Source organism: Mesorhizobium sp. BHbdii, assembly GCF_053848045.1.
In genome coordinates, this window is sequence record NZ_JBSPKX010000001.1 from 1,123,271 (window position 1) to 1,179,271 (window position 56,001).

55 protein-coding genes, 1 other RNA gene and 1 pseudogene (1 of these 57 running past the window's edge) are annotated in these 56,001 nt (G+C 62.5%); 38 read left to right on the forward strand and 19 right to left on the reverse strand.

From position 1 onward, the window contains the following. Positions 1–2,418: the 5' portion of an ATP-dependent helicase gene (locus ACWTU8_RS05470; RefSeq protein ID WP_455847327.1), read on the reverse strand. Its footprint begins 249 nt before the window's first position; only the first 2,418 of its 2,667 coding nucleotides appear in the window; it begins with the start codon at positions 2,416–2,418; its stop codon lies beyond the left edge, outside the window. 14 nt (positions 2,419–2,432) lie between these two features. Between ACWTU8_RS05470 and ACWTU8_RS05475 the strand changes: the two genes are divergently transcribed. Further along, positions 2,433–3,005 (forward strand): hypothetical protein, encoded by a 573-nt coding sequence (locus tag ACWTU8_RS05475; RefSeq protein ID WP_455848392.1) that lies wholly within the window; start codon positions 2,433–2,435, stop codon positions 3,003–3,005. A 154-nt stretch (positions 3,006–3,159) separates the two neighbouring features. After that, positions 3,160–4,065 (forward strand): dienelactone hydrolase family protein, encoded by a 906-nt coding sequence (locus ACWTU8_RS05480; protein ID WP_455847328.1) that lies wholly within the window; start codon positions 3,160–3,162, stop codon positions 4,063–4,065. Here ACWTU8_RS05480 and ACWTU8_RS05485 read toward each other — a convergent pair whose 3' ends face one another. Beyond that, positions 4,066–4,971: an EamA family transporter gene (locus tag ACWTU8_RS05485; protein ID WP_455847329.1), complete on the reverse strand. Its 906-nt coding sequence runs from the start codon at positions 4,969–4,971 to the stop codon at positions 4,066–4,068. 89 nt (positions 4,972–5,060) lie between these two features. Here ACWTU8_RS05485 and ACWTU8_RS05490 point away from each other — a divergent pair, with 89 nt between their 5' ends. After that, positions 5,061–5,540, forward strand: a complete 480-nt coding sequence (locus ACWTU8_RS05490; protein WP_455848393.1) for an Lrp/AsnC family transcriptional regulator — start codon at positions 5,061–5,063, stop codon at positions 5,538–5,540. Between the two features lie 25 nt (positions 5,541–5,565). Here ACWTU8_RS05490 and ACWTU8_RS05495 read toward each other — a convergent pair whose 3' ends face one another. Beyond that, complete coding sequence (locus ACWTU8_RS05495; protein ID WP_065010285.1) at positions 5,566–5,763, reverse strand: hypothetical protein; 198 nt, start codon at positions 5,761–5,763, stop codon at positions 5,566–5,568. Between the two features lie 121 nt (positions 5,764–5,884). After that, positions 5,885–6,391: a thioesterase family protein gene (locus ACWTU8_RS05500; RefSeq protein WP_455847330.1), complete on the reverse strand. Its 507-nt coding sequence runs from the start codon at positions 6,389–6,391 to the stop codon at positions 5,885–5,887. 202 nt (positions 6,392–6,593) lie between these two features. Between ACWTU8_RS05500 and ACWTU8_RS05505 the strand changes: the two genes are divergently transcribed. Together ACWTU8_RS05505 and ACWTU8_RS05510 are read left to right on the forward strand one after the other, a co-directional pair. After that, a complete protein-coding gene (locus ACWTU8_RS05505) occupies positions 6,594–8,006 on the forward strand; it encodes an FAD-binding oxidoreductase (protein WP_455847331.1) in 1,413 nt (470 codons plus the stop codon). Positions 8,007–8,099: 93 nt separating this feature from the next. Then, the gene (locus tag ACWTU8_RS05510) at positions 8,100–12,158 is read left to right on the forward strand and encodes an AsmA family protein (RefSeq protein ID WP_455847332.1); all 4,059 of its coding nucleotides are present in this window, start codon (positions 8,100–8,102) and stop codon (positions 12,156–12,158) included. Between the two features lie 6 nt (positions 12,159–12,164). Here the strand turns inward: ACWTU8_RS05510 and ACWTU8_RS05515 are convergent, their stop codons facing one another. The 4 genes from ACWTU8_RS05515 to ACWTU8_RS05530 form a co-directional block, all read right to left on the reverse strand. Next, a complete protein-coding gene (locus ACWTU8_RS05515) occupies positions 12,165–12,392 on the reverse strand; it encodes a ribbon-helix-helix domain-containing protein (RefSeq protein ID WP_029351392.1) in 228 nt (75 codons plus the stop codon). A 20-nt stretch (positions 12,393–12,412) separates the two neighbouring features. Beyond that, positions 12,413–12,658 carry a DUF4169 family protein gene (locus ACWTU8_RS05520; protein WP_455847333.1) on the reverse strand — a complete coding sequence of 82 codons (246 nt, stop codon included), beginning with the start codon at positions 12,656–12,658 and terminating at the stop codon, positions 12,413–12,415. 18 nt (positions 12,659–12,676) lie between these two features. Further along, complete coding sequence (locus ACWTU8_RS05525; protein WP_029351388.1) at positions 12,677–13,207, reverse strand: SspB family protein; 531 nt, start codon at positions 13,205–13,207, stop codon at positions 12,677–12,679. A gap of 118 nt (positions 13,208–13,325) precedes the next feature. Next, positions 13,326–14,015: a TetR/AcrR family transcriptional regulator gene (locus ACWTU8_RS05530; RefSeq protein ID WP_455847334.1), complete on the reverse strand. Its 690-nt coding sequence runs from the start codon at positions 14,013–14,015 to the stop codon at positions 13,326–13,328. A gap of 170 nt (positions 14,016–14,185) precedes the next feature. Between ACWTU8_RS05530 and ACWTU8_RS05535 the strand changes: the two genes are divergently transcribed. Further along, entirely contained in the window at positions 14,186–15,391 is a 1,206-nt protein-coding gene (locus tag ACWTU8_RS05535) for a multidrug effflux MFS transporter (protein ID WP_455847335.1), read from the forward strand. 248 nt (positions 15,392–15,639) lie between these two features. Here ACWTU8_RS05535 and ACWTU8_RS05540 read toward each other — a convergent pair whose 3' ends face one another. Beyond that, positions 15,640–15,810 (reverse strand): AAA family ATPase, encoded by a 171-nt coding sequence (locus ACWTU8_RS05540; RefSeq protein ID WP_455847336.1) that lies wholly within the window; start codon positions 15,808–15,810, stop codon positions 15,640–15,642. A gap of 89 nt (positions 15,811–15,899) precedes the next feature. Beyond that, positions 15,900–16,258: a transfer-messenger RNA gene (ssrA, locus tag ACWTU8_RS05545) on the reverse strand. A gap of 170 nt (positions 16,259–16,428) precedes the next feature. Between ssrA and ACWTU8_RS05550 the strand changes: the two genes are divergently transcribed. The 6 genes from ACWTU8_RS05550 (at position 16,429) to ACWTU8_RS05575 (ending at position 21,050) form a co-directional block, all read left to right on the forward strand. Further along, positions 16,429–16,740 (forward strand): DUF2853 family protein, encoded by a 312-nt coding sequence (locus tag ACWTU8_RS05550; RefSeq protein ID WP_455847337.1) that lies wholly within the window; start codon positions 16,429–16,431, stop codon positions 16,738–16,740. A gap of 165 nt (positions 16,741–16,905) precedes the next feature. Beyond that, complete coding sequence (locus tag ACWTU8_RS05555) at positions 16,906–17,700, forward strand: thymidylate synthase (RefSeq protein WP_029351381.1); 795 nt, start codon at positions 16,906–16,908, stop codon at positions 17,698–17,700. Positions 17,701–17,994: 294 nt separating this feature from the next. Next, the gene (gene modA, locus ACWTU8_RS05560) at positions 17,995–18,792 is read left to right on the forward strand and encodes a molybdate ABC transporter substrate-binding protein (RefSeq protein WP_455847338.1); all 798 of its coding nucleotides are present in this window, start codon (positions 17,995–17,997) and stop codon (positions 18,790–18,792) included. Between the two features lie 14 nt (positions 18,793–18,806). Beyond that, positions 18,807–19,511: a molybdate ABC transporter permease subunit gene (gene modB, locus ACWTU8_RS05565; protein ID WP_455840344.1), complete on the forward strand. Its 705-nt coding sequence runs from the start codon at positions 18,807–18,809 to the stop codon at positions 19,509–19,511. Continuing rightward, positions 19,508–20,620, forward strand: a complete 1,113-nt coding sequence (gene modC, locus ACWTU8_RS05570; RefSeq protein ID WP_455847339.1) for a molybdenum ABC transporter ATP-binding protein — start codon at positions 19,508–19,510, stop codon at positions 20,618–20,620. Before modB ends, modC begins: the two co-directional genes overlap by 4 nt. Positions 20,621–20,708: 88 nt before the next feature. Then, a complete protein-coding gene (locus ACWTU8_RS05575; RefSeq protein WP_127211717.1) occupies positions 20,709–21,050 on the forward strand; it encodes a winged helix-turn-helix domain-containing protein in 342 nt (113 codons plus the stop codon). 30 nt (positions 21,051–21,080) lie between these two features. Here ACWTU8_RS05575 and cobF read toward each other — a convergent pair whose 3' ends face one another. After that, positions 21,081–21,854: a precorrin-6A synthase (deacetylating) gene (gene cobF, locus ACWTU8_RS05580; protein ID WP_455847340.1), complete on the reverse strand. Its 774-nt coding sequence runs from the start codon at positions 21,852–21,854 to the stop codon at positions 21,081–21,083. Between the two features lie 129 nt (positions 21,855–21,983). On the opposite strand from cobF, the gene ACWTU8_RS05585 reads away from it, so the two are divergent. The 8 genes from ACWTU8_RS05585 to ACWTU8_RS05620 all read left to right on the forward strand — a co-directional run bounded on the left by ACWTU8_RS05585 (position 21,984) and on the right by ACWTU8_RS05620 (position 28,090). Further along, on the forward strand, positions 21,984–23,000 hold the full coding sequence (locus ACWTU8_RS05585) for a DUF4424 domain-containing protein (RefSeq protein ID WP_455847341.1): 1,017 nt from the start codon (positions 21,984–21,986) through the stop codon (positions 22,998–23,000). Next, entirely contained in the window at positions 23,000–23,518 is a 519-nt protein-coding gene (locus ACWTU8_RS05590) for a dihydrofolate reductase (protein ID WP_455847342.1), read from the forward strand. The genes ACWTU8_RS05585 and ACWTU8_RS05590 overlap by 1 nt, the downstream gene beginning before the upstream one ends. 143 nt (positions 23,519–23,661) lie before the next feature. Continuing rightward, positions 23,662–24,765, forward strand: a complete 1,104-nt coding sequence (hflK, locus tag ACWTU8_RS05595; protein ID WP_095494705.1) for an FtsH protease activity modulator HflK — start codon at positions 23,662–23,664, stop codon at positions 24,763–24,765. Further along, positions 24,765–25,763 carry a protease modulator HflC gene (hflC, locus tag ACWTU8_RS05600; RefSeq protein WP_455840348.1) on the forward strand — a complete coding sequence of 333 codons (999 nt, stop codon included), beginning with the start codon at positions 24,765–24,767 and terminating at the stop codon, positions 25,761–25,763. The genes hflK and hflC overlap by 1 nt, the downstream gene beginning before the upstream one ends. A gap of 6 nt (positions 25,764–25,769) precedes the next feature. Beyond that, positions 25,770–25,958: a DUF2065 domain-containing protein gene (locus ACWTU8_RS05605; protein WP_135935716.1), complete on the forward strand. Its 189-nt coding sequence runs from the start codon at positions 25,770–25,772 to the stop codon at positions 25,956–25,958. Between the two features lie 142 nt (positions 25,959–26,100). Next, positions 26,101–27,615: a DegQ family serine endoprotease gene (locus ACWTU8_RS05610; protein WP_455847343.1), complete on the forward strand. Its 1,515-nt coding sequence runs from the start codon at positions 26,101–26,103 to the stop codon at positions 27,613–27,615. Between the two features lie 20 nt (positions 27,616–27,635). Then, the gene (locus ACWTU8_RS05615) at positions 27,636–27,833 is read left to right on the forward strand and encodes a PIN domain-containing protein (RefSeq protein WP_455847344.1); all 198 of its coding nucleotides are present in this window, start codon (positions 27,636–27,638) and stop codon (positions 27,831–27,833) included. After that, entirely contained in the window at positions 27,830–28,090 is a 261-nt protein-coding gene (locus ACWTU8_RS05620; RefSeq protein ID WP_455847345.1) for a pilus assembly protein HicB, read from the forward strand. The genes ACWTU8_RS05615 and ACWTU8_RS05620 overlap by 4 nt, the downstream gene beginning before the upstream one ends. Here ACWTU8_RS05620 and ACWTU8_RS05625 read toward each other — a convergent pair whose 3' ends face one another. Next, on the reverse strand, positions 28,091–28,654 hold the full coding sequence (locus tag ACWTU8_RS05625) for a GNAT family N-acetyltransferase (RefSeq protein WP_455847346.1): 564 nt from the start codon (positions 28,652–28,654) through the stop codon (positions 28,091–28,093). It abuts the gene before it with no gap. Then, the gene (gene serB, locus ACWTU8_RS05630) at positions 28,651–29,553 is read right to left on the reverse strand and encodes a phosphoserine phosphatase SerB (RefSeq protein WP_455847347.1); all 903 of its coding nucleotides are present in this window, start codon (positions 29,551–29,553) and stop codon (positions 28,651–28,653) included. The genes ACWTU8_RS05625 and serB overlap by 4 nt, the downstream gene beginning before the upstream one ends. Between serB and miaA the strand changes: the two genes are divergently transcribed. Continuing rightward, positions 29,522–30,535, forward strand: coding sequence for a tRNA (adenosine(37)-N6)-dimethylallyltransferase MiaA (gene miaA, locus ACWTU8_RS05635; protein ID WP_455847348.1), 1,014 nt, complete (start codon positions 29,522–29,524; stop codon positions 30,533–30,535). The genes serB and miaA overlap by 32 nt on opposite strands. A 104-nt stretch (positions 30,536–30,639) precedes the next feature. Then, positions 30,640–31,431, forward strand: a complete 792-nt coding sequence (locus tag ACWTU8_RS05640) for a GGDEF domain-containing protein (RefSeq protein WP_455847349.1) — start codon at positions 30,640–30,642, stop codon at positions 31,429–31,431. A 318-nt stretch (positions 31,432–31,749) separates the two neighbouring features. Here the strand turns inward: ACWTU8_RS05640 and ACWTU8_RS05645 are convergent, their stop codons facing one another. Further along, entirely contained in the window at positions 31,750–33,579 is a 1,830-nt protein-coding gene (locus ACWTU8_RS05645) for an ATP-binding protein (protein ID WP_455847350.1), read from the reverse strand. Between the two features lie 155 nt (positions 33,580–33,734). Between ACWTU8_RS05645 and ACWTU8_RS05650 the strand changes: the two genes are divergently transcribed. Together ACWTU8_RS05650 and ACWTU8_RS05655 are read left to right on the forward strand one after the other, a co-directional pair. After that, positions 33,735–34,301 carry a helix-turn-helix domain-containing protein gene (locus ACWTU8_RS05650; RefSeq protein ID WP_455847351.1) on the forward strand — a complete coding sequence of 189 codons (567 nt, stop codon included), beginning with the start codon at positions 33,735–33,737 and terminating at the stop codon, positions 34,299–34,301. Between the two features lie 82 nt (positions 34,302–34,383). Then, positions 34,384–34,911, forward strand: a complete 528-nt coding sequence (locus ACWTU8_RS05655) for a GNAT family N-acetyltransferase (RefSeq protein ID WP_455847352.1) — start codon at positions 34,384–34,386, stop codon at positions 34,909–34,911. 14 nt (positions 34,912–34,925) lie between these two features. On the opposite strand, the gene ACWTU8_RS05660 is transcribed toward ACWTU8_RS05655, so the two are convergent. Next, positions 34,926–36,728 carry an NAD(P)-binding domain-containing protein gene (locus ACWTU8_RS05660; protein ID WP_455847353.1) on the reverse strand — a complete coding sequence of 601 codons (1,803 nt, stop codon included), beginning with the start codon at positions 36,726–36,728 and terminating at the stop codon, positions 34,926–34,928. A gap of 495 nt (positions 36,729–37,223) precedes the next feature. On the opposite strand from ACWTU8_RS05660, the gene ACWTU8_RS05665 reads away from it, so the two are divergent. From ACWTU8_RS05665 to ACWTU8_RS05705, 9 genes are all read left to right on the forward strand, one after another. Beyond that, positions 37,224–39,005: an acetolactate synthase 3 large subunit gene (locus ACWTU8_RS05665; RefSeq protein WP_455847354.1), complete on the forward strand. Its 1,782-nt coding sequence runs from the start codon at positions 37,224–37,226 to the stop codon at positions 39,003–39,005. A gap of 82 nt (positions 39,006–39,087) precedes the next feature. Beyond that, entirely contained in the window at positions 39,088–39,660 is a 573-nt protein-coding gene (gene ilvN / locus ACWTU8_RS05670; RefSeq protein ID WP_029351349.1) for an acetolactate synthase small subunit, read from the forward strand. Between the two features lie 151 nt (positions 39,661–39,811). Then, entirely contained in the window at positions 39,812–40,408 is a 597-nt protein-coding gene (locus ACWTU8_RS05675; RefSeq protein ID WP_455847355.1) for a LysE family translocator, read from the forward strand. A 167-nt stretch (positions 40,409–40,575) separates the two neighbouring features. Continuing rightward, entirely contained in the window at positions 40,576–41,814 is a 1,239-nt protein-coding gene (locus ACWTU8_RS05680) for an efflux RND transporter periplasmic adaptor subunit (RefSeq protein ID WP_455847356.1), read from the forward strand. Next, a complete protein-coding gene (locus ACWTU8_RS05685; protein WP_455847357.1) occupies positions 41,811–44,975 on the forward strand; it encodes an efflux RND transporter permease subunit in 3,165 nt (1,054 codons plus the stop codon). Before ACWTU8_RS05680 ends, ACWTU8_RS05685 begins: the two co-directional genes overlap by 4 nt. 70 nt (positions 44,976–45,045) lie before the next feature. Beyond that, a complete protein-coding gene (gene nthA, locus ACWTU8_RS05690; protein WP_455847358.1) occupies positions 45,046–45,651 on the forward strand; it encodes a nitrile hydratase subunit alpha in 606 nt (201 codons plus the stop codon). Next, positions 45,648–46,307 carry a nitrile hydratase subunit beta gene (gene nthB, locus ACWTU8_RS05695; RefSeq protein ID WP_455847359.1) on the forward strand — a complete coding sequence of 220 codons (660 nt, stop codon included), beginning with the start codon at positions 45,648–45,650 and terminating at the stop codon, positions 46,305–46,307. Before nthA ends, nthB begins: the two co-directional genes overlap by 4 nt. Continuing rightward, a complete protein-coding gene (locus ACWTU8_RS05700) occupies positions 46,294–46,677 on the forward strand; it encodes a nitrile hydratase accessory protein (protein ID WP_164891962.1) in 384 nt (127 codons plus the stop codon). The genes nthB and ACWTU8_RS05700 overlap by 14 nt, the downstream gene beginning before the upstream one ends. Before the next feature lie 147 nt (positions 46,678–46,824). Continuing rightward, on the forward strand, positions 46,825–47,952 hold the full coding sequence (locus ACWTU8_RS05705) for an ATP-dependent DNA helicase (RefSeq protein WP_455848394.1): 1,128 nt from the start codon (positions 46,825–46,827) through the stop codon (positions 47,950–47,952). Positions 47,953–47,971: 19 nt separating this feature from the next. Here the strand turns inward: ACWTU8_RS05705 and ACWTU8_RS05710 are convergent, their stop codons facing one another. Then, positions 47,972–48,394 (reverse strand): STAS/SEC14 domain-containing protein, encoded by a 423-nt coding sequence (locus tag ACWTU8_RS05710; protein ID WP_455847360.1) that lies wholly within the window; start codon positions 48,392–48,394, stop codon positions 47,972–47,974. Positions 48,395–48,506: 112 nt separating this feature from the next. On the opposite strand from ACWTU8_RS05710, the gene ACWTU8_RS05715 reads away from it, so the two are divergent. Next, the gene (locus tag ACWTU8_RS05715; protein ID WP_455847361.1) at positions 48,507–49,247 is read left to right on the forward strand and encodes a pyridoxine 5'-phosphate synthase; all 741 of its coding nucleotides are present in this window, start codon (positions 48,507–48,509) and stop codon (positions 49,245–49,247) included. 103 nt (positions 49,248–49,350) lie between these two features. Next, a complete protein-coding gene (locus ACWTU8_RS05720; RefSeq protein ID WP_455847362.1) occupies positions 49,351–51,264 on the forward strand; it encodes a potassium transporter Kup in 1,914 nt (637 codons plus the stop codon). 157 nt (positions 51,265–51,421) lie between these two features. On the opposite strand, the gene ACWTU8_RS05725 is transcribed toward ACWTU8_RS05720, so the two are convergent. Beyond that, positions 51,422–52,312, reverse strand: a complete 891-nt coding sequence (locus tag ACWTU8_RS05725) for an SDR family oxidoreductase (protein WP_455847363.1) — start codon at positions 52,310–52,312, stop codon at positions 51,422–51,424. Between the two features lie 136 nt (positions 52,313–52,448). On the opposite strand from ACWTU8_RS05725, the gene ACWTU8_RS05730 reads away from it, so the two are divergent. Together ACWTU8_RS05730 and ACWTU8_RS05735 are read left to right on the forward strand one after the other, a co-directional pair. Then, on the forward strand, positions 52,449–52,859 hold the full coding sequence (locus ACWTU8_RS05730) for a winged helix-turn-helix transcriptional regulator (protein ID WP_029352119.1): 411 nt from the start codon (positions 52,449–52,451) through the stop codon (positions 52,857–52,859). A gap of 94 nt (positions 52,860–52,953) precedes the next feature. Beyond that, positions 52,954–54,187, forward strand: a pseudogene (locus tag ACWTU8_RS05735) (FAD-dependent oxidoreductase). Here the strand turns inward: ACWTU8_RS05735 and ACWTU8_RS05740 are convergent. Next, positions 54,150–54,911 carry a glutathione S-transferase family protein gene (locus tag ACWTU8_RS05740; RefSeq protein WP_455847364.1) on the reverse strand — a complete coding sequence of 254 codons (762 nt, stop codon included), beginning with the start codon at positions 54,909–54,911 and terminating at the stop codon, positions 54,150–54,152. The pseudogene ACWTU8_RS05735 and the gene ACWTU8_RS05740 overlap by 38 nt on opposite strands. Positions 54,912–55,011: 100 nt before the next feature. Here ACWTU8_RS05740 and ACWTU8_RS05745 point away from each other — a divergent pair, with 100 nt between their 5' ends. Continuing rightward, the gene (locus tag ACWTU8_RS05745) at positions 55,012–55,470 is read left to right on the forward strand and encodes a MarR family winged helix-turn-helix transcriptional regulator (protein ID WP_455840373.1); all 459 of its coding nucleotides are present in this window, start codon (positions 55,012–55,014) and stop codon (positions 55,468–55,470) included. Between the two features lie 37 nt (positions 55,471–55,507). Here ACWTU8_RS05745 and ACWTU8_RS05750 read toward each other — a convergent pair whose 3' ends face one another. Beyond that, the gene (locus tag ACWTU8_RS05750) at positions 55,508–55,936 is read right to left on the reverse strand and encodes a DUF1772 domain-containing protein (RefSeq protein ID WP_455847365.1); all 429 of its coding nucleotides are present in this window, start codon (positions 55,934–55,936) and stop codon (positions 55,508–55,510) included. Between the last annotated feature and the right edge of the window lie 65 nt (positions 55,937–56,001).

Sequence of the window (56,001 nt, forward strand, 5' to 3'; positions counted from 1 at the left end):
GCGCTCGACCTGGTGGCCGGAACGCGAGCCCCAGTTGCGGTTGGTCGCCTCGGTGCGGTTCTGTTGTGCGCGCTGCCAGCCCGGCGTCGCATAGGTGCTGGAGAAGGCGCCGGATTTCTCAGTGCCGCCTGTATTGCCGCCCACATTGTCGAAGCGCGACGCGCCATAGGGGTTCTGCCGGCCACCACGTCCCGGGGCAAAAGAACCGCCGCCGTAGGAATTGCCGTAACCACCGTAGCTGTTGCCGCTCTCTGCGACTTCGACATGGGCTTCCGGCAATTCCTCGAGGAAGCGCGACGGGATGGTCGATTGCCACAGGCCGTGGATACGGCGGTTGGAGACGAACCACAAATGCAGGTTCTTCTTGGCGCGGGTCAGCCCGACATAGGCCAGCCGCCGTTCTTCCTCGAGCCCGGAGCGGCCGCCCTCGTCGAGCGCGCGCTGGTGTGGAAAAAGACCTTCCTCCCAACCAGGCAGGAACACCGTCTCGAATTCGAGGCCCTTGGCCGAATGCAGCGTCATGATGTTGACGGCGTCGAGCTCGGCGTTCTGCTCGGCGTCCATCACGAGTGCGACATGTTCGAGGAAGGAGCGCAGCGATTCGTACTCCTCCATGGAGCGGATCAATTCTTTCAAGTTTTCCAGCCGGCCGGGCGCTTCCACCGAGCGGTCGTTCTTCCACATGTCGGTGTAGCCGCTCTCCTCCAGGATGGTCTCGGCGAGCTCGGTGTGCGGCGTGGTCTCCAGCGCCTTCTGCCAGCGCTCGAAATTGGCGGCGACTTCGCGCAATGCTGCGCGCGGCTTCGGCTTCAGTTCGTCGCTCTCGGCGAGTTTTTCCGCAGCCTCCAGCATCGGGATGCGCAGCGCCCTGGCGGTGTCGTGGATCTGGCGGATGGTGGCTTCGCCCAACCCGCGCTTCGGCACGTTGACGATGCGCTCGAAGGCGAGGTCGTCGGCGCCTTGGGCGACGACGCGGAAGAAGGCTAGCGCATCGCGGATTTCGAGACGCTCGTAAAAGCGCGGGCCGCCGATGACGCGATAGTTGAGACCGAGCGTGACGAAGCGGTCCTCGAACTCGCGCATCTGGAAGGAGGCGCGGACAAGAATGGCCATATCGTTGAGATTGTGCTTCTGCCGCTGGTAGGCTTCGATGGTTTCGCCGACGGCGCGGGCCTCTTCCTCGGAATCCCAGGCGGCGTGGACATGCACTTTCTCGTCGTCCTCAGCGACCTTTTCGGTGAACAGCGTCTTGCCGAAGCGGCCCTCATTGTGGGCGATGAGGTGGGAGGCGGTGCCGAGGATGTGCGCGGTGGAGCGGTAGTTGCGCTCTAGCCGGATGATCTTGGCGCCGGGGAAATCCTTGTCGAAGCGCAGGATGTTGTCGACCTCGGCCCCACGCCAGCCATAGATCGACTGGTCGTCGTCGCCGACGCAGCAAATATTTACTTTGTTTTCGCTCACGGGCTGTTCCGCGCCTGCCGGCGCGGGCCCTCCGCGCGGGCCTCGCAACGGCTCGGGCGCCCGGTCGGGCTTGCGGCCTTCGGCCGATCGCAGATCTGTCGACGTTGAAGCACGTCCGGCATCCGGCCTTTGCGCCAGCAGGCGCAGCCACATGTATTGCGCGGTGTTGGTGTCCTGATACTCGTCGACGAGGATGTATTTGAAGCGCCTGTGGTATTCCTTCAGCACGTCTGGATAGGCGCGGAAGATGCGGATCGGGTGGCACAGGAGATCGCCGAAGTCGCAGGCGTTCAGCGTCTTCAGCCGCTCCTGGTAGGCTTTGTAGAGCTCGCGGCCCTTGCCGTTGGCGAAGGCGCGGGCGTCGCCCTCCGGAATGTCGGCGGGGCCAAGCCCCTTGTTCTTCCAGCCGTCGATCATCTGGGCGAACTGCTTGGCCGGCCAGCGTTTGTCGTCCAGCCCTTCGGCCTGGATCAGCTGCTTGATCAGGCGCACGACATCGTCCGTGTCGAGAATGGTGAAGTCGGATTTCAGCCCGGCAAGCTCGGCGTGCCTGCGCAGCAGCTTCACACCAATTGAATGAAAGGTGCCGAGCCACGGCATGCCCTCTATCTGATGGCCGACCAGCAGGCCAATTCGCTGTTTCATTTCTCGCGCGGCCTTGTTGGTAAAGGTGACGGCGAGGATCTGCCAAGGCTCGGCCCTCTTGGTCTCAAGGATATGAGCGATGCGGGTGGTCAAGACGCGCGTCTTGCCGGTGCCGGCGCCGGCCAGCACAAGAACCGGGCCTTCGGTGGTTTCCACCGCCAGCCGCTGCTCGGGGTTGAGCCCGTTCAGATAGTCGGGCGCCTTGGTGTGGCCGCTGCGGGCAGCCATGGCGCGCGCGGCGATGCCGGACGGGGCCATGGGCCGCGCGTTCGGTTCGTCAAAAAAAGGCATATCTTCCGAAAACCCGGACATTGTCCCCGAATGTAGTGATTCGGCAGCGAAAGGCCAGAAGTGTCTCCGTTTTGTTCTCGATCCAGGCCGGACTTACAAATCCGGTAGAACACATCTCCAAGCTGGTCCCGCGCGCGGACGTGCCGCCGCCGGGCGACACCAAGGGCAGCGAACAGGACCGCAATGACGGTGCGCCTTACGCAGTGATACTGAAGCCGTTTCTGTCGCCGCTCGGCATTCCCTGCCAGGCGCCGCCCTGGGGCTATGTCGCGGGCGTCGATCTCAGGACCGGCAAGATCGTCTACAAACACCGCAACGGCACCGTCTACGACATGACTCAAGGTCGGCGTGCCAGGTTCGGCGGGCCGACGACCACCGCTGGCGGCGTTGCCTTCCTCGGTGCTGCGGTCGACGACTTTTTTCGCGTCTATGATCTGACGACCGGCAGGCAGCTCTGGCAGACCCGGCTGCCGGCCGGCGGGCAGTCGACCCCGATGACCTATACGGTCGCTGACGGACGTCAGTTCGTAGTCATCGTCGCCGGCGGCCATGGCTCGGTCGGTACTAAGCCGGGGGATTACGTGATGGCCTATACGCTGCCGAAGTAAGACATCCTTAGACTGAAAAAATCGCTCCGGCGGTCCATAGCCAATGCAGGCCGACCCGACGTTGTGGAGGGCGTCACTCATCCGTGACTGGACCATGAGGGCTTCTATCCTATGTTGCGCGGCCGAAGTACTTACCGAAGCCGAGGAGAGCGCCATGACAAAACCGAGCCCTGCCAGCCCAGCCGTCACGAGACCCGCCATTACCCAGGCGATGATAGACGCCTATGACGAATACACGCATCTGACGCTCGACCGGCGGCGCTTCATGGAACAGTTGACCAGGCTTGCCGGATCAGGTGCGGCGGCGGCCGCAATTGCGCCGCTGCTGGCGGCGAATTCGGCCCAGGCGGCAATCGTCGCGGACGACGATCCTCGCGTAAAAGGCGAGGACATCAGCTATCCCGGCAGCGGTGGCGAGATGAAGGGCTATCTGGTCAAGCCAGCGGATCAGACCGGCAAGCTCGGCACGGTCATTGTCGTGCATGAGAACAGAGGACTCAACCCGCATATACGCGACGTGGCGCGACGCGTTACGCTGGAAGGGTTCGTGGCGCTTGCGCCGGACTTCATGACGCCGCTCGGCGGCACGCCGGCCGATGAAAACAGGACGCGTGACCTGTTTTCCAAGCTCGATCCGGCACAGGTCGGCGCCAATGCGGTCGCAACAGTCGCTTTCCTCAAAGAACACGCGGATGGCAACGGCAAGGTCGGCGCGGTCGGCTTCTGCTGGGGCGGTGGCACGGTGAACATGCTGGCCGTGAACGCGCCGGACCTTGCCGCTGCCGTCGCCTATTACGGTATGCAGCCGAAGGGCGAAGACGTGCCGAAGATCAAGGCGGCGCTTATGCTGCATTATGCCGGGCTCGACACACGCATCAATGCCGGCATCGACGCCTTCAAGAAGGAACTCGATGCCGCCAAGGTCGAGTACACGGTCTATGTCTATGAAGGCGCCAATCATGCCTTCAACAATGACACGTCCGCGGCCCGCTACGACAAGAACGCGGCGGACCTCGCCTGGGGCCGGACGATCGCCTTTCTCAAGGAGAAGCTTGCCTGATCAGGCATTTGCCGGTTTGTGAAAAGCGACCCCGGCCATCACCAGCGCAATGCCGATGCAATCGATAGGGCCGGGTATCTGGCGGAGCACAATGACGCCGATCAGGGTGGCGGTGACCGGCAGCAACGACAGCATCAGCGCGAAGCTCGAGCGCGGCAGCCGCGACATGGCAAGCTGGTCGCAGATGTAGGGGATGACCGACGAGCAGATGCCGACGCCGATGGCGGCGATGAGCAGTGGCGGCGCCGAGAAAGCCGGCAGCGCATCGGTGAAGCCGACCGGCAGCACGATGAGGAAGGCGACCGCCATGGCGGCACCCAGGCCGGCGATGCCGTCGCCAGCGCCGGCGCGGGCGACGCGATGGCCAAGCACGATGTAGCCAACGAACAGCGCGCCATTGAGGAAGGCCCAGAGCAGTCCGATCGGGTCGCTTGACCATCTGACGTCGATCAGCAGCAAGGTGCCGATGACGGCGATGACAAGAGCTGCGAGATTGCGCGGGCTTCTGACGCCGACCAGCGCGACGCCGATGGTGCCGATGAATTCGATCGCCGCGACCAACGAGATCGGCAATCGGTCGAGTGCCAGGTAGAAGGAGCAATTCATCACGCCGAGACAGGCGCCAAAGGCGAGAAGCAGCAGTCGTGTCGGCCGGTCGGCGCCGGCGAAGACCGTCCAGGGCCGGGTCAGTGGCGCGAAGACGAGGGCGGCCGTGACGATGCGCAGCCAGGCCATGCCGAGCACGCCGACATGCGGGAAAAGCAGCACGGCGAAAGCCGGCCCGAGATAGTGGAACACGGCGCTGACGCCGAACCAGACATGCGGCGGCAGGGAGGTCGCCAGCTTGCCAAAGACAGGCCCGGCGAGGGCAGGGATTGCAGCCGGAGCTTGCGCTGGATCATCCATGAGATCATTATCGCAGGCAGTTTTTTGGATTTATATGGCTAATAGTCGGCCGAAGAGAATAATCTCTTTTCCAAACCAAGGAGTTTTATCTGAAACGCCTTCGAAACCAAAATACCGATCTGGATGCGGCTGACCTGAAGATCCTGCGCCTGCTGGAAAAGGATGCGCGCACCAGCACCGCCGAACTGGCGCGTTCCGTCGGCCTATCGGCGCCGAGCGTAGCCGAACGCATCAAGCGGCTGCAGGAGAGCGGCGTGATCGAGGCCTATACGGTGCGGATCAACCCGGCCGCGCTCGGCATGAAACTGTCGGCATGGCTGCGGATCAGGCCGGTGCCCGGGCAACTGGCTGTGGTGGCCGAGATCATCCGCGATTTGCCGGAAATCGCGCAATGCGATCGGGTGACCGGCGAGGACTGTTTCGTCGCGCTGGCGCATGTCGGCTCCGTGGCCGAGCTCGAACGGGTGATCGACCGCATCATTCCGTTTGCGATGACCAACACCGCGATCATCCAGTCGTCACCGGTGGTGGCGCGCTCGCCGCTGGCGGCAGTGAAGCACCAGCCCTGATGTTGAAGGAATTAAGCGCTGCCCGTCAGGCATGCCCGCGCTTCATCCGCGCCTGCTTCAGGATGGCGCGCCAGCGGACCATGGCGAAAGGGATCGGCTCGTTGTTGTTGGCGATGTGAAAGATCTCGTTGTTGAGGTTCTTCAGTGAGCGCCAGAAATCATAGTCGCTGATGCGTGGATCGGCTGCCAGCCTGTCCGCCTCGACCTTGATGTCGGTTTTCATGCACGTTCCCCGAACCGCTTCAGCTCCGCCCCGTATCAACCCGATGCGGAGGGTTTTCCAACGCCGCGCTGAGTCGTTCAACGCCTCAATTCGACTTGTTCACGTTAAAACCTTGGTAAGGTTAACGGCGGTGGGACTGCGGTTCAAGCGTCTTGCGACGAATACCGATTGAACGGCCGGCGCGCTCAGGCATCGGCAGCGCCGCATGGGCGGCGCGCATGGTTTCCACCTTGGCCAGAACATCGGCAGGGAAGGGCGCCACCTTCGGACCGGACATGTCGACATGCAGCGACAGTGATTCGGAAGTGGCAGCGAGCCAACCGTCGACATGACGAATTTCCTGGTAGGCTCTGAGCCGCTTGTCGTCATGGTCGAGCAGTTGGAAGGAGACATTGACCTTGTGGTCGAGATGCAGCTCCCTGATATAGCAGACATGGACTTCCGCCGTGTAGATGGTCAGCCGCCGCTGCTTCACATAATCCAGCCCCATCCCCATCATCTCGAACGCTTCGTCGGAACAGCGGTCGAACAGCACGTTGTAATAGGCCATATTGAGATGGCCGTTGTAGTCGATCCAGTCCTTCTCGATGGCCATGGGAGGAGAGACGAACGGGGCGGGGGTGGACATCGAAAACTTCCTTCTGGCTGGACAGAGCGTGGTCGGTGAGACTAGAGCGACGTGCGTCCAATTGGACGCACAAAGTACGCGTCTCAAGACTTTGAATCTTCTCATCGTGCTTTCCGAAAATCGATTCCGATTTTCGGGCCGATGCGATAAGCCTCCATAGATCCATAACAGGGTGGGCACTGGTCCATTCGCGGAGGAAAACATGGCTCTGAGCGACCTCAATCCGGTCGAGCGCAACGAAGAAGGGATCGCCGCTGTGCTCGGCATCCTCAAGCAGCGGCTCGGCGAGAGATTCCAGACCGGCGAGGCGATCCGCGCCCAGCACGCGCATACCACCACCTCCATTCCGACCCAGGCGCCGGATGGCGTGGCGTTTCCGGAGACGACGGTGGAGGTGCAGGAGATCGTGTCGGCCTGCGCCGCGCACCGCGTGCCGGTGATCGCCTTTGGCGTCGGCTCATCGCTGGAAGGCCACACCAACGCGCCGGGTGGCGGCATCTCTGTCGATACGTCGCGGATGAATCGCATCCTCGCGGTCAACCCGCAGGATCTCGACTGCACGGTCGAGCCCGGCGTGACGCGCGAGGATCTCAACCGGCACTTGCGCGACACCGGCCTGTTCTTTCCGATCGATCCGGGCGCCAATGCATCGCTCGGCGGCATGGCGGCGACGCGGGCGTCGGGCACCAATGCCGTGCGCTACGGCACGATGCGCGAGAATGTGTTGTCGCTGACGGCGGTGATGGCCGACGGCGAGACGGTGACGACCGGCAAGCGTGCAAAAAAGAGCTCGGCCGGCTATGATCTGACGCGGCTCCTGATCGGCTCCGAAGGCACGCTCGGCATCATCACCCAACTGACCCTGAAGCTGCAGGGCATTCCGCAGGCGATTTCGGGCGGCGTCTGCCCGTTTCCCAGCGTCGAGGCGGCCTGCAATGCGGTGATTGCGACAATCCAGATGGGCATTCCGGTGGCGCGCATCGAACTGGTCAATGCGCTGCAGATGCGGGCGATGAAGAGCTATTCGAAACTCGACTACCCGGAAAGCCCATGCCTGTTCGTCGAATTCCACGGCAGTGATGCCGGCGTTGCCGAGCAGGCCGAGACTTTCGGCATGATCGCCGAAGAATATGGCGGCGGACCATTCCTGTGGACCAGCGTCGCCGAGGAACGGACGAAGCTGTGGAAGGCCAGGCACGACGCCTATTGGTCGTCGCTGACGCTGCGGCCCGGCGCCAAGGGGCTGTCGACCGACGTCTGCGTGCCGATCTCGCGCTTTGCCGAATGCGTCACGCAAACCGAGGCCGATATCGCCGAGATGGGGTTGATCGCGCCGATCGTCGGCCATGCCGGCGACGGCAATTTCCATGTGCTGGTGCTGATGGACGTGGACGATCCGAAGGAAATCGCCGCAACGGAAGAGTTCGTCGCGCGGCTGAATATGCGGGCGATCAGCATGGACGGAACCTGCACCGGCGAGCACGGCATCGGACAAGGCAAGGTCGGCTTCCTGCGCCATGAACTCGGCCACAGCGTCGACATCATGCGCACGATCAAGCAGGCGCTCGATCCGCTAAATATTATGAACCCTGGGAAGATACTGCCGGCCGACTAGAGCTTTTTGCTCTTGGGGCGATCGATTTGCCTCTTTATCGACACGCCGATGCGGATAGAGTGCGGCTGATTTTTCATCAACTGCTCGGAGCTCATGCTCGCACGCCTGTTCGTGATCTTCGGTGGCCTTTTCGTGCTGGTGCTGTGTGCGGCGCTGGTGGTGCCGTATTTTATCGACTGGACGGGCTACCGTGCCGATTTCGAGCGCGAGGCAAGCGCCATTCTGGGCCGTAAGGTAACCGTTCAGGGCGATGCGACGGCGAAATTGCTGCCGTTTCCGTCGGTGACCTTCTCGAACGTCACTGTTGCCGGCGGCCCCGGCGGCCAGCCGGCAATGACCGTCGAGACCTTTTCGATGGATGCGGAACTGGCGCCCTTCCTGAGCGGGGAAGTGCTGATCTTCGACATGCGGCTGGTGCGGCCGAAGGCTACGATCGACATTGCCGCCGACGGCACGGTCGACTGGGCGATACGCCCGTCGTCGCCCTTCGATCCCAGCCAGATCTCGATCGAGAAGCTGACGGTGACGGACGGAGAGATCGCACTGCGCCATGCCGCCGGCGGGCGCAGCCATCTCCTTTCCGAGATCAATTCGACGATCTCTGCCAAATCGCTGGCCGGACCTTGGCGGATGGATGGTTCGCTGCGGCTCGACGGTCTGCGCAGCATGGTCGTCGCCTCCACCGGCAAGGCCGGTAGCGACGGGCAGATGCGGCTCAGGCTCAAGGCCGATCCGGACGCCTATCCGCTGGTCATCGAAGCCGACGGCAATGCCGGCATCGTCAACGGCGCGGCCATCTATTCGGGCCAGTTCAAGGTCGCAAGGTCCGACAAGAATGGTGCCGACAAGAGTTCGGCGCAGCTTCAAGGCACCGACGGTGAGTTGATGAAGGCCAGCGCAGGCAAGCCGGAGCCGGGATTCAGGCTGAACGGCAAGTTTTCGCTCGACCACCAGAAACTTGGGATCGACGAATTCCGCTTCGAGACCGGGTCGCTCGACAACCCATACACCGCCGACGGCAAGGCTGCCGTCGAGCTTGGGCCGAACCCAAGCTTTTCGATCGAAGCCGATGGCGCTCAGGTACAGTTTGATGAAGCCGTCGGCGCCGCGGCCGGCGCCGGGCTGACGCTGTCGGCGCGTGTCGCGGCGCTGGAGCAGGCTCTGCTCGAGCTGCCCAGGCCGACCATACCGGGCACCGTCGAGGTGAAGCTGCCGGCGGTGGTGGCCGGCGACACGACGGTTCGCGACGTACGCCTTTCCGCTGAGCCGGCCGATGCTGGCTGGTCAGTGAAGTCGCTGGCCGCGACACTGCCCGGCCGTGCCAGGCTGGAAGCAGATGGCATGCTCAGCGTCGAGGATCACTTCGGCTTCACCGGTTCGCTGCTTCTGGCGGTGGCGCAGCCTTCCGGCTTTGCCGCCTGGCTGTCGAGGGATGTCGACGAAGCGATCCGCCGGCTGCCGGCCGCCGGCTTCAAGGCCAAGGTCGACCTGACCGGAAAGCGCCAAGCCTTCAGCGACCTCGAACTCGTTCTCGGCAAGGCGAAATTTTCCGGTCGCATCGATTCCAGCCAGCCCGACGAGGCCAGGCCGTCGGTGCTGATGCGGCTCGAAGGTGGCGAACTCGATGTCGACGGCCTCGCCGCCTTCGCCTCGATCTTCATCAGCGACAAGGGGGCCAACCGTTTTTCCGACCGCGACCTCGATTTCCAGATCAAGGCCGGACCGGTCAGTGCCGGCGGGCTGACCGCCGATACGGTCGATACGGCGCTCAGGCTGCGCGAGGGTCTGCTCGAAATCGACCGGCTCTCGGTTGGCGGGCTCGCCGGCGCCTCGATCAGCGCCACCGGCCGGATCAAGGATTTCCCGGTGAGCCCGACCGGCAAGCTCGATGCCTCCGTAGTCGCCGTCGACCTCAAGCCGTTGGTCGATGTCGCGGCGCAGCACTATCCTAATAATGCGATGCTGAAGGGGTTGGCGGGGCGTGCGGCGGCCTATCCCGAGCTGTTCCAGGATGCGCGCGTCGATCTGGTGACGAGTGCCGCCGCCAATGGCGATGGCACGACAGGCCTGGCAGTCAGCGCGCAAGGCAAGGCCGGCGGTTCGGCGTTTTCGGCGTCGCTGTCCGGCAAAGGGGTGGCCGACCGGCTTCTCGAGGCGCCGGTGTCGCTAACCTTCAACGCCAGGAATACCGACGCCACCGCACTTCTGGCGCTTTACGGCCTGCCGGCGTTGCCACTCGGCATGCTTGGCGAGGCGACCACCGATGTCTCGGCAAAAGGCACGCTTGGCGGCGGCATGGCGACGAGCTTCAACCTCATCGGCAACGACTTCAAGGCCGGTTTCGACGGGACGATCGCGGGCACGCCAGAAGGCCCCACCGCAAAAGGCAAGGTCAGTCTGGAAGCCGCCGACATCGAGCCGTGGCTGATGACGACAGGCGTTGGCTTGCCGGGGATGGGGACAGGCATGTCGACGTGGCTTGCGGCCGACGCCGATTTCGGCAACGGCCTTCTGGTGCTGTCCAGGCTCAGCGGCGCTATCAACGAGGCGGCGGTTTCCGGCGACGTCAATGTCGACGTCAAGGACGGGCTGCCGCATCTTGCCGGCGCGCTGGCACTCGATGAACTGGATCTCGATCCGATGGCGGTGGCACTGTTTGGCGACCAGGCCTTCCTGGGCGCCGGCCGGGCTTGGCCGACCGCCCCATTCAGCCAGAAGTCCAGCCTGCCATTCACCGCCGAACTCGACCTGACCACGGTATCGCTGGCCGCCGGCCCGCTGGCCACGGCCTATGACGCAGCGCTTTCGCTGAGGCTCGATCAGGAAGGCATCCGCGTGTCGGACCTCAAGGCAAAGTTCGCCGGCGGTGCGCTTTCCGGGCTGTTCGAGCTGAAGAACAATGACGGCACCGGGCTTTTCTCCGGCCAGATGAAACTTGCCGGCGCCGATCTGGCCACCGTGCTGCCACAGGCCGGCATCAGCGGAAGCGGCGATTTCTCGGCGGCGCTCTCGACCAGCGGCAAATCGGTCGATGCGATGGTTGCGGCGCTGTCCGGTTCCGGCACGGCGGCGCTGAAGGGCTTGACCATTGCCGGTGTCAATCCCGAGGCCTTTGGCGCCTTCATCGCCAAGGCCGACGCGATCGGGCGCGATATCGATGCGGCAAAGACTGCCCGCTTCGCGCCGCAGATCGCCGCGGACGGCAGTTTTCCGGCCGGGGATATCGACATCGCCTTCACAATCGCCGGTGGCACGCTGAGGGCACCGCCGGTCAATCTTGAAAATCCGGCGGCGAAGCTGTCCGCCGACATCACGGCGGACCTGAACGCCAGCACGGTCGCCGCCAGCGGTTCGATCACTTATCGGCCCGGCGACGAGGCGCTGGTCGGCTCCGATCCGACTGTGAATTTCAGCGTCGACGGACCGTTCGGCGCCGCGAAGCGGCAATTCGACAGTGAGCCGCTGGCGCAGTTCCTGACCCAGCGCGCGCTGGAAAAGGAACAGCAGCGGGTCGAGGCCATGCAGGCGGCACTGCTTGAAAAACAGCGGCTGCGGCGCGAGGTGCGTTACTACGCGGCCCTGCAAGCCGAGCGTGAGAGGGCAGCCGAAGAATTGCGCAAACAGCAGGAGGCGGCGCGGCTGCAAGCCGAGGCAGATGCCAGGGCAAAGGCTGAAGCCGAGGCAAAGGCTCAAGCCGAAGCGGAGGCGAAGGCCAAAGCGGATGCGCAGGCGCGGGCTGAAGCCGAGGCTAAAGCCAAGGCCGAGGCGCAGGCCAGGGCTGAAGCGGAGGCCAGAGCCAAGGCGGATGCACAGGCGAAGGCTGAAGCGGAGGTCAAAGCCAAGGCGGATGCTGAGGCCAAGGCTAAGGCGGATGCCGAAACGAGAGCCAGGGCGGCGCAAAAAGCGGCGGACGAGGCGGCGGGGGCCGAAGAACAGCAACGCGGGAAGATGGAAGAGGCGATGCGGATCGCTGCGGAAGAAAAGGCAAAGCTCGACGCCGAACGCAGGGCCGCCGCTGAGCAGGCGCAGAAAATCGAGCGCGCGCCTCAGCCGCCGGCCAATGACAACCCGCCGCCAGTAGAATCCGCGCCAAAACCCACGCTTGAACCTTCGTCGATCGACAATCTGCTGAAGTCGCTGGGCGGCGGATAGCTCCACCTAGACTGGTTTCATCTTTCGCTTCGCCCAATCCAAGACGTAGAGCCTGAGCGCCGAGGACAGGTTGGCATCGCGCGGCCGGGCCTCGTCGATTTCGGCGACGAGGGCGGCGAGCGTCAGTTTGCGCGCGACCGCGATGGCGACGAGGTCGTCGAAAAACGGCTTTTCGAGCGAATAGCTGGTGCGATGGCCGCGAATGGTCACCGAGCGTTTCTCGACCGGGCTCACCGGACGTGACTCATTTCACTTCAAGCATCGGATTTATCCGAAAACCGCGGCGCACTTTTCGGTCCGATATCCGGGGAATCCGGATCGCCCGAGGCTTCGCGGCGATGGCCGGCGACAAACTTTTCTGCCTTGTCGGCGATCAGACGGTCACGCTCCCGGTCGGCCTTGGAACGGCCGTGCAGCGTCCGGTTCTGTTCGGCCAGGCGCCCCTTCTCGGCTCGTGCCTTCTGCTTGCGGGCCTGGCGGAGATTGACGATGTCGGCCATGTCGTGCGGCCCGTCGGATCACTTCTTGCGGAAGGCGTCGAGCGACACCACTTCGGCGCCTTTTGCGGCGTCGGCCGCGGCAGGCTTCTTTTCAGCCTCTGCGGCCTTCTTCTTCTCAGGCTTTTTCTCGGCGACGACGGCCAGCGGTTCGGAAGCGGGCTGGCCGCCCAGTTCCTCTTCTGCCGAGGTCTCCGTCCTCACGTCGAATTCGAGCTCGAAATTGACGGACGGGTCGTAAAAGCCGCGCACGGCCGAGAACGGGATTTCCAGCTTTTCCGGCACGTCGGAGAAAGACAGCCCGACTTCGAAGCCGGTGTCGGTCACCTTGAGGTCCCAATACTGGAACTGGATGACGATGGTCATCTGTTCGGGATAGCGCTCGCGCAAGCGGGAAGATACGCGCACGCCCGGGGCGCCGGTCAGGAAAGTGATGAAGAAATGATGGTTGCCGGGAAGGCCGGTGCGCGCGACCTCGGCCAGGACCTTGCGCATGACGCCGCGCAATGCCTCCTGGGCCAGAATGTCGTAGCGGATGTGGTCGTCGGCCATGTGGCTGTCGGGTTCCGTTGAATCGTCCGCATAGCTGTAATCAAGCTTGAGCGCGGCGTAAACCGGATATAGACGTCGGCAGCGCAGATGCGAGAGGGCATGCCTCAGATTTGATCGCTCAGGCGCCAGCGAGCGCGCTGTGCTTTTGCGCGTCGGCCGCCGGCTGCCGCTTGCCGAAGGCGCGCAGGAAGGTGCGCACGCCATGTGTCGCCGATTGCAGCACCTCGTCATCGGTCGGCGTGCCGCCAAGCATGAAGGTGGTCTGCAATTCGGCATTGGCAAGGGCGAGGAACTGGCGCGCCGCGACGTCGGGGTCCTCGATGTCGAGGAAACCGGCATGGGCGAGGCGGGCGAAACGGGCGGCGATCGCCGGCCATGTCCTGCCCGGTCCCTGTTCGCGCCATTCGGCAAAGAGCTCGGGATAGCGCTCGCCCTCGGTCTGGATCAGCTTGCGCAGGAATTTTCCGTCGCGGTTGCAGATACAGTTGCGGTTCATGCGCACAGCAAAAGCGATCAGATCGGCCTCGAGGTCCTTCGGCTGGTCCGGAAAGGTGGAAATGGTGGCGAAGATGCCGGCATTGCAGCGCTCGGTGAGGTCGCGGACGATGGCGACGAAGAGTTTCTCCTTGTCGCCATGGTGATTGTAGATCGTCTGGCGCGAAACGCCGGCCTCGGCGGCAATCATGTCGATATTGGCGCCGGCGAAGCTTTCGCGGCAGAACACCTCCCCGGCTGCGTCCATGATGGAGACGCGCTTGGCCTCGTGGCCCCGTGGCGTGATGGTGTCAGGAGAAACGCTGGCCTTCATGAAAACTATATAGAGGTGATTGACGAATTAGACAAGAGTGTCTAAATTTCTGGACTTTCCCTGAAAGAGATTTCGCTCCGCATAAGAAGTCGGAATTTCATGGGATGGAGCGTCCTTTGCATTACACGCCGGCCCGCGGCGGCAACCAGATTTGAAAGAAGCCTGCTATCATGAGTCCCCAATTCCTCCGCATCGCGATCGTGCTCGGCCTGTTGACCGCCATCGGTCCGTTTGCCATCGACATGTATCTTCCGGCGCTGCCTTCGATCGGCGCGGATCTGCAGGCCAGCACCGCTGCCGTGCAGATGAGTTTGCTGATCTTCTTCCTGTCCATGGGGTTTGGCCAGATCGTCGTCGGACCGATCTCCGACATGGTCGGGCGCAAGCTGCCGCTCTATGGCGGCCTCGCACTGTTCATGGTCGGCGGCATCGGCTCGGCGCTCGCTCCCTCGATCGAATGGCTGATCGCCTTCCGTTTCCTGCAAGGGCTCGGCGCCAGCGCAGGCATGGCGGTGCCGCGCGCCATCGTGCGTGACCTCCACACCGGCACCGACGCTGCCAAGCTGATGTCGCTCTTGATGCTGGTGTTTTCGGTGTCGCCTATCTTGGCACCGCTGACCGGTAGCGTGATCATCGAGAATTTCGGCTGGCGTGCCGTGTTCTGGACGGTAACGGGTGGGGCGGTGCTCGCCACCATCTTGCTGGCGACCTCGCTCAAGGAGACGCGGCCGGTCGACGCGCGTGCAGGCAGTTCGTTCGGCACCGCGCTCACGGCCTATCGCTTCCTGATGGGCGACCGCAACTTCCTCGGCCTGGCGTCTATCGGCGGCTTCGGGATCGCGAGCTTCTTCGTCTATCTGTCGAGCTCCTCCTTCATCCTGATCAACCATTACGGGCTGTCGCCGTCGGTCTACAGCGTGTTCTTCTCGATCAACGCGGTCGCCTTCATCGGCATGTCGCAGTTGACGGGGGTGCTGTCCGAACGGTTCGGGCTAAGGCCCGTGGTGCGGGTCGCGGTGGTCGGCTATGCGACGACGATGGTGGTGCTGTTCGCGGTGATGGCGTCCGGCGTCGACCGGCTCGACGTGATGGCGGTGCTGCTGTTCGTCGGCTACGGGTTCCTCGGCCTGGTGATCCCGACGACTTCGGTGCTGGCCATGGAGGAGCATGGCGCGATCGCCGGCACGGCCTCGGCGCTGATGGGCACGCTGCACTTCGCGATCGGTGCGGTCGCCATGGGCATCGCCGGCGTGTTCTTCGACGGCACGCCGCTGCCGATGGTGACCGGCATCACGCTTTGCGCGGTGATCTCGTTCGTGCTGGCCAAGGTGACGCTTGGCCGTGGGCGGGAGGTTGTCGAAGCGCCGGCAGAGTAGATGCTTTCCAGCGAGAGCATGAAAAGGCCGGGTCATTCCCGGCCTTTTTCACGTCTGGGCTCAGGCTGCAAGCCCGCCTCGGCCAAGATAATCGCAGTCGCGCCTCGAGCGGCGCCAAGAGCAACGGGACCAGTTCATAGCCCAATTCGGTGTAGATGCTGGCCAGCGCGTGATAGGTGCGTTCGGCTTCGTCGGGGGCTGCCTTCGCTCGCAATCTTGCCAAAAAATCTCGCGCCATGGCGGGGCGATCAAGACATGACTGGCGTAGCGGAAGCGTTGGCGGCATTCCTGATGTGGTCGGGCACCGGCAGGCCAGTGAGGCGCAGATAACCAAGAGTGTCCGGCACGCCGCGATCGAAGAAGACGGGACCGTTCTTTTCGACGGCGGCTCGATAGGAGCGCAGCTCCCAGGACAGCAAGACAGCGTCGCGAAGGGGCATAGCGCAAGAAGCGCGGCCAGCAAGCCTGCTGCCGTTATCGTATCGAAGAGGTGGAATCGAAGGGGAAAAGTGGAGGTTTCTGTTGCCAGGTACCTCCGAACCCCGCCTAGAAGTGCGAACCACTAGGGCTTGAATTGAAGCTATCGCACCGCTTACGCGGCGAGACGTGCTTCCGCATAGTTGTCGTTGGCAACTATAAGTTTAGCCCGATAACGGTGGTACAATGCCGGGCAAAAGTACGATCTTTACACCTTCGTCGATCCTATTTCGCCCCCAGCAAAAGCCGCTCCTCGATAACAGCGGTTTTTGGTGGAGGCGCCGGGTACCGCCCCCGGGTCCGAACGGCTTATTTCATCGCCTGTTTATCGCCATAGTCGGTCGAGCCGACCAAACAGATATAGGGACCGATCGTGGAAAATGAAAGGCCTCAATTGATGCTTTGTCGCTGTGGTCAAACAGCCTCGCGAAGGCTTGACTTGTCAACCGTCTCAACCGAAGCTTGCGGCGGTGAGGAGTTACCGACTTAGCGCACATTTTGCTGCAGCGCGCCACGACCCTCATCGACCGGATCCCGTGGCGCTGACGAGGGGAATTTTGATGGCCGATTATCTTGCAGACGTGAAGAAGTACGACGCCGCGGCAGATGCCGACGCGGTCGCCAAGATCGTGAAGCATTTGGGCATTGCGCTCAGGAATCGGGATTCCTCGCTGGTGTCCTGCACGGATCCCAAGGAACTCGATCGCGTCAAGGCCAACTGGGTTGCCAAAAAGCTGGGCATAGCCGACGCCAGCAAGGCGGACGCGGCCATCGAAAAGACTTGCAAGGCGATGGAGGCCGACAACACCAAGAGCCGCGTGACGTTCTATTACCTAGTCGCCAAGGATCTGGGTAAGCTCGCCAGCCTCTGAACAATCATCCTGCATCGGCGGATGCTGGCGCGATTCCCGCGCCAGCCCAGAGCATGGCCGCGAGTGTCTTGTCTGAAGATTCTGCGCTTTGATATATTCGGCCAGCAGCCAGTCGGTTATGATGGCCGGTAACCCGAATCGAGCCCCCGAATCGAGCCGAAGCCAATGCGCCAGTACCTCGACCTCTTGAAGCACGTGCTGGAAAACGGCGCCGATCGCGGCGACCGCACCGGCACCGGAACGCGCTCGGTATTCGGCTACCAGATGCGCTTCGATCTTGCGCGCGGCTTCCCGGTCACCACCACCAAGAAGCTTCACCTGAAGTCGATCGTGCATGAACTTCTGTGGTTTCTGGCCGGCGACACCAACATCAAATACCTCAACGACCACGGCGTCTCGATCTGGGACGAATGGGCCGATGAGAATGGCAACCTCGGCCCGGTCTATGGCAAGCAATGGCGCTCCTGGCCGGACGGCCATGGTGGCACCATCGACCAGATTGCCAATCTCTTGAAGGAGATACGCAAGAATCCAAATTCCCGAAGGCTGATCGTTTCGGCGTGGAACCCGGCCGAAGTGGAAGCCATGGCGCTGCCACCCTGTCATTGCCTGTTCCAGTTCTATGTCTCGGAAGGCAGGCTTTCCTGCCAGCTCTATCAGCGTTCCGGCGATATCTTTCTCGGCGTGCCGTTCAACATCGCTTCCTATGCGCTGCTCACCTTGATGGTGGCGCAGGTGACGGGGCTGAAGCCCGGCGATTTCGTCCACACGCTGGGCGACGCGCATCTTTACGCGAACCATTTCGAGCAAGCGCGCGAACAGTTGCGGCGCACGCCCAAGGCGCTGCCGACGCTGTGGATAAATCCGGAGGTGAAGGACCTCTTTGCCTTCCGCTTCGAGGATTTTCGGCTGGAAAACTACCTCGCCGATGCGACGATCAAGGCTCCCATCGCGGTGTGAGCCGCAAACATCGGGCTTCTACTTTACCCTGTCTCGAAATTGCTCGGTGGCGGTGCTGGGTCGTCCGCCGCGAGTATCGTATCCGATGCTTGATCCACGTCAGCCTGCAACGTTGCGCTGTATGCACCGCTATTTATCGTGAGCGGTGGCGGCAACACGCAATGCCATTGGCGGGGCCATTGGCTGGGCCATTGTTCGGGCTAAGTCTGGCAAAAGCCCTTCCCTTGTTATATTCAGATGGATATATCGATTGGCAGGCGCGACAATCGGATTTTTCAAGTCCCAGGAGAGTTCATGCTGGTGCGCAACGGTTTCGGATTGAAGGCGGCTGCCATTGGCGGCCTGACAGCGATGTTGATCGCCGCCATGCCGGTTGCCCATGCGGATGACAGACTGATCGTCTTCGCCGCGGCAAGCATGAAGAACGCCCTGGACGCCGTGAACACCGCCTGCGAGGCCGATGTCGGCGAGGTGGCAACCATTTCATATGCGGCAAGCTCCGCCTTGGCCAAGCAGATCGAGGGCGGCGCGCCAGCCGATGTCTTCATCTCAGCCGACCTCGACTGGATGAAATATCTGTCCGACAAAAAGCTGACCAAGCCGGATACCGAAGTGAAGTTGCTCGGCAACCAGATCGTGCTGGTGGCGCCGAAGGATTCGTCGGTCGAAACCAGGATCGAAAAGGGTTTCGATCTTGCCGGGCTGATCGGCGACGGCAGGCTTGCCATGGGCGATTTCAAAGCGGTGCCGGCCGGCAAATATGGCAAGGCCGCACTTGAATCGCTCGGCGTCTGGTCCTCGATCGAAGGCAAGGTGGCACAGGCCGAGAATGTGCGCGCAGCGCTCAAGCTGGTCTCGACCGGCGAAGCAGCACTCGGCATCGTCTACGCCACCGACGCGCACGCCGAGCCCGGCGTCAAGGTGATCGGCACCCTCCCGGAGGATTCGCACCCGCCGATCGTCTACCCGGTTGCCCAGATCGCGGATTCGACGGACAAGGATGCGCCGGCATTTTTGGAATGCCTGCAATCCGCCAAGACAGGCGAGATCTTCAAGGCGCAAGGTTTTACGGTCCTTACGCCGAGCAACTGAGGCACGCCAAAAAGATGAACTGGCTGCTGGATCTCACTCCCGACGAATGGAATGCGGTCCGGCTGTCGATCAAGGTTGCGACAGTGGCGATGATCGCCAGCCTGCCGCCCGGCATATTGATCGCGCTTGTGCTCGCCCGTGGACAATTCTGGGGCAAGACGCTGCTCAATGGGCTGGTGCATCTGCCGTTGATCCTGCCGCCGGTGGTTATCGGCTATCTGCTGCTGCTCTCCTTCGGCAGGCGCGGCCCGGCCGGGGCGTTTCTGGCCGAGCATTTCGGCATCGTTTTTTCCTTTCGCTGGACAGGTGCCGCACTGGCCTGCGCCGTCATGGGCTTTCCCCTGATGGTGCGGGCGATCCGGCTGTCGATCGAGGCGGTCGACCGCAGAATCGAGGCGGCGGCCGGAACGCTTGGCGCCAATCCGCTGTGGGTGTTCGGGACGATCACTCTGCCGCTGATCCTGCCCGGCCTGATTACCGGCGCGATCTTGTCTTTCGCCAAGGCGATGGGCGAATTCGGCGCAACGATCACCTTCGTTTCCAACATCCCAAACGAGACGCAGACACTGCCGTCGGCGATCTACACGTTCACGCAGGTGCCGGGCGGCGATGCCGGCGCGCTCAGGCTGACGCTGATCTCGATCGTCATCTCGATGGCAGCACTTGTCGCGTCGGAGATTCTGGCGCGGCGCGTCGGCAAGCGGATGGATATCGAATGACGGTAGCGCTCGATATCACCCATCGGCTTGGCGACTTGGGGCTCGACGTCCGCTTCGGGAGCGCCGGGCGGCTGACCGCGCTGTTCGGGCCCTCGGGCTCCGGTAAGACGACGCTGATCAACATGATTGCCGGATTAATCCGGCCCGAGAAGGGGCGGATCGAGGCCGACGGCCGCGTGCTGGTCGATACGGATGCGGGCCTGTTCGTGCCGAAGCACAAGCGCCGCATCGGCATGGTGTTCCAGGATGCGCGGCTGTTTCCGCATATGAGCGTGGCCAGCAATCTGCGTTACGGCCGCTGGTTCACGCCGGCGGCGGAACGCTACGCGGACATGAATGCCGTTGTCGACCTGCTCGGCATCGGTCCTTTGCTCGACCGGCGGCCGGCGAAGCTTTCCGGCGGCGAGAAACAGCGCGTGGCAATCGGCCGGGCGCTTCTCGCTAGTCCAAGGTTGTTGCTGATGGACGAGCCGCTGGCTTCGCTCGACGACGCCCGAAAGGCAGAAATCCTGCCTTACATCGAGCGGCTGCGCGACGAGACGAAAATCCCGATCGTCTATGTCAGCCATTCGATCTCGGAAGTGGCGCGGCTGGCAAGCGACGTCGTTGTACTGGCGCAAGGCAAAGTCGCCGCTTGCGGCCCGACCGGAGCGATCATGCAGCGGCTCGACCTGTTGCCGGCAGAAGAGCGCGGCGAGGGGGGAGCGGTGCTGGATACTGCGGTGCTGCGCCACGACGAAGTCTTTGGCATGACCGTGCTTGGCTCGGCGGCGGGCGACATCCGCGTGCCGCTTCTGGCAGTGCCGGTGGGTGCGCCGGTGCGCATCCGCATCCGTGCCCGCGATGTGATGATCGCCATCGAACAGCCGACGGGTCTCAGCGCGCTCAACATTCTGCCGGGCAGGATCGTTGCGATAGAGCCGGGCGAGGGGCCTACGGTCGAGATCGGCATAGACTGCAATGGCGCAACCGTGCTTGCCCGGATCACCGAGCAATCGCGACAGACGCTGAAACTTCGGCTCGGTCGAAAAGCATACGCGGTGGTCAAGACGGTAAGCTTCGACCAGGCGAATACGAGCGCCGGCCTGCCTGTCGAGGCGGATGGATGACAGACGGATGATTGTCGCTATATCATTTTGGAATAGCGGTATCGCCGAGAGCTTCTAAAATGGACGTGGCGTGACTGCGGAGGAGCAAATGCCGTCGCTGAGCTTGCGTATAAACCTCGATCCGGGCGGTCGCATCGGACCGGGCAAGATCGAGCTTCTCGAGCAGATCGCCGCCTTCGGATCGATCTCGGCGGCGGCGCGCGGCATGGAAATGTCCTACAAACACGCTTGGGATCTCGTCGAGGACATGAACAGGGTGTTCGGTAAGCCGCTGGTCGCGGCGCAGACCGGAGGGAAAAAGGGCGGCGGCGCCCAGTTGACGCCGGTGGGGCTTGCGGTTGTCAGCCGCTTTCGCGCCATCGAACGGGCTGCGGCTTCCGCGGCGGCGGCGCATATGGAGGCACTACAGGCGGAGATCGATGCCGGGTGAGGTCGATGATGGATTCTGTACCGGCCGAGCCTATTCCTCCGGCTCGCCGGGCTTGCGCAGCAGATAAGTGTCCATGATCCAGCCTTTTTTCCGGCGGGCCTCGTCGCGGGTCTTCACGATCTCGTCGCCGACGTCGCCAAGGCGGCCGGAAATGAGAATCTCGTCGGGCGTGCCGAGATAGGCGCCCCAGTGGATGAGGAGATCCCTGTCATCCAGCGAGTCGAAGGCGCATTTGCCGTCCAGCATGACGACGGTGCTGCCGGCATTGTCGGGCAAACCTTCTTCGGTAAGCCGGCGCCCGGTGGTGATCTGAACCGCGTCGCCGATCCGGTTCAGTGCCATCTTGTGGCTGGCGGCGAGCGCCTGGACGGCAGTGATGCCGGGGATCACCTCGAGCTCGAACCCGACATTGCCTCTCATGCGCACACGCTCCAGTATGCGCAGCGCGCTGTCGTAGAGCGAGGGATCGCCCCAGATCAGGAAGGCGCCGCAGCCATCTTGCGAGAGCTCGTCGCGGATCAGGCTTTCATAGATCGCGGCGATCGCCTCGTGCCAGTCATCGACGGTCGAGCGATAGGAGGGCGCTGGCTCGGCCCGCACTGGCACGTCGAATTCGACGCGACGTGAGTTTGGGTTGGTGACGAATCGGTCGCAGATCTGGCGGCGCAGTTCGGCGAGGTCGTTCTTCTTCTCGCCCTTGTCGGGAATGAACAGCACGTCGGCGCGGTTCAAGCCGCCGATGGCCTGCACGGTCATGTGGTCGGGATTGCCGGCGCCGATGCCGATGACGAGAAGCTTGCGCATGGGCGAACTCCTGCCCGATCGGAACGTCGGTGTCCAGAGAGCCATGGCATGTGCGCCAGCGCGGAAGGGCTTTGAAACTCCACATTGAAACGGCTAGAGTCATACCGGCATCTCGCCAAGGGAGCTTCCATGTTCCGTTATGTTCTGACCGCAGCGCTGGCGCTCTCGGCCACGCCCGTATTCGCCAATGATTCGATTGCCGAATTGGGAACGGGCGGCCTGATCCTGTCGCGCAGCGACGCGGTCGCCATGGAGAGTGAGGACCTCTACATCTCGCCGGAAAAGGTGACGGTCGATTATGTCTTCCGAAACAACACCGACAAGGATGTCGACGCGATCGTTGCTTTTCCGATGCCTGACATCGAAGGCGATCCGAACGAGATGCCGGCGATCCCCGACGGGCAGAGCGACAATTTCCTGGGCTTCGAGGTGACGATCGACGGCGTGGCGGCAAAGCCGCAGCTCGAGCAGAAGGCATTTGCGCTCGGCATCGACATCAGCGCCGAGTTGAAGGCGCAAAACGTGCCGCTCTACCCGTTCGGCGATGCGGCCAGGGCGGTTTTGGCAAAGCTGCCGCAGGCGGTTGCCGACGACTGGGTCGATCGCGGCATCATCATCGAGGACACCGCCGACGACGGTTCGGGCATGAAGACCGTCTATGTGCCGTTCTGGCAATTGCGCTCGACCTACTGGTGGCGCTCGACCTTTCCAGCCAATAAGGCAGTCCACGTCGCCCACCGCTACAAACCCAGCGTCGGCGGTACGTCCTCGGTCAGCTTCTTCTACGATGGCCAGTTCCAGGGCCAATACGCCGCCTACAAGACCCGATACTGCATGGACGACACGTTCGAGAACGCGATCCGCAAGGCAGCGAAGAACAATCCCGACGGCACTCCGAAATATTTCGAGAACCGCATCGCCTATATCCTGACCACGGGCGGTAACTGGGCGACGGGCGCCATCGGCAAGTTCAAGCTGACCGTCGACAAGGGCGATCCAAAGAACCTGGTCTCGTTCTGTGGCGAAAACGTCAGGAAAGTCGGACCGACCCGTTTCGAGATCACGGCAGAAAATTTCTACCCTGAGCACGATATCGACATATTGCTGCTGGTGCCTTCGGACGACGATGGCGGGAGCGGCGGCTGATGGACGTCGCGATCTATGTCGCCATCGCCGAAAACGGCGTGATCGGGCGCGATGGTGGTTTGCCGTGGCGGCTTTCCAGCGATCTCAAGCGGTTCAAGGCCGATACGATGGGCAAACCTATCATCATGGGTCGCAAGACCTATGAAGGCATCGGCCGGCCTCTGCCAGGCCGGCTCAACGTCGTGGTGACCCGTGACAAGGCCTGGCGCGCCGAGGGCGTCGAAGTCGTGCATTCGCTCGACGAGGCGATCAGTCTGGCGAAGGTGCGCGGGCGCTGCATGGCCGGCGCCGACGAAATCTGCGTTATCGGCGGCGGCGAGATCTACGCCCAGGCGCTACCGCTGGCCGATCGCTTGCATGTCACCCATATCCTTGCCGCGGTCGACGGCGACGCGCATTTCCCGCCGATAGACCCGGATTTGTGGCGCATTGTCCGCTCGCAGGACGTTCCGGCCGGTGAAAAGGATACCCATGCGACACGCTATTCGGTTTACGAGCGACGCCGCGACGTGCATTGAGAGGCGATAAAGGGTCGCGACGGTCCAAAACGGGCGGTGACGACGACCGATCGCGTTGAAAGCGTGCCGTCGCATCCCTATAGAAGAACAACGTTGGATTTTTGCGTCGTCAGGCCGGCGCGTGAGGGAGCGAAAGGACATTCATGCCCTGGAATGACAAGAGCGGCGGAGGCGGCGGCCCATGGGGCGGCGGCAACAATCCAGGACCCTGGGGGCAGGGACCAAAGGGGCCTAGCGGTCCGCAGGGCTCGCCTCCCGATCTTGAAGATATCATCCGACGCGGCCAGGACAGGTTGCGTCGTGCTTTGCCGGGTGGCGGTGGCGCCAGCCCTGCCGTATTCGGGCTGATCGCGGCGGCGCTTGTGGTGCTGTGGGCGTTCAAGGCGGTCTATACCGTGCAGCCCGACGAGGTTGCGGTCGAACTCAGATTCGGCGTGCCAAAGGCGGAGTTCTCGCAGCCAGGCCTGCATTTCCATTGGTGGCCCATTGAGACGGTCGAGACGGCCAACATTGCCGAACAACTCGTTAACATCGGCGGCGGCACGGCCTCCGGCAATGGTTCAGGTCTGATGCTTTCGGGCGACCAGAACATCGTCAACGTCCAGTTCTCTGTGGCCTATCAGGTCTCCGATCCGAGGGCCTATCTGTTCGACGTGTCCGATCCAGACGGCATGCTGCGGCAAGTCGCCGAAAGCGCCATGCGTGAGGCTGTCGGTCGGCGGCCGGCGCAGGACATCTTCCGCGACGATCGCGAGGGCATTGCGGCGTCCGTGCGCGAAATCATCCAGACGACGCTGGACGGCTACAGGGCCGGCCTGAACGTCAACGCGATTTCGATCGAGGATGCCGCACCGCCGCGTGAAGTGGCCGACGCGTTCGACGAGGTGCAGCGCGCCGAACAGGACGAAGACAAGTTTGTCGAGCAGGCCAACCAGTATTCCAACCAGAAGCTCGGCCAGGCGCGCGGCGAGGCCGCACAGATCCGCGAGGAGGCGGCCGGCTACAAGAACCGGGTCGTGCAGGAGGCCGAAGGCGAGGCGCAGCGCTTCATCTCGGTCTATGACGAATACGCCAAGGCGCCGGATGTGACGCGCCAGCGGCTTTATCTGGAAACGATGGAGAGGGTTCTGAAGGACTCCAGCAAGGTCATTATCGAGCAAGGCAGCGGACCAGGGGTCGTTCCCTATCTGCCGCTGCCTGCATTGCAGCAGAAGGCGCCGGCGCCGGTCCTCGGAGGAACCCAGTGATGGCCAACCGTCTTCCCATCATCGCCGTCATCGCCGCGGTTATCCTGTTCCTGCTCTATTCGTCGGTCTTCGTTGTCAATGCGCGACAGCAGGCGCTGGTGCTCAGGTTCGGCGAAATCGTAGACGTCAAGAGCCAGCCGGGCATCTATTTCAAGGCGCCGTTCGCCTTCTTCGACGCTGACAGCGTGCAGTTGATCGAAAACAGGGTGCTACGCTTCGACCTCGACAACATCCGCGTCCAGGTTTCAGGCGGCAAGTTCTATGAGGTCGACGCCTTCATCGCTTATCGGATCTCGGATCCGCGCGTGTTCCGCTCCGCGGTATCCGGCCAGATCGAACTGGCCGAGGCACGGTTGAGAACGCGTCTCGACGCCGCCTTGCGTCGGGTTTACGGTTTGCGCGACTTCGAGGCGGCGCTCTCGGAAGAGCGAGCCGTGATGATGCGTGAAGTGCGCGACCAGCTGAGGCCCGACGCCACGTCGCTCGGCCTGCAAATCGAGGATGTCCGCATTCGCCGAACCGATTTGACGGCGGAAGTCTCGCAACAGACATATGACCGCATGAAGGCTGAGCGTCTGGCCGAAGCCGAGCGGCTGAGGGCGCGCGGCAACGAGGCGGCGCAACGCATCAGGGCGCGCGCCGACCGCGAAGTGGTGGAGATCGTCGCCGAGGCACGGAGAGAGTCTGAAATCCTGCGCGGTGAAGGCGAAGCTCAACGCAGCGCCACCTTCGCGAATGCCTACCAGCGCGATCCAGCCTTCTTCGACTTTTACCGGTCGATGAATGCCTACGGCACGGCGCTGGACAATACCGGGACGACGATGGTGCTGTCGCCGAATTCGGAATTCTTCCGTTTCTTCCGCAACCCCGCCGGCGCGGCTGCGCCGGCAGCGTCGCCCGCAGCACCTGCTGCACCGGCGCCCGCCGGCGCGGACACGCCGGCAGCGCCGCCCGCAGCACCTGCTGCACCGGCAGCGCAGCCAGGCATCGGCCAGTAACGGCCGGTGCAGGATTTTCTGGCGGCAATAGGCTTGGTTCTCGTGGTAGAGGGCCTGGTCTATGGCGGCTTTCCCGGCCTCGCCAAGAAACTTGCCGGCGAAGTTCTGTCGATGCCGGAGAATGCGCTGCGGATCGCCGGGCTAGTTGCCATCGCCGTTGGCGTCGGCCTCGTCTGGCTGGTGCGGGGTGGATGACGATTTATGATTTCGGGATAACGGAGGATTTATCCTCGGCCGATAGCCATAGCCGCAAACGTGCCGTATTTCTTGCCAACATGGTTCGACGCAGCGTTTTCGGCGAGCGCATTTCTTTTCAGAGACACCGGGAGACTTCTCGATGAGATCCAACAGGTTTTTGCGCGCGGCGCGGCGGACGTTCACCGTGGGTACTGCAGCACTTCTTATCGGCGCCGCTACGATCCCGTCGCTGGTGACGCCTGCGGCCGCCGCCGACGGCCCGGCTTCGGTCGCCGATCTCGCGCAGGGCCTGCTCGGCGCCGTGGTCAACATATCGACCTCGCAGAGGGTGAAGGGCACGGAGGGCCCGGGCGCGGTGCCGATGCCGCAGCTTCCGGAGGGCTCGCCCTTCCAGGATTTCTTCGACGATTTCTTCAAGAACCGTCCCGGCGAACAGGGCAACCCCTCGCAAAAGGTGCAGTCGCTGGGCTCCGGCTTCGTGGTCGACGCCGAGCAGGGTATCGTGGTGACGAATAACCACGTGATCGCCGATGCCGACGACATCGAGGTGAATTTCTCCGACGGCGTGACGCTGAAGGCGACGCTGGTCGGCACCGACACCAAGACCGACGTGGCGGTGCTGAAGGTCGATCCGAAAGGGCACAAACTGACGGCGGTGAAATTCGGCGATTCCAGCAAGATGCGTGTCGGTGACTGGGTGATGGCGATCGGCAATCCGTTCGGCCTTGGCGGCACCGTGACGGTTGGTATCGTCTCGGCCCGCAACCGCGACATCAATTCCGGTCCCTATGACGACTTCATCCAGACCGATGCCGCGATCAACCGAGGCAACTCCGGCGGACCGCTGTTCAACAGCGACGGCGAGGTGATCGGCATCAACACGGCGATCATCTCGCCGTCCGGCGGCTCGATCGGCATCGGCTTTTCCATTCCCTCGCAGCTTGCGTTGGGCGTCGTCGACCAACTCCGCCAATTCGGCGAGACGCGGCGCGGCTGGCTCGGCGTGCGCATCCAGCCGGTGACGGACGACATTGCCGAAAGCCTCGGCATGGCCACCGCTAAGGGCGCGCTGGTCGCTGGCGTCATCAAGGGCGGGCCGGTCGACAACGGCACCATCCTGGCGGGCGACGTCATCATCAAGTTCGACGGCAGGGACGTCAATGAAATGCGCGACCTGCCGCGCGTCGTCGCGGAAAGCACGGTCGGCAAGGCTGTCGACGTGGTCATCGTGCGAAAGGGTGTCGAGCAGACCGTGAAGGTGACGCTCGGCCGGCTCGAAGATGGCGAAAAGCTTGCCAGCGGCGAGAATGGCACCGCCGGCAAGGATAATGGCGACGACGCGCCCGCCGTTTCGACGGCTTCCGTGCTCGGCATGACCGTTGGCGAGCTCAACGACGAGACGCGGACGAAATTCGGCATCGCCGCCGAAGTCTCCGGCGTCGTCATCACCGAAGTCACGAAGGACTCGGCCGCTGCCGAACGTGGCATCCAGGCCGGCGAGGTGATCACCGAGATCGCTCAGGAATCGGTCGCCACGCCCAAGGATGTCATGGACCGGATTGCTGCGTTGAAGGAGCAGGGACGCAAGAACGCGCTGCTGATGCTGGCGTCGAAGACCGGCGAATTGCGGTTTGTGACGATCCGGATGGACTGAGTCCGGCCGGCTTTGCTGTCTTGGCAGAGGTCGAACTGCACTTTCTCTGGCGCCCGCAGTTGAGTGATCCGAAGGATGAGATGGTGCTTGAGGCAGCGATCAATGGTCGGGCAGACGCATTGGTCACTAACAATCGCCGCGATTTTGTGTCTGCGGCAGGCCGTTTTGAAGTTCCGGTCATCAGTCCCGCCGAATTGTTGGAAGGATTTCGAACATGAGCAAGGCGACCTATCCGTTGAAACTTCCCTTGTCGATCAAGGAGGCGGCTGCACGTCTGGCAAAGGCTGATGGGGTGTCGCTGAACCAGCGGATCGCTTCGGCCGTGGCGCAAAAGGTTGGAGCCATGGAGACAGCGGCCGATTTCCTACGTCGACGGGCTGGTGATGCATCAGGCGATGATTTCGCTAAAGTGCTCGATCGCGTCGGCGTCAAACCGCCGCAACCCGGCGACGAGCTTCCGTTTGACAAGCACTGATCAGGGCCGGTTTTTTTGCCAATCCTTGGCTGTCAGCCTGTAGAACACATGCCGCTTGAGTATGGCATGGCTGTCCGGAATGCCGGGGTGGTCGAAATCGCTGGCCGGGTCGGCGATCATGCCCAGGCGCTTCATGACGGCTGTGGAACGGCTGTTATCCCTAACGGCGAAGGACACGATTTCGTCGAGGCCAAGCGTTTCGAAGCCATAGGCGAGCCACGCCTCGGCTGCCTCGGTGACATAGCCATGGCCCCAGAATTCGGGCGCCAGCCGCCAGCCGATCTCGACTGTGCCGGCAGGCAGGAAGGGCAAATGATCGGTGTCGAGGAGGCCGACGAAGCCGATGCATTGGCGCGTTTCAAATATCTCGGCGGCAGCGAAACCGTAGCCATCCTCGGCGATCCAGGCGCGGAACTCGTCCATTTTGGCGTCCGCGGCAGCGCGGTCGCGGCGAAATGGAAAGAATTCCATGACGCGTTCGTCGGAATTGATGCGGTAGAAGAGCTCACGGTCGCGATCCTCCCAGTTGCGCAGGATCAGGCGCTCGGTGCGGATCGGCGTCACTCCACAAATTCCTCCCGCCGGTAGCCCTGCAGATAGAGCAGCGCCGTCAGGTCGCCGTGGTCAACGCGGAATTTTGCCTCCGCCGCCACGACCTGTTTGGCATGAAGTGCCACACCGGTGCCGGCTAGGCGGATCATGTCGAGGTCGTTGGCGCCATCGCCGACAGCAATGGCGTCGGCGGTCGTCAGCCCGAGTCGCGCCGAAATCTCGAGCAGCGCATCGGCCTTGGCGGCACGCCCCAGGATCGGCTCGGCCACCAGCCCGGTGAAGTGGCCGTCCTGCTCGATCAGGCGGTTGGCGCGGTTCTCCTGAAAGCCGAGCACAGCGGCGATGCGTGAGGTGAAGACGTTGAAGCCACCCGACACGAGTGCAGTCCATGCGCCATAGGCCCGCATGGTCTGGACAAGTGCGCGGCCGCCGGAGGCCAGCGTCAAGCGGTTGGCGATGACGCGGTCGACCACGGCAGCGTCGAGGCCTTTCAGCAGCGCCACCCGCTCGCGCAAGGCCGGCTCGAATGCGATCTCGCCATTCATCGATCGCGCCGTGATGGCGGCGACGTAATCCTTGACGCCGATCTCGTCGGCAAGCTCGTCGATGCACTCCTGGTCGATAACAGTCGAATCCATATCGGCGATGAGGATTTTCTTCCGCCTTCCCTCGGCCTGCTGGACGATCACGTCGACCGGTTCGGGTGCGAGCACGGCGCGCAGGCCGGCGGTCGTTTCAACGGCTTCGGCCGCCTCGGGCAAAGCGAATTCGCAGGCGATGCCTTCGGCCAGCCAGCGAACAGTGCTTGCGCCAACCGACCGTGACACCATATTCGCAAGCGCCGGCGACAATGCGCGGCCGGCGGGATGGGACACAAGCGTGGCGACCAAGGGCGTGGCAAGCGGGGGCATCGAAAATTCCGGCAGGCAGGCGGGCGAGGGCCGCGTTAAGAACGCGATCCTGATAGCCGGGCCGACCGCCAGCGGCAAGTCCGCCCTTGCGGTCGACCTCGCCGAGCGCAATGGCGGCGTCATCGTCAACACCGATTCCATGCAAGTCTATTCGGTGCTCGACGTGCTGACGGCGCGGCCGACTGCTGCCGAACTCGCTCGGGTCCCGCATTTCCTCTACGGACATGTCCATCCCTCCACCGCATATTCCACCGGCGCCTGGCTGCGTGATGTGATGAAGCTCATCGACGACGGTGCGTTCTTGGAACGGCGGGTCGGCACGTTCCTCGAACGGCCGGTAATTTTCGTCGGTGGTACTGGGCTTTATTTTCGGGCGCTTGCGGAAGGCATTTCGGAAATGCCCGACATTCCGCAGTCGATCCGTGATCGCTGGCGTTACGAACTCCAGGAGCAGGGCGCAGCCAAGCTGCACCGCATCCTGCTGCGCGAAGATTCCGCGGCTGGCATGATGCTGAAGCCGACCGACGGCCAGCGCATCGTGCGGGCGCTGGAGGTGCTCGAGGCATCGGGCCGTTCCATCCTGGAATGGCAGGCGGCGCGCGGCCGGCCGCTGATCGACAGGGCCAGCACGCGTTTCTTTGTGATCGAACCGGACCGAGCGGAGCTGGTGGAGCGGATCGAGGCGCGGTTCGACCGCATGCTGGAGAAGGGCGCGCTCGACGAGGTCAGGCGGCTGAGCGACCTTGGCCTCGATCCCGACTTGCCGGCGATGAAAGCGATCGGCGTTCGCGAACTCCAGGCCGCAATGGCCGGCGAGTTGAGTTTCCCCGAAGCGATCGAGCGCGCGAAGATCGCGACGCGACAATATGCCAAACGCCAGGCGACCTGGTTCAGGCATCAGTTGGGTCCGGAATGGATGAGATTGCGCCCTGGTGATCGTGTGGAATCCACGATCTCGGATCCCCTTTCCAGTGCAACCTGAAAAGTTGATTTTGAGGGGAGACTTCCCGTCGAAGTTGTCCTAATTAACCCTCCGTAAGCCCGTCCATGCCATAACGTCTTTGGGAATTTTCCAACGGGGAGCAGATGCGTTTTCACAAGGCGGAATCAGCCTTTTTCGTGTTTATATTCGTGATCCTGGCCGCCGGCCTAGTGACGCTTCACGCCTATGGGCTTCTGCAGGCCTTCGCCGAAGACGTTCATACACCCGCAAGGGTCGACAAGATCATCTATCTCAACAAGCTGCTGTTTGGGACCGGCGTTCTTTTGGCAACTGCCCTGTTCTTCGGCATTTTCTTCATCTATCCGCTGATCCGCAAGCAGGCGACAGAAGAAGGCAAGCTGCGCGCCATGACGGTTTCGCTCAGCGCCCGTTCGGAAACGCTGGAACATGCGGCGCTGACCGACAGCCTGACCGGTATGCAGAACCGGCGCTATTTCGATGACGCACTGAAGGAATATCTCGAGGAATTCCGCCGCATCGAGAAGCCGGTCGGGCTGATGATCCTTGATCTCGACCATTTCAAGCAGGTCAACGACACCCACGGCCATGATGTTGGTGACGAGGTGTTGCGGGCGGTCGCCAGCTGTCTCAAGGACATGACACGCTATCACGATGTGGCGGCGCGTCTGGGTGGCGAGGAGTTCGCAGTGGTCACGCCCAACATGGACGCCGAACTTCTGTCCAAATTCGCCGAGCGCATCCGCAAGGCGATTGCCAACATGTCGATTCTGTCAGGCAATGTCCGCCTAAAGATCACCACGAGCGTCGGCCTTGCCGTCTGGGACCGTAAGGAAACCGCCGAAGAGTTCTATCGCCGCGCCGACCGCCAGCTGTATGAGGCCAAGAGGCAAGGCCGAAACCGCGTCTGCGCCTAAAATCCCGTCACTAAATTCGTGAGGCTGGCCGCCTGATGCCGTTTTCTGCGCTACTACAGCGCCGCGCGTCCTTTGGACTCGCAAAGGACGCTGTAGCATCTTGATTTTGCGCATGATCCTTTCCGAAAAACGATCACGATTTTGGGGTCATGCGCGTGCTCGTGGACTGAATGTCCACTCCGCTCCGGTTCTCGAAAACGACACCATCCGGCTCAGCCTGACGAATTTCCTGACGGGATTTACCCAAGCAGGGAAAGCTTGCCCGGTATCTCAAGCGCGCAGGGCGCTGGATCCATGGAGACTTTCACCGTCGCCGGCTCAATCGTTCTGCGGGCGCAGGCCGAAGGTTGCGGGTTTCAAGCCATAACGCATGTCGAAATCGTCGTCGGGTTGGACGCGCGGGACGGGTGGCTTTCGGTAGTTGGGGTCACCGGCCTGTCGGGCGGAATCCACGACTTCGGCGAAGGCCATCGCCTGCTGCGATTTCGGTACGTTGCGCAGCCTTTCGACGATCGCCACCAGGTCGACATCATTGCCGGTTTCGGACGGCAAGGCTTCCTCGCGCTTGGCCGTGCCTGGAATCAGGTCATCGGACATTTTCTCGAACTTCAGCCGCATGGTCGTTGCCACGCCCTCACCGAAGGCGATGGCTTCGCGCTGGCCCATCGAAGACAGGAATGCCAGCGTCGAGGCCGAGGAATCGGCGATCGCCGAGCGGATGATCGCCTGGTCCTGCTCATTGGCAAGCCGCATAGCGAAAAAGGTCGAGCACTGCGACAGGATGGTGGGATCGAGCTCGCCCGGGCGCTGGGTGACGATGCCGAGATAACAGCCATATTTGCGGCCTTCCTTGGCGATGCGCGACAGCGCGTGTCGGGTCGGCGCAAAACCAAGGCGCGGATCGGCCGGCATATAGCGGTGTGCTTCCTCGCACAGCAAAAGCAGCCGCAGCCGGCCTTCGCTCCACAGTGCAAGGTCGAAGGCCAGGCGCGCCAGCACCGAACAGACGGAATTGACCACTTCCGACGGCATGCCGGCCATCTCGAAGCAGGTCACCGGGCGCCCGTGATGCGGCACGCGGAAAATATTGCCGATCGTCTCGTGGATGGTATCTTCGATCAGCCGCGAATTGAACATGAAGCGGTAGCGCGGATCCGAGGCTGCCGATTCGATGCGCGACTTCAGCGATTTGAGGGTGGGGCGGTCGTTCTTGCTTTCCAGCAGTCCCATGCGCTCGTCGATCTGCTTGATAAGATCGACAACGCGATAGGGCACCGGGGTGTCCGCGGTCAGTGTATCAGTGCCACGCCTGAGATAGGTGCCGGAATTCGGGTTGCGATACAGGTTCTTGGCTGCGGGAATGAGATCGCGCAAAGCATCGACCTCTTCCGGCACGGTCTCGCGCCCGCGAAACAGCACTTCGGCAAATTCCTCGAGCTTGAACATCCAGAAGGGCAGGTCCAGCGTTGTCGAATCGACCCTGACGCAGTGCTCGGGCAGGGACGCGGCGAACTCGTTGTGCGGATCGAGGATGAGAACGCGCAGGTCGGGTCGAGCGGCGATCGATTTGCGCAAAAGCAGCGAGACGGCGGTGGATTTGCCGACGCCGGTGGTGCCCACAATGGCGAAATGGCGCGCCAGCGTGTCGTCAATGGCGATGTTGGCGTCGATCGCCTCATCCTGTGACAGCGTTCCGATGGTAATCGAATGACGTCCGGCGAGATCATAGACCGCCTGCAAGTCGCGGCTGCGGATGCGGTGGGCGATGGCGCCGATATGCGGATAGGTGGTGATACCGCGGTCGAAAATCGGTTTGGTGCCGGGCTCGGCGCCGTCGCGCACCTCGCCGATGAGCTCGATACTGACCTCGATTGGGTTCTGGCCCGCATTGCTCCAGGCGCGATCCGACTTGCCGATCTCGTAGACCAGGCCGACGGTTCGCGTGGCGCCAAGGTTGATGGAGATCATCTTGCCGACGCTCCAATGGCCGGTGACCGTGCCTTCGACATCGGCGGCATAGGCGCTTATGGTGGCGCGCGCGCCGTCGCACTGGACGACATTGCCCAGAATGCGCTTGTCGCTCTGCTCCGCCTTGCGGCGCTCCTGCAATGTCGGCTCTCCGACGGAGGCTTCGCGGTCGACGAACATGGACAGGCTGTTTCCCATTTCCCCAGGCGATCGACCTTACATCGACGGGGTTAAGCTGGGGTGAGGTCGGATGGTGTAAGAGCAATTAAGCCATTCGTGAAAATTGAATTTGATCGGCGCCTTGCTCTAAGCCAAAATTTCGATATACCGGATGAATGACTCATATAGCGAACGACATCTCCTCGACCATCGGCAGGCGCATACGCTCCGAAAGAGCCTTGAGGGACTGGTCGCTGGCGGAGCTCGCAGACCGGTCCGACGTGTCGAAAGCTATGCTCAGCACGATAGAGCGCGGCAAGACGAGCCCGACCGCAGCACTTCTCGTGCGGGTCGCCGCGGCCTTCGGCATGACGCTTTCCACCCTCATCGCGCGGGCCGAGCTGCAGGGCGGCGGGCTGCTTCGCGAAAGCGATCAACCGCTTTGGCGCGATCCCGCAACAGGCTATGTCAGGCGGCATCTTTCGCCGGTCTCGGATATGCCGCTCGAGCTGATCCGGGTTCAATTGCCGGCGGGAGCCAAGGTGAGCTTTCCGGCAGCGTCCTATGCCTTCATCAGACAACAGATATGGCTGATGTCCGGACGGCTGGAATTCACCGAGGGCGACGTCGTCCACAGTCTCGAACCGGGTGACTGCCTGGCACTTGGCGCGCCGTCGGATTGCAGCTTCCACGCTCCGGGACCGGACGCCGCCGAGTATCTGGTCGCGCTGGCCAGAGGCTGATGACAGGGCCGCATCTTATGGCCCGACCGAAGCTCTCACGCATTCACAGCGAGTTTCATCTCGCTCCAGGGATCTTGCACGCATGAGTTCCATCGAAATCAAGGCGCTGACACAAACTGCGCAAACGCATGCAATGCTGGTCGATATGCTGATCGAGACGGTAGCGGCCGGTGGATCGGTCAGTTTCATGCATCCGCTGGCGCCGGGCGCCGCAGGCGCCTTCTGGAGGAAGTCGCTTATTGCGGCTGCAAGAGGCGAAAGAGCTGTGCTCGGTGCCTGGGACGGCGAGGCTCTGGTCGGCACCGTTACCTTGCTGCTCGACTGTCCCCCCAACCAGCCGCACCGGGCCGAGATCGCCAAGCTGATGACCCGCGTCGACCATCGCGGCAAAGGCGTGGCTACTCGCCTGATGTGGGCGGCCGAAAGCCTCGCAGTCGAAAAGGGCCGCACGCTGCTGGTCCTGGATACGGCGACAGAGGAGGGCGCTTCCGGTCTCTATGAGAGGTTGGGCTTCACGCTTGCCGGTGAGATACCGGACTTTGCATTGAAGCCGCATGGCGGACTGACCGGTACGCTTATCTACTGGAAGCGCATCGGCCAGTCCCGGTAACAGCCCCGAAATTTCTATCCCGTGTGGTGGACCTCCTGCAGCCCGTAGACAGGCGTAGCGATGCCCTCGAGCCGTGCTTTCAACTGCAGCGACAGGAACTGCGAATAGTGGCGTGACTGGTGCAGATTGCCGCCGTGGAACCAGAGCGCTTCCTGTTGTGTCGGCTTCCACATGTTGCGCTGTTCGCCCTCCCAGGGGCCGGGGTCCTTGGTGGTGTTCGAGCCGAGACCCCAGCACTTCCCGACTTTGTCGGCGACTTCTTTCGAGATCAGCTCCGCCGCCCAGCCGTTCATCGAACCGTAGCCGGTGGCGTAGACGACGACATCGGCCGACAGCTCGGTGCCGTCGCTGAGCAGGACCGAATGTTCCTTGATCTCGGTCACGTCGACGCCGCTTTTCAGCTTGATGGCGCCGTCGATGATCAGCTGGGAGGCGCCGATGTCGATGTAGTAGCCGGAACCGCGCCGGAGATATTTCATGAATAGGCCCGAACCGTCGTCGCCCCAGTCGAGCATGAAGCCGGCCCTTTCCAGGCCCTCATAGAAGGCGGCATCGCGCTTCTTCATCTTTTCGTAGAGCGGGATCTGGAACTCGTGCAGGATCTTGTAGGGCAGGGAGGCGAAGATGAGGTCGGCCTTGGCCGTGGTCATGCCGTTTTGCACGGCCTGCTCCGAATAGAGCGCGCCGAGCCCGACATCCATCAGCGTGTCGGATTTGACGATATGCGTAGTCGAGCGCTGCACCATGGTGACGTCGACGCCGGCTTCCCAGAGTGCGGCGCAGATATCGTGCGCGGAATTGTTCGAACCGATGACGACGACCTTCTTGCCAACGTAGCTGTCCGGACCGGGATGTTTCGCAGAATGGTGCTGATCACCCTTGAAATTCTCCATGCCCTTGAACTTCGGGATGTTGGGCCGGCCCGACATGCCGGTGGCCAGCACCAGCTGCTTCGGCTTCAGCGTTATGTCCTTGCCACCGCGATGGACGACGACCGTCCACTCCTTTTTCTCGTCGTCATAGGCGGCGCTCTTGGCCTCCGTGGAGGACCAGTAGTTCAGCTCCATGACCTTGGTGTACATTTCCAGCCAGTCGCCGATCTTGTCCTTGGGCGAGAAGACCGGCCAGTTCCTGGGGAAGTCGATATAGGGCAGATGATCGTACCAGACCGGGTCGTGCAGGCAGAGCGACTTGTAGCGCCTGCGCCATGAATCGCCGGCACGCTCGTTCTTCTCGACGATGATGGTCGGCACGCCGAGCTGCCTCAGCCGGGCACCGAGCGCGATGCCGCCCTGGCCGCCGCCGATGATCAGCGTGTAGGGCTGACTGACAAAGCCAAGTTCGGCGACTTCTTTCTCACGCTCCTCTTTCCAGGTCGGCCGGTTTTTTCCGTGACCATGCTTGGCGCCCAACGGCCGGGCGAAGCCGGCGGGTTCCTCATGACCCTTCAGCTCGACCATGGTGGTGAGGAGCGTCCAGATCTTGCCGTTCTTCAACCTGATATGGCCGAAGCCGCGCGCAACCTCCGTTTCGAAGCTGATCCAACCTTCGAGCAGCCCGTCGCTCTCTGTGGCCTCTTCGCCTTTCGCAAGCGCCCAGTTCGAAGGTTTCGTCTTCGCCAACTGGCTCGTCAGCATGTCGTGCACCTGGTCGCGACCTTCCATGGTCTTGATATTCCAGGTGAAGGTCACCAGGTCGCGCCAGTAGCAGTCTTCCTGAAAGCACCCGACCGCCTTGTCGATGTCGCCGGCGGCAAGCGCTGCGCCGAATTGGTCGAGCAGGTCGGACAGTTTCTTCCCTGGGGCCTTGTCGAGCATCAAATTTCCTCCCGTGAAGTCCTGGTCGTCATCGTGGCTATGCCGGACCCTCCCAGCCCGGTTGACCGGAGTATCGCGGCAAACTGTGCGCCGCGTCACGTCGTCAAATAGTTTGGCGTGGTTTCAATGGCTTATCGGGACGATCGTGAACTCTGGTCCTGCCGGCGATCGTACCGGAACGGTGCCTTGTGGCGGAACCAACTGGCTCAATGCGATGATCGTCAACCGGCCGTCCGATATGACCAACGGGTTCAAACCCTTTTGGCGTCGTGCACATTCGCCGTTGACAGCGGCGCAAAACCAATTCTATTGTCCGCCACCATGAAAACGGCACTCATTCTCGTAGTAGGAAAGCGCGTGGGCAAGGCGGTGTAACCGCCGGGCGAAAACCTCCCATGCGCAAGACACAGGCTCCCTCGGGGGCCTTTTTTATTGCCCGAAACACGACTAAACGACCAGCAATCGCCGCATGGCGGACAGTACGGGACCAGACCGATGAGCAGTGGACAGAACGAGCGGCGCGAAATGACCGGTGCCGAAATGGTGGTGCAGGCGCTGAAGGATAACGGCGTCAAACATGTTTTCGGCTATCCGGGTGGCGCGGTTCTCCCGATCTATGATGAAATCTTCCAACAGGACGAGGTCGAGCACATCCTCGTCCGTCACGAGCAAGGCGCGGGTCATGCGGCGGAGGGCTATGCGCGCTCGACCGGCAAGGCCGGCGTCATGCTGGTGACATCGGGGCCGGGCGCCACCAACGCGGTGACGCCCTTGCAGGATGCGCTGATGGATTCGATCCCGCTGGTCTGCCTGACCGGTCAGGTACCGACCTCGCTGATTGGCTCGGACGCGTTCCAGGAGTGCGACACGATCGGCATCACGCGCCCCTGCACCAAACACAATTGGCTGGTGAAGGACGTCAACGAGCTCGCGGCAATCATCCACGAGGCCTTCCACGTCGCAACGACAGGACGTCCCGGTCCGGTCGTCGTCGATATTCCGAAGGACGTGCAGTTCGCCAAGGGCATCTACGTGCCGCCACAGACGGCGCCGCGCACGAGCTATCAGCCTAAGGTCCAGGGCGACCTGGAAAAGATCAAGGCGGCGGTCGAACTGATGGCCAACGCGAAAAGGCCTATCCTCTATACGGGCGGCGGTGTCATCAATTCCGGCCCGGAAGCCAGCCATTTGCTGCGCGAACTGGTCGATCTGACCGGCTTCCCGATCACCTCGACGCTGATGGGCCTTGGCGCCTATCCGGCGTCGGGCAAGAACTGGATGGGCATGCTCGGCATGCACGGCACCTATGAAGCCAATATGGCGATGCATGATTGCGACGTCATGGTCTGCATCGGCGCGCGCTTCGACGACCGTATCACCGGTCGGCTCACCGCGTTCTCGCCGAACTCGAAGAAGATCCATATCGACATCGATCCATCGTCGATCAACAAGAACGTCCACACCGATGTGCCCATCATCGGCGATGTCGGCCGGGTGCTGGAGGATCTGGTGCGGCTGTGGCGGGCGACCGCCAAAGCCGACAAGAAGGCGCTCCACCCGTGGTGGGAGCAGATCGCGAAATGGCGGGCGCGGGATTCGCTTGCCTACAAGATGAACCACGACGTGATCATGCCGCAATATGCCGTCCAGCGGCTCTACGCGCTGACCAAGGACATGGACACCTACATCACCACCGAGGTCGGCCAGCACCAGATGTGGGCGGCGCAGCACTACCATTTCGAGAAGCCGAACCGCTGGATGACCTCCGGTGGACTCGGCACGATGGGCTACGGCCTGCCGGCGGCGCTCGGCGTCCAGATCGCGCACCCGGATGCGCTGGTCATCGACATTGCTGGCGACGCCTCGGTGCAGATGACGATGCAGGAGATGAGTGCCGCGGTGCAGCACGAAGCGCCGATCAAGATCTTCATCCTCAACAACCAGTATATGGGCATGGTGCGGCAGTGGCAGCAGCTTCTGCACGGCAACCGGCTGTCGCATTCCTACACCGAAGCGATGCCGGATTTCGTCAAGCTTGCCGAAGCCTATGGCGGCCACGGCATCCGCTGCGAGAAGCCGGACGAGCTGGACGACGCGATCAAGGAGATGATTTCGGTGAAGAAGCCGGTGATCTTCGACTGCCGGGTGGCGACACTTGCCAACTGCTTCCCGATGATCCCGTCGGGCAAGGCGCACAACGAGATGCTTCTGCCGGATGAGGCGACCGACGAGGCGGTGGCCAACGCCATCGACGCCAAGGGCAGGGAACTGGTGTAACTGTCAGCCGGGGCAGGGCTGTCGGAAGAAGCCGTGCGGAAACAGAGAATTGGCTCAAAAGTTTGAAATCGAGATTCATGTCATGAACGCACAGCTTCAACCGACCGGCTCCGCCTACTTCATCGCCAAGGAAACGGAAAAGCCGGAGACTCACACGCTTTCCGTGCTGGTCGACAACGAGCCGGGCGTGCTGGCCCGGGTCATCGGCCTGTTTTCCGGACGCGGCTACAACATCGAGAGCCTGACGGTCTCCGAAACCGAACATGAAAAGCATCTGTCGCGCATCACCATTGTAACGCGGGGTACGCCGCATGTGCTGGAGCAGATCAAGCATCAGCTCGAGCGCATCGTGCCGGTGCACCGTGTCGTCGATCTCACCGTGCGCTCGCATGAACTTGGCCAGGACCGGCCGCTGGAGCGGGAGCTCGCGCTGGTGAAAGTGGCCGGCACCGGCGAAGGTCGCGTCGAGGCGCTGAGGCTGGCCGATGCCTTCCGCGCTAGCGTCATCGACGCCAATACCGAGCACTTCATCTTCGAGATCACCGGCAAGGGCTCCAAGATCGACCAGTTCATCGCCATCATGAAACCGCTCGGCCTGGTCGAGATCTGCCGCACCGGCGTGGCGGCGATGAATCGCGGCCCGCAGGGGATGTAAACCGTCCGGCGCTATGGCTCCAACGCGCTGGCGCCGCCTACACTTGTCTGTTGCTTTTGGTGCTGATCCTCTGGCCCGGCTGCCGGCGCGGGGTGGCCTTTGTGCGCCTGAACCAAAAAGACAATATTGCTGACCTGCTTGGGAAGAAGCCATGACCCTCGATGCATTTTTTGCCCTGCTGGTCTATGCCTTCGTGACTTCGATCACGCCGGGCCCGAACAACTTCATGCTTTTGGCTTCCGGCGTGAATTTCGGTTTTGCCAAAACCATTCCGCATATGCTGGGCATCAGCATCGGCTTTCTCGTGCTGCTGCTGGCCGTCGGCTTCGGTCTCGGCGCCGTGCTGACTGCGTTTCCGGCGCTGCACACCGGGTTGAAGGTCGCGGGCGGCGTCTACCTGGTCTATCTCGCCTGGAAGATCGCCATGTCGCGTTCGCTTAGCGGCAAGGGCGAGGCCAATGCGCGACCGATGCGTTTCATCGATGCGGCAGCGTTCCAGTGGGTCAATCCCAAGGCTTGGGTGATGGCTATCACTGCCATGGCCGTCTATGCCATTCCGGAGCATCCGTTTCTGTCGGTGGCGTTGATCTCGATAGCCTTCACCGTCGTCAACCTGCCGAGTGTTTCGGTGTGGGCAGGTTTCGGCATGGCGCTGCGCGGTTTTCTGTCGGATCCGGTACGGCTGAAATGGTTCAACATCGCCATGGGCGTTCTGCTGGCGGCGACGCTGTGGCCGATGCTTGGGTAGCTGCCTATTATTGTGCACTGCACATTAAATCTTCGTAATGCCGGGTTTTGGCACTTTTTCGCCTTCGGCGCCTCCTATCTACTTGGTGAAAACCGCGGCACTAGGCTGCGAGTTACGTCAAGATATGACCACCGAACCACGGCGTGTCGGATAGAAGGCTTTTGACAATGCGTGGGAAGATCGTGCTTGCGGTGCTTGCGGCCGCCTGCCTTGTCGCAGCCGGGCTCTACCTTTCGCCCGCGGCAACGGACAAGGTCCGGCAGATGCTGTCAGCGGGGCAGGCGGCTCCTGACAAGCCGGCGGCCGCCGCAAATGCCGCACGTTCGACCTCGGTGGTTGCCGCCACCGCTTCGACGGCCGACTTCCCGATCCGGCGCTACGCCATCGGCTTCGTATCCTCCCCCGCCGTGGTCAGCGTGAACGCACGGATCTCGAGCCAGATCACATCGATCGCCGTCAAGGACGGGCAGATGGTGAGGGCTGGCGACCTTCTGTTCTCGCTGGACGACCGCTCACTGAAGGCGCAACAGGCCCGTGACCAGGCGACGCTCGCCAAGGACGAGGCGCTGCTTGCCAGTGCCACGGCCGATCTTGAGCGCGCCAAGAACCTTGTCGCCAGGCAGGCTGGCACGCAGCAAACCTATGATCAGGCAATCGCCGCGCAGAAGTCCGCTGCGGCCACAGTCGATGCCGACAAGGCGTCGCTCGATGCCGACGCTGTCCAACTCGGCTTTGCCACGATCACGGCGCCGATTTCCGGCGGGCTGGGCGCGGTCAACGTCGCGATCGGCGATCTCGTCACCACCAGCAACGGCAACACCACGTCGACCCCGCTGGTGACCATCACCCAGGTGGACCCGTTGCAGGTGAACTTCAATCTTCCGGAAAGCGATCTTGCCTTGCTGCACAAGGCGCTGGCGGAGCCAAGGGAAGGCGCAGTCACGCTGACCAGGGACGGCGATCCGACGCCGATCGGCAAGGGGACCCTCGATTTCGTCGATTCCAGCGTCGACACAGCCTCCGGCACGATCGCAACGCGTGCCCGCGTGCCCAATGCCGATCTTTCGCTGTGGCCGGGCCAATATGTGAATGTCGTTCTCGATGCCGGCATCATGCCGCAAATGACCTCCGTTCCCACGGTTGCGGTCCAGCCCAGCCAGAAGGGACCGTTCGTCTATGTGATCAAGCCTGACGAGACGGTGGAGATGCGGCCCGTGCAGGTCGCGCTGACCGAAGGCGACAGCAGCGCTATCGGCGAGGGGCTGAAAAGCGGCGAACGTGTCGTCGTCGAGGGCCAGGCAAAGCTGAAGAACGGTTCGCCGATCCGCGAAGCCCAGGTCGGAACCGGCGATCAGGCGTCTCCAAGGGTTGCGGAGGCTGGCAAGGCGGCCGGGACGCGCCCATGATCTCCGAATTCTGCATCCGCAGGCCCGTCGCCACCCTGCTCATGTCCTTTGCCCTCGTGCTGGGCGGGCTGTTCGCTTACAGGTTCCTGCCAGTGGCCGCTCTGCCGAGCGCCGAGTTTCCGGTGGTCAACGTCTCGGCCTCGCTGCCCGGCGCCTCGCCGGAAACCATGGCGACCTCGGTGGCAACGCCGCTGATCAAGCAGTTCGCCACCATCGCCGGCATCGATTCGATCTCGACCACGAATTCGCTTGGCTCCACCTCGATCGCCATCCAGTTCGTGCTTAATCGCGACATCGACGCCGCGGCGGCCGACGTGCAGGCGGCGATCGCGCGAACGCAGCGGCAATTGCCGCCCGAGATGACCAGCCCGCCGAGCTACCGCAAGGTCAATCCGGCCGATGCGCCGATCCTCCTGATGTCGCTGGTCAGCGACACGGTTCCGCTGACCGATCTCGATGCCTTTGCCGAGAATGTGATCTCGCCGTCGCTGTCGACGATCGAAGGCGTGGCGCAGGTCTCGATCTTCGGGCAGCAGAAATACGCCGTGCGCGTCCAGATCGATCCGACGGCGCTCGCCGCACGCGGCATCTCGATCGACCAGCTGCAGACGGCGATCGCCTCGGCCAACAGCAACACGCCGCTCGGCGTGCTGCAGAACGACAAGCAGCAGCTGACGATCACCGCCAATACGCAGCTGAACAACGCGGCGGGATTTTCCAACATCATTATAGCCACCAGGAACGGCCGTCCGGTGCGGCTCGGCGAGGTGACCCGCGTCATCGATTCGGTCGAGACCACGACGACGGCAAGCTGGTACGACGGCACCCGCGCGATCATCATGGCGGTGCAGCGCCAGCCCGATGCCAACACCGTCGACGTCGTTGACCGCGTCAAGGCGATGCTGCCGTCCTTCCAGGACCAAATGCCGGCGGCGGCCAGTATCCAGTTGCTCAACGACCGCTCGACTTCGATCCGCGAGGCGGTCGACGACGTGCAGTTCACGCTGCTGCTCACCATCGCACTGGTGGTGATGGTGATCTTCCTGTTCCTGCGCCGGGTAACCGCGACAATCATCCCGGCGGTGGCGGTGCCGATCTCGCTGATCGCCACGCTCGGCGCCATGTTCCTGTTCGGCTTTTCTATCGACAACATATCGCTGATGGGTCTGACACTGGCGGTCGGCCTTGTCGTCGACGATGCGATCGTCATGCTGGAGAACATCTTCCGCCACATGGAGGAGGATGGGCTATCGGCCCCCGACGCGGCGCTCAAAGGTGCGCGGGAAATCGGCTTCACCATCATTTCGATCTCGATCTCGCTGGTGGCGGTGTTCATCCCCGTGCTTTTGATGGGCGGAGTGATCGGCCGCATTTTCAACGAGTTCGCGGTGGTCGTGACAGTCGCCATCCTGGCGTCGATGTTCGTCTCGCTGACACTGACGCCGATGCTGTGCTCGCGGCTTTTATCGGTGTCGAAGGCCGAGCGCGAAGCAGCGCAGGGCGGAGATCACAGGCACAATTTCTTCATGCGAGGCTATGACTGGCTGCTGACCTTCTGCCTGCGGCACAGTTTCCTGGTTTTTCTCGTCTTTATCGGAACGGCCGCACTGTCGGTCTGGCTGATCCAGACCTCGCCGAAGGGCTTCTTCCCGCAGGAGGATATCGGCCAGATTTCGGTGACGACCACCGCGCGCCAGGACATTTCGTTCGACGCCATGGTGAAGCTGCAGGGGCAAGTGGCTGATGTCTTCACCCATTCACCCTATGTCTCGCATGTAGGGTGGTCGGTAGGCGGCGGAGACAACGCGCTCAACCAGGGCCGGCTCTATGTGCAATTGAAGGACAAGGACCAGCGCCCCGATATCGACAAGGTGCTCTCGGATCTGCGGCGGCAGCTGGCCAATGTTCCCGGCATCGAAACTTTCATGCAGCCGGTGCAGAATCTGCGGCTCGGCGCGCGCGCTTCGGCCAGCGCCTATCAGCTCGTCGTGCAGGGCCTCGACATCGGCGCGGCGGACAGCTGGGCGCAGAAGCTCACCGACGCTATGGTCGCGGATCACGCAGCCTTCACAGACGTCACCAATGATTTGCAGAATAACGCCCTGCAGGCGTCTTTGGTGGTCGACCGCGACAAGGCGGCGACGCTTGGCATCGACACCGATACGCTGCGCTCCAGCCTCTATGGCGGTTTCGGCACCGAGCAAGTGTCGACCATCTTCGGTTCGGCCGACAGCTATGAGGTGATCATGGAGCTCGACCCGAGGATCGAGTGGTCTCCAGAAAGGATGCTGGCGATCAAGGTGAGGACGGCCAGCGGCAGCCTGGTGCCGCTCGGCGCTTTCGCCAGTGTCGATCGGACCGCCGGCGCCTTGACCGTCAATCAGCTCGGCCAGCTTCCGGCTGTGACCATCTCCTACAATCTGCCGCAGGGCGTCGCGCTCGGTGACAGCGTGACCCACATCAATGCCCTGAAGGAAAAGATCGGCATGCCGGCGACGATCTCGACCACTTTTTCGGGCACGGCGAAAACGTTCCAGGATTCGCTTGCCAACCAGGGCCTGCTGATCGGCGGCGCGATCCTGACCATCTACATCGTCCTCGGCATCCTCTACGAGAGCTTCATCCATCCCCTCACCATCCTGACCGGACTGCCGTCGGCCGTGCTCGGCGCACTGGTGGCGTTGCGGCTTGCGGGCATGGACCTGTCGGTGATCGCGGTCATCGGCATCCTGATGCTGATCGGCATCGTCAAGAAGAACGGCATCATGATGATCGACGTTGCGCTCGAACTCAGGCGCGAGGGGATGTCGCCGCTCGATTCCATCCACAAGGCCTGCCTGATGCGCTTTCGTCCGATCATGATGACGACGCTGGCGGCGTTGATGGGCACGATCCCGATCGCGCTCGGGACCGGCGCCAGCGCGGAACTGCGCCAGCCGCTCGGCGTTGCGGTGGTCGGCGGCCTGGTCGCTTCGCAAGCGCTGACGCTGTTCGTCACGCCGGTCATCTATGTCTACATGGAGCATTTTTCCGGCTGGCTTCTCGGGCTGTGGCCGCAGCGTCGGGACGAGCAGCTACCGGTCGAAACCGTTGACCAGCCGTCGCTGTTCGAGGGCGGAGAAGAGTTGCAGGGCGAGCCGCAAAAGGCGGCTGCAGAGTAAAGCCGATGGGTTTCACTGGCCCAAGCCGTGGCGCTTGCCGCCGGCGGCTCGCGATCGTAATTTGACGCCCATGTCCCATGATCACGACCACGACAACGAGCTTGATCCTTTTGCCGCCCGGGTGCGCGCGCTGGAGACGATCCTTACCCAGAAAGGGCTGATCGATCCGGCCGCCATCGACGTGATCGTCGACACCTACGAGACAAAAATCGGCCCGCGCAACGGCGCCAAGGTGGTGGCGAAGGCCTGGGTCGATCCTGACTTTGCTGCCTTGCTGAAACGTGACGCGACGGTGGCGATTGGCTCGCTCGGCTACACCGGACGGCAAGGTGAGCATATGCAGGCCGTCTTCAACACGGTTGACACGCACAACCTCGTCGTCTGCACGCTGTGCTCGTGCTACCCGTGGTCGGTGCTCGGCCTGCCGCCGGTCTGGTATAAGGCGCCGCCCTATCGTTCGCGTGCAGTGATCGATCCGCGCGGCGTGCTCGAAGAATTCGGGCTGACCTTGCCGGCAACGACCAAAATCCGGGTGTGGGACTCTACTGCCGAGCTCCGCTATCTGGTCGTGCCGACGCGGCCGAACGGCACCGAGGACTGGAGCGAGGAGCGGCTGGCGGATCTGGTGACGCGCGACGCGATGATCGGCACCGGACTGGCCGGGGCGCCGAAATGAACGGGCCGCAGGATCTCGGCGGACAGATGGGGTTCGGGCCGGTCGCGCCTGAGAAGGACGAGCCCTATTTCCATGCCGCCTGGGAAAGGCGTGCGCTGGGCGTGACGCTGTGCGCCGGCGCGATGGGGGCGTGGACAATCGACGAGAGCCGGCATGCGCGGGAGTCGCTGCATCCAGCCGACTACTATGCCTCCAGCTACTACGAGATCTGGATCAAGGCGCTGGAAACCTTGCTCAAGCGGCATGGCTTCGTCAGCGATCGCGATTTGGTCGCGGGCAAGGCGGTCGATCCAGCTGCGGCGCCCAAAAGGGTGCTGAAGGCGGAAAACGTGCTGGCGGTGCTGGCCAAGGGCGGCCCATGCGACCGGCCGATCGCCACCCCGGCTCGGTTCAAGGCGGGCGACCTCGTGCGGACGAAGAATTTTCATCCGACCGGCCATACGCGGCTGCCGCGCTTCGCACGCGGCAAGCAAGGCGCCGTCGAGGCGGTGCGCGATGGTTTTGTCTTTCCCGACACCAACGCGCATGGGCAAGGCGAAAACCCGCAATGGGTCTATACGGTGGTTTTTGAGGGCGCGGAAATCTGGGGCGAGGGCGCCGACCCGACGCTGACCGTGTCGATCGACGCCTGGGAAAGCTATCTTGAACCGGCGTGAGGCGAAGTCGGTCACCGCGCTGCCGGCCGGCGTCGATGCGCCGGTTTTCGCCGAGCCATGGCAAGCGGAAGCCTTCGCCATGACGGTCGCACTGCACGACAAGGGCCTGTTCTCTTGGAGCGAATGGGCGGACGCCTTGTCCGCCGAGGTCAAGAAGCCGGGTGCCGCGAGCGATGGCCATGATTATTACGAGCACTGGCTGGCAGCACTGGAAAAGTTGCTGTCGGCCAAAGGCGTCGCCGGCAAGAGCGATGTCGATACGCTTGCCGCTGCCTGGGAACGCGCCGCGCACGCAACGCCCCATGGCAAGCCGATCCTGCTGGAGAACGATCCCAGCCGGACCGAAGGTCGTGGTGGCCCGACCGGTTAGGTCGTGGCGGCTCGACTTTGTTCCCTTTACGTTCCGACCTCTGCCTGATAAGTTGCGTCAATGTCGGCGGTACGCCCGCCACTGATGATCTTAGTGGCGGTAGTCGTCGGCCTTGTCTTTCCCTCGCGAATCCGGTCTCTCGCGCTGATGGAATTCTCTCCTCAACAGGACGATGCGCTGAAAGCGGTCGCCACCTGGCTCAAGACCGGAAAGCCGCAGCTCTTCCGGCTGTTCGGCTTTGCCGGTACCGGCAAGACGACGCTGGCGCGCTATTTTGCCGAGCATGTCGACGGCCAGGTGCAGTTCGCCGCCTTCACCGGTAAGGCGGCGCAGGTGCTGCGTTCCAAGGGCGCGGTCAATGCCCGCACAATCCATTCGCTGATCTACCGGCCGAAGGGCGAGGAGACGGTAGCGGACGAGGTGACCGGGAAGACTTCGATGTCGCCGACCTTCTCGCTCAACCGGCAGAGCCCGATCTCGCGGGCGAAGCTCGTGGTCATAGACGAATGTTCGATGGTCGACGAACAGCTCGGCCGCGACCTGATGAGTTTCGGCACGCCGATCCTCGTTCTCGGCGATCCCGGCCAGTTGCCGCCGATCTCGGGCGGCGGCTTCTTCACCGACCATGAGCCGGATATTCTGCTCACCGAGATCCACCGGCAGGCGCGCGACAACCCGATCATCCGGCTGGCGCTCGACGTGCGCGAGGGACGCGAATTCATGCGCGGCGACTATGGCACGGCGCAGGTGATCGGCAAGGAAGATGTCACCCAGGAACTGGTGCTGAAGGCGGACCAGGTGCTGGTCGGCACCAACAGGACGCGGCGTCGGTATAATCAGCGGCTGCGCGAACTGAAGGGGTTCAATGCCGACTACCCGCAGGCCGGCGACAAGCTCGTCTGCCTGCGCAACGACCCGGCCAAGGGATTGCTCAACGGCTCGCTGTGGAAGGTGATGACCTCGTCGCGCGAGACGGTGAAACCCGGCATCAATTTGCTGGTCTCACCGGAGGAGGACGATCCGGACCGCGGCGTTGCCAAGATCAAGCTGCTCAAAGCGGCGTTCGAGGACCCGGACGCCGATATTCCCTGGCAGCAGAAAAAGCGCTTCGACGATTTCGACTATGGCTACGCCCTGACCGTGCATAAGGCGCAGGGCTCGCAGTGGAACGACATCGTACTTTTCGACGAAAGCTGGGCGTTCAAGGAAACCCGCCAGCGCTGGCTCTACACCGCGATCACGCGCGCGGCCGAACGGCTGACGATCGTCAGATAGGATTGATCCCGCGTCACCATCATGACCCTGCTGGCATCACCGGCGCACTAATCGGCTTGGCGCCCAGCCATTCCCAGGCGGCCGCTTCGTCCTCGGCCTCGAAATGCCGGAATTCGATTGGCACGGAGGCGGGCAAGATGCCTTGTGCGCCCGGTATCCAGTTTGGCTCGCCGATTGCCGCACAGCGGCCGATATGCGCCACGGCATCGGCGGTGCCCTGTTCGATAGTACTGTCCGACACATCGGCCCAGTCGACGCCGTCATGATCGACCAGACGCACCAGCACGTCGATTCTCGGGTGCAGCGCGTAAGCCGCCTCGAGCAAACCGAACAGATTCTCCGCGTCGGCGGCCGTGATATGGCCGACGACGTCGATGGCGAACAGGTCGTCGCGGTCGGTGTCGATGCGGCGAACCGCCGGCACGGCTTCAAGATAATTCACGGGCCTTCCTCTTGCTGGATATTATTCGTTCCTCTGGAACACCGGAAACCCCCTGTCTGTTCCCGCCAAAGGCGGTATAGATGGCCGCAAATACGTCCGGACCCGAGAAGCCATGCCTGCAAAACTCTCCGTCAATCTCAATGCCATCGCCATGCTGCGCAACCGGCGCGATCTGCCGTGGCCAAGCGTCACCGGGCTCGGACGCATCGCACTTGCCGCGGGCGCGCATGGGCTGACAGTGCATCCGCGGCCCGACGAGCGGCACACCAGGCATTCCGACCTGCCGCAGATCAGGGCGCTGATCGACGACGAATTCCCTCAGGCGGAGTTCAACATCGAGGGCTATCCGAGCGAGGATTTCCTGGCGCTTGTGGAAAAGCACCAGCCGGAGCAGGTGACGCTGGTGCCCGACGACCCTGCCCAGGCCACCTCCGACCATGGCTGGAACTTTGCCGCCGAGGCGGCGTTCCTGACGCTGATCGTCAAACGCCTGAAAAAGGGGGGCTTTCGCGTGTCGTTGTTTTCCGACCCGGATCCGGCAGGGATGAAGGCCGTGCGCGACACCGGCGCCGACCGGATCGAGCTCTACACGGGTCCATATGGCAGCTATCATTCCGATTCGGCAGAAGCGGCGAAGGAGCTGGAAAGATTAGGGAAAACCGCGGATGCCGCGCTTGCCGCCGGACTTCAGGTCAATGCCGGGCACGATCTGGTGGTGAACAACCTGCCGGCATTGGCAAAGCGCATCCCGGCACTGGCCGAAGTGTCGATCGGACATGGGTTGACAGCCGATGCGTTGGAGTATGGCATGGCCGGTACGGTCAAAAGATTTCTGAAGGCCTGTGGGTGGTAGCGATGGAAGCCTCGCTTTGCGGACATGGCAGCCATCACGTTGGGGCACTTGATATTGCATCGCAGCAAGCGTAGAGCACCGCGCGCTTATCGGAGTGTCGTCCATGGCCCTTACCAACAGTGGTAGTGAGGCAGAACCAGTCGAACAATCAAGCCATCCTGAGGTCGAAAAGCACAGCACCAAGGTTTTGATGCTGGGCGCTCTCGGCGTGGTCTACGGCGATATCGGCACCAGCCCGATCTATGCGCTTCGCGAAGCACTGCATGCTTCGTCCGGCACCGATCCGCGCAGTGCCGTTCTGGGCATTCTGTCGCTGATCGTCTGGGCACTGACGATCATCGTGACAATCAAATACGTCGCCTTCGTGCTTCGGGCGGATAACAAGGGTGAAGGCGGTACCCTGTCGCTTATGGCGCTGGCCCGGAAAGCTTATCCGGCTGGTTCCGGCATCATTCTTGCCATTGGTCTCTGCGGAGCCGCACTGTTTTTCGGCGACGCGATCATAACGCCGGCCATCTCGGTGCTTTCAGCGGTGGAAGGCCTGAGCGTCGTGACCCCGGCGTTCGATCCGTACGTGGTTCCCATTACATTGGTGATTCTTGCCGTCTTGTTTGCCGTGCAGCGCTTCGGGACCGGTAGAGTGGCCTCCGTTTTCGGGCCGGTGACGGGGCTCTGGTTCCTGGCGATCGGCATTGCCGGATTGGTGCATATTCTTGACGATGTGTCGGTGCTTTTGGCAATCAACCCCTACTATGCGGTCGCCTACCTTGCCGAAGCCAAAACGGGTGCATTTCTCACAGTCGGCGCGGTTTTTCTGGCGGTTACCGGTGCTGAAGCGCTTTACGTCGATCTCGGGCACTTCGGTCGCCGTCCAATCGTGCTAGCCTGGATCTGGATCGTCTTCCCCTGCCTGCTACTCAGCTATTTTGGGCAAGGCGCGTTCGTTCTTGCTCACGGGGGGCTGCCCGACAATCCGTTTTTCCAGATGCTGCCAGATTGGGCACTGATACCGATGGTCGGGCTCGCCACAGCAGCGACTGTCATCGCCAGTCAAGCCGTTATCTCCGGGGCGTTTTCGCTGACCAGGCAGGCGGTGCAGCTCAATCTTCTGCCCAGAATCGAAGTTCAGCATACTTCCGAAATGCAACTCGGCCAAATTTACATGCCGCGCGTGAATCTCATTCTCGCGCTCGGCGTAATGCTGCTGGTCGTCGGCTTTGGCAGTTCGAGTTCCCTGGCTTCCGCCTATGGAATCTCGGTGACAGGCGAAATGCTGATGACGACTATTTTGCTATTCGTGGTGATGCGGTGGCAATGGAAATGGCAGACCGCACTCGCTGCGGCGCTTGCGCTGCTCTTTGGCACGATAGACACCGGCTTCTTCATGGCAAATATCGTGAAATTCGTGGAAGGCGGATGGGTTTCAATCGCTGTTGCCTGCATCATGGGGCTGGTCATGGGAACCTGGATACGCGGGAGTCGCTATCTATTCGACAAGACGCGCAGGAACGAGATTCCGCTCGATTTCCTTGCCGGCAATTTGTTGAAGAAAAAGCCGCAGCTGGTGTCCGGTACGGCCGTGTTCCTGACCAGCGATCCCGTCAGCGCGCCGACCGCGCTGATGCACAGTCTGAAGCATTACAAGGTGCTGCACGAACAGAATGTCATCCTCTCGGTGGTGACGGCGCAGCAGCCCGTGGTGCCCGACAGCGAGCGGGTCAAGATGGAAACGATCAACGAGCTGTTCATGCGGGTGACGCTGACCTTCGGCTATATGGAGCAGCCCAACATCCCGCGTGCGCTGGCGATCTGCCGCAAGCAGGGCTGGAAGTTCGACATCATGACGACCTCCTTCTTCCTGTCGCGGCGCTCGCTCAAGGCGTCGCCCAATTCCGGCATGCCGGTGTGGCAGGACAAGCTGTTCATCGGGCTGGCGCGCACGGCAGCGGATGCGACGGAGTATTTTCAGATCCCGACCGGACGTGTGGTTGAGATCGGAACGCAGGTGGCTATCTAGGACATGCCGATATTCAGGTGAGGCCGGCCTGCGAACGGCGGGTTCCTGCGCTTCCGGTACTTACGGACCAAATGTCCGCTCCGTTCCGGTTCTCGGAACCCACCATTCTCGACTCGGCCTGACCTGAATCTCGACATGCCCGTGACCACGGCGGACTTCAGCCGGCTAGCACTGCCTTGTTCGCTTCAAGAAATTGCTTCAGCGATTGCGGCTTTTTGCCTGAAAGTGTCTCGATCGCGTCGGTCACCATGCCGATGCGGCCGGAGCGCGTGTTGGTGTCGAAGGAAACGACAACGGGAGCAAAATCCGAGGGAACGCCGGCGGCCGTCAGACCCTCGGTCAAGGCTTCATCCGAAAGCTGAACGACCTCGATGAGCTTGCCGGTGACGTCGGTGACCAGGGCCGCGATCTCGGCGACCGTGTAGGCCTGCGGGCCCGTCAGCGTGTATGTGGTGCTTTCGGTATCGCTCGAGGCAAGGCCGGCGGCGATCGCCACGGCCATATCGTCGCGAGCGCCATGGGCGATGCGGCCGTCGGCCGCCGATGTGTACCACTGCCCCGAAGCAATGGCGTGCGGCAGCGACATGAACAGGTTCTCCTGATACCAGCCGTTGCGGAAAATCGTGTAGGGGATGCCGCTCGCCTTGATCGCCTGCTCGGTCCCGTAGTGATCGCCCGCAAACAGCACCGGCGATACCGGCTCAGGATTGGGCATCGAGGTGTAGAGCAGATGCGAAACGCCGGCCTCCTTGGCGGCTGCGACTGCATTCTCGTGCTGCTTGAGGCGCTTGCCCCCAAGGTCGATCTCGCCGGTCGAGATGATCAGGACCCTGCCGGCGCCCTTGAATGCCTCGACGAGCGACGCCGTGTCATCGAAATCGGCTTGCCTGATGGTAACGCCGCGCGTCGCGAGGTCGGCGAGGTTTTCCGGATTACGGGTGGCGGCGATGATCCGTGCGGGCGGAACCTTGAGCGTGTCCAGCAGATGATGGATAACGCCGCGGCCGAGCTGGCCGGAGGCGCCGGTGACGAGAAGGGTTTCGGTCATGGGAAGTCCTGTCGTTGCGCCGGAGCGGCGGGTGCTTATATAAGTCTCAAAAAGAGACCAGCACTAAAATAGGAATTGACCGACCCTCGTAAAGAAGGCAGTTTTGCGGGAGGTAGGCAGGCGCAGGGAACCAGCGATGGACAGCAAAATCGTCGGTCTGAGATCGAAGCTCGAGATTTACAAAGCGGGCAGCGGCGGGGGGAACATTGCGGACTGTCCGGTTCGCGATGTGATCCAAGGCATCAGCAACAAATGGAGTTCGCTGCTGATGATGGCGCTGGCAGAAAAGCCGTACCGGTTCGGCGAATTGCGGCGGCTGGTACCCGACATTTCACAGCGCATGCTCACCCAGACGCTGCACGATTTGCAGCGCGACGGTTACGTCCATCGCGAGGTGTTCCCGACCAAGCCGCCGAGCGTCGAATACAGTCTGACCGATCTCGGACGCTCGATGTTCGGACCCCTGCACCAGCTGCTCCAGTGGGCCGAGCTCAATCATGGCGCTGTGCGCGACGCGCGGAACGCATTCGACGCTACCGAGACTTAACCATCAATGCCGGAGTGGCAACGCCAAGTGCGACGGCTTGATTGGCGATACCGCTGAAGGATTGTCCGGCTTGGGCGAGAAGATTCGACGGGCAATGGGCATTTCTCTGGACATCGCGATTGCCGGCGCCGGCCCGGCCGGACTGGCCGCGGCACTCTATCTGAAGCGTGCCGGGCAACCGGGTCACCATCTTCGAGCGCTTTGACGCGCCAAAGCCAGTCGGGTCCGGATTGATCCTGCAGCCGACCGGGCTGACGGTGCTTGCCGATCTCGGCCTGCTCGACGACATCCTGGTGCTGGGCAGCCGCGTCGACCGCCTGCATGGCGCCGATGCGAAAACCGGCCGCAGCGTGCTCGACGTCCGCTATGATGCGCAGCGCGGCGGCCGTTTCGGGCTGGCGGTGCACCGGGCGGCCTTGTTCGGCGTGCTTTTCCGCGCCGTCCGGCGCGAGGCGATCGCCATCGAAACCGGCGTCGAGCTCGAGACGCTGGAAACCGGCGAGCGGACAACGCTGACCTGCGGCAACGGGCGAAGGATAGGGCCGTTCAATCTAGTGGTCGATGCCAGCGGTTCGCGCTCCAATTGCGGCAGCGTGTGCAAAATCCGGGTAAACCGCGGCCGCTCGCCTACGGCGCGTTCTGGGCGTCGCTCGGCTGGCACGGCGACGGTTTCGACGAGCACGCCCTGCTGCAGTGTTACGACAGAGCGAGCGTGATGATCGGCGTGCTGCCGATCGGCAGGCCGGAACCCGGAGCCGAGAAGATGGCGGCATTCTTCTGGAGCTTGAAGCCGGCGGACGCAGGGCAGGTCAGGGCGACAGGCCTCGACGCTTGGAAGGCGGGGGTGGTTCGGCTGTGGTCCGAATGGCGTTCACGAGCCAGATCGACAGTTTCGACCAGCTCTCGCTGGCGCGTTACGGCCATCACACGCTCAATCTGCCGGCCGGGAGGCGATGGCCGGTAATCGGCGATGCGGCGCATTCGACCAGCCCGCAGCTCGGGCAAGGGGCGAACATGGCGCTGCTCGACGCGGCAGCGCTCAATTACGCGCTCATAGGAACGGATCGTGTCGATACCGGGCTCGAGGCCTACCTTCGGGCGCGGCGGCGGCATGTCCGGGTGTTTCAGGCGCTGTCGCTTATGCCGACGCCGTTCTACCAGTCGGATTCGACCGTGATGCCGTTTGTCCGCGACAGGCTGGTGGCGTCAGTGGCGAAATCCCACCAGTGCCAAACATCCTTGCCTCGATGGTGGCTGGAACCGTGGTCGGTCCGTTTAGGCGGATCGATATCAAGGAAGCGCGGTGGCCGCCTCGTTGCGGCGGATAAGTTTCGAAAGATGCGAACCCTTGGCTTGCAGGAATGCATGAAGGCGCTGTGGATAATCCGGGGCGACAGCGTTCTTCACCGACTTGCGTTCGCGCAATTCCTTCCGCCAGGCCTCGACTAGCGACTTTCTGTTCAGGATGCGGAAATCGTCGATCCGATCGAACGCGTCGAGATAGCGGAAGATTGGTCCATAGACAGCATCGACCAGTGAAAAGCGTTGGCCGGCAAACCATGGCCCAGCTCGGCCAGCCGCCAGTTCTATTTCGAGACGATCGAACATTGCCGACAGACCTTGGCTTTCGGCAAGGAAGGCGGCCTCGGTCGGTGCGGAATAGAGTCGACCGATTGCGTTGAGGATGGCCGAGCCGAACTCGATCCAGGCGCGATGCCGGGCGCGGGCCAGCGGGTCGGCAGGGTGGAGTGGGTTGGCCAGCGTTTCCTCAAGAAATTCGAGGATGACCGCCGATTCGAAGATCGCGGTTTCCTCGCCATTCTGCTGCACGCGCAGCAGCGGTACCTTGCCGAGCGGCGATATCGCCTTGAACCAGGCCGGCTTGTTGGCGAGATCGATGGTGAGGCGTTCGAACGGCACGTCCTTTTCGGCGAGCGAGATGGCCGCGCGCTGCACATAGGGACAAAGGTGATGGCTGACGAGAACGAGCTTGTCGGTCACCAGGCTGCCCGTCTCCGGGATGTCGGCGATCTTGCAGATTTCATGTTTCATGGCAGTGTCTTCCGATTATCGATGCAACTGCATCTATATAGATGCATCCGCATTAACCGTCAAGCTTGATGCAATTGCATCTATCGCCTATGCTGCAATCATGACGGAGAAAACCAGTCCTTCGCCCGCTGCCATCAAAGCCTGGGCGCGCCTGATGCGCGTTTCGCGCCAGCTGATGGAAAGAGCTGAAGACGCGCTGAAGGACAGCAGTTTACCGCCGCTTGCCTGGTACGACGTGCTGCATGAGCTTGCCGAAGCGGGCGAGGGCGGCTTGCGGCCATTCCAGCTGATCGAGCGCACATTGTTTGCGCAATACAACATCTCCCGACTGTTGGCGCGGCTCGAAGCGGACGGGCTGGTCGAGAAGCTCAGGGTTGCCGATGACGGGCGGGGACAGACTATCCGCATTACGGGGAAGGGGCGCGAGACGCGCCGCCGCATGTGGGCCGTCTACGGACGATCGATCGCGGAACTGGTCGGCGCCAGGCTTTCAGATGATGATCTCGACACCTTGTCGGCTCTGCTTGGGCGGCTGCGCCATCCAGCCGCCTTGGAGTAATGTGGCCTTTTGGCGCTGAAAAATCGTTGCAGCGACGTCAGACACTTCCCCACAGGAAAGCCAGTGCCGCCAGCACGCCAAGCGCGACGCGAACCAGATGCAGATTGCCCCATTTGACGATCAACGCCCGGGCTTGCGGGTTGGTGGCGTCCGCGTCCATCGCCTCCAGCAGTCGATTTGTCGGCATCATTGCGATCAGCGTCCATGGCCAGGGCAGGATGATCAGCACCGCCCCGACCAGATAGGCGAGATTGCCGGTCTGCCACCAGGCAACGGCACCAAGAACACAGGCGACGATGGCGATCGACGCCTGCATAGCGGCGCCGCGCTTGTAGGAGGGCTGCCATTCCTGCAGCAGTGCCCTGTCATCGAGACGAAGCCGCGCCGGCTGCTCGGCAACGCTGACATAGATGGCGGCGCCCGCGAAAGCGGCGGTAACGGTCAATGCAAGCAGACCGACAAGCATCTTCCCTCCGTGCTACCCCGTTCCAGTCTGGAAGGCCTCAAAAAGCGAGATAGGGCTTGCACCGG

What these genes read in the sequence shown, in the direction of transcription:
- ACWTU8_RS05480 (WP_455847328.1), top strand. Translation starts at nt 3,160, where the DNA reads ATGACAAAACCGAGCCCTGCCAGCCCAGCCGTCACGAGACCCGCCATT.
- ACWTU8_RS05485 (WP_455847329.1), bottom strand. Translation starts at nt 4,971, where the DNA reads ATGGATGATCCAGCGCAAGCTCCGGCTGCAATCCCTGCCCTCGCCGGG.
- ACWTU8_RS05495 (WP_065010285.1), bottom strand. Translation starts at nt 5,763, where the DNA reads ATGAAAACCGACATCAAGGTCGAGGCGGACAGGCTGGCAGCCGATCCA.
- ACWTU8_RS05500 (WP_455847330.1), bottom strand. Translation starts at nt 6,391, where the DNA reads ATGTCCACCCCCGCCCCGTTCGTCTCTCCTCCCATGGCCATCGAGAAG.
- ACWTU8_RS05505 (WP_455847331.1), top strand. Translation starts at nt 6,594, where the DNA reads ATGGCTCTGAGCGACCTCAATCCGGTCGAGCGCAACGAAGAAGGGATC.
- ACWTU8_RS05510 (WP_455847332.1), top strand. Translation starts at nt 8,100, where the DNA reads ATGCTCGCACGCCTGTTCGTGATCTTCGGTGGCCTTTTCGTGCTGGTG.
- ACWTU8_RS05520 (WP_455847333.1), bottom strand. Translation starts at nt 12,658, where the DNA reads ATGGCCGACATCGTCAATCTCCGCCAGGCCCGCAAGCAGAAGGCACGA.
- ACWTU8_RS05525 (WP_029351388.1), bottom strand. Translation starts at nt 13,207, where the DNA reads ATGGCCGACGACCACATCCGCTACGACATTCTGGCCCAGGAGGCATTG.
- ACWTU8_RS05530 (WP_455847334.1), bottom strand. Translation starts at nt 14,015, where the DNA reads ATGAAGGCCAGCGTTTCTCCTGACACCATCACGCCACGGGGCCACGAG.
- ACWTU8_RS05535 (WP_455847335.1), top strand. Translation starts at nt 14,186, where the DNA reads ATGAGTCCCCAATTCCTCCGCATCGCGATCGTGCTCGGCCTGTTGACC.
- ACWTU8_RS05550 (WP_455847337.1), top strand. Translation starts at nt 16,429, where the DNA reads ATGGCCGATTATCTTGCAGACGTGAAGAAGTACGACGCCGCGGCAGAT.
- ACWTU8_RS05555 (WP_029351381.1), top strand. Translation starts at nt 16,906, where the DNA reads ATGCGCCAGTACCTCGACCTCTTGAAGCACGTGCTGGAAAACGGCGCC.
- modA (WP_455847338.1), top strand. Translation starts at nt 17,995, where the DNA reads ATGCTGGTGCGCAACGGTTTCGGATTGAAGGCGGCTGCCATTGGCGGC.
- modB (WP_455840344.1), top strand. Translation starts at nt 18,807, where the DNA reads ATGAACTGGCTGCTGGATCTCACTCCCGACGAATGGAATGCGGTCCGG.
- modC (WP_455847339.1), top strand. Translation starts at nt 19,508, where the DNA reads ATGACGGTAGCGCTCGATATCACCCATCGGCTTGGCGACTTGGGGCTC.
- ACWTU8_RS05575 (WP_127211717.1), top strand. Translation starts at nt 20,709, where the DNA reads ATGCCGTCGCTGAGCTTGCGTATAAACCTCGATCCGGGCGGTCGCATC.
- cobF (WP_455847340.1), bottom strand. Translation starts at nt 21,854, where the DNA reads ATGCGCAAGCTTCTCGTCATCGGCATCGGCGCCGGCAATCCCGACCAC.
- ACWTU8_RS05585 (WP_455847341.1), top strand. Translation starts at nt 21,984, where the DNA reads ATGTTCCGTTATGTTCTGACCGCAGCGCTGGCGCTCTCGGCCACGCCC.
- ACWTU8_RS05590 (WP_455847342.1), top strand. Translation starts at nt 23,000, where the DNA reads ATGGACGTCGCGATCTATGTCGCCATCGCCGAAAACGGCGTGATCGGG.
- hflK (WP_095494705.1), top strand. Translation starts at nt 23,662, where the DNA reads ATGCCCTGGAATGACAAGAGCGGCGGAGGCGGCGGCCCATGGGGCGGC.
- hflC (WP_455840348.1), top strand. Translation starts at nt 24,765, where the DNA reads ATGGCCAACCGTCTTCCCATCATCGCCGTCATCGCCGCGGTTATCCTG.
- ACWTU8_RS05610 (WP_455847343.1), top strand. Translation starts at nt 26,101, where the DNA reads ATGAGATCCAACAGGTTTTTGCGCGCGGCGCGGCGGACGTTCACCGTG.
- ACWTU8_RS05620 (WP_455847345.1), top strand. Translation starts at nt 27,830, where the DNA reads ATGAGCAAGGCGACCTATCCGTTGAAACTTCCCTTGTCGATCAAGGAG.
- serB (WP_455847347.1), bottom strand. Translation starts at nt 29,553, where the DNA reads ATGCCCCCGCTTGCCACGCCCTTGGTCGCCACGCTTGTGTCCCATCCC.
- ACWTU8_RS05640 (WP_455847349.1), top strand. Translation starts at nt 30,640, where the DNA reads ATGCGTTTTCACAAGGCGGAATCAGCCTTTTTCGTGTTTATATTCGTG.
- ACWTU8_RS05645 (WP_455847350.1), bottom strand. Translation starts at nt 33,579, where the DNA reads ATGTTCGTCGACCGCGAAGCCTCCGTCGGAGAGCCGACATTGCAGGAG.
- ACWTU8_RS05650 (WP_455847351.1), top strand. Translation starts at nt 33,735, where the DNA reads ATGACTCATATAGCGAACGACATCTCCTCGACCATCGGCAGGCGCATA.
- ACWTU8_RS05655 (WP_455847352.1), top strand. Translation starts at nt 34,384, where the DNA reads ATGAGTTCCATCGAAATCAAGGCGCTGACACAAACTGCGCAAACGCAT.
- ACWTU8_RS05660 (WP_455847353.1), bottom strand. Translation starts at nt 36,728, where the DNA reads ATGCTCGACAAGGCCCCAGGGAAGAAACTGTCCGACCTGCTCGACCAA.
- ACWTU8_RS05665 (WP_455847354.1), top strand. Translation starts at nt 37,224, where the DNA reads ATGAGCAGTGGACAGAACGAGCGGCGCGAAATGACCGGTGCCGAAATG.
- ilvN (WP_029351349.1), top strand. Translation starts at nt 39,088, where the DNA reads ATGAACGCACAGCTTCAACCGACCGGCTCCGCCTACTTCATCGCCAAG.
- ACWTU8_RS05675 (WP_455847355.1), top strand. Translation starts at nt 39,812, where the DNA reads ATGACCCTCGATGCATTTTTTGCCCTGCTGGTCTATGCCTTCGTGACT.
- ACWTU8_RS05680 (WP_455847356.1), top strand. Translation starts at nt 40,576, where the DNA reads ATGCGTGGGAAGATCGTGCTTGCGGTGCTTGCGGCCGCCTGCCTTGTC.
- ACWTU8_RS05685 (WP_455847357.1), top strand. Translation starts at nt 41,811, where the DNA reads ATGATCTCCGAATTCTGCATCCGCAGGCCCGTCGCCACCCTGCTCATG.
- nthA (WP_455847358.1), top strand. Translation starts at nt 45,046, where the DNA reads ATGTCCCATGATCACGACCACGACAACGAGCTTGATCCTTTTGCCGCC.
- nthB (WP_455847359.1), top strand. Translation starts at nt 45,648, where the DNA reads ATGAACGGGCCGCAGGATCTCGGCGGACAGATGGGGTTCGGGCCGGTC.
- ACWTU8_RS05705 (WP_455848394.1), top strand. Translation starts at nt 46,825, where the DNA reads ATGGAATTCTCTCCTCAACAGGACGATGCGCTGAAAGCGGTCGCCACC.
- ACWTU8_RS05715 (WP_455847361.1), top strand. Translation starts at nt 48,507, where the DNA reads ATGCCTGCAAAACTCTCCGTCAATCTCAATGCCATCGCCATGCTGCGC.
- ACWTU8_RS05720 (WP_455847362.1), top strand. Translation starts at nt 49,351, where the DNA reads ATGGCCCTTACCAACAGTGGTAGTGAGGCAGAACCAGTCGAACAATCA.
- ACWTU8_RS05725 (WP_455847363.1), bottom strand. Translation starts at nt 52,312, where the DNA reads ATGACCGAAACCCTTCTCGTCACCGGCGCCTCCGGCCAGCTCGGCCGC.
- ACWTU8_RS05730 (WP_029352119.1), top strand. Translation starts at nt 52,449, where the DNA reads ATGGACAGCAAAATCGTCGGTCTGAGATCGAAGCTCGAGATTTACAAA.
- ACWTU8_RS05740 (WP_455847364.1), bottom strand. Translation starts at nt 54,911, where the DNA reads ATGAAACATGAAATCTGCAAGATCGCCGACATCCCGGAGACGGGCAGC.
- ACWTU8_RS05745 (WP_455840373.1), top strand. Translation starts at nt 55,012, where the DNA reads ATGACGGAGAAAACCAGTCCTTCGCCCGCTGCCATCAAAGCCTGGGCG.
- ACWTU8_RS05750 (WP_455847365.1), bottom strand. Translation starts at nt 55,936, where the DNA reads ATGCTTGTCGGTCTGCTTGCATTGACCGTTACCGCCGCTTTCGCGGGC.